General features: G+C 55.1%; 43 protein-coding genes (1 of these 43 running past the window's edge). 13 read left to right on the top strand and 30 right to left on the bottom strand.

What is annotated here, in order from left to right:
• The 4 genes in view from INF86_RS08790 to ssuB are tightly spaced (at most 9 nt apart) and all read left to right on the top strand, a layout consistent with a single transcriptional unit that may run on beyond the window.
• Positions 1-517, top strand: the 3' portion of a protein-coding gene (locus INF86_RS08790) for a sulfonate ABC transporter substrate-binding protein (protein WP_063199512.1). Its footprint begins 446 nt before the window's first position; only the last 517 of its 963 coding nucleotides appear in the window; its start codon lies beyond the left edge, outside the window; its stop codon occupies positions 515-517.
• Positions 514-1,659 (top strand): FMNH2-dependent alkanesulfonate monooxygenase, encoded by a 1,146-nt coding sequence (ssuD, locus tag INF86_RS08785; protein ID WP_017384817.1) that lies wholly within the window; start codon positions 514-516, stop codon positions 1,657-1,659. The genes INF86_RS08790 and ssuD overlap by 4 nt, the downstream gene beginning before the upstream one ends.
• Before the next feature lie 9 nt (positions 1,660-1,668).
• Entirely contained in the window at positions 1,669-2,460 is a 792-nt protein-coding gene (gene ssuC / locus INF86_RS08780; RefSeq protein ID WP_003858185.1) for an aliphatic sulfonate ABC transporter permease SsuC, read from the top strand.
• Entirely contained in the window at positions 2,457-3,227 is a 771-nt protein-coding gene (gene ssuB, locus INF86_RS08775) for an aliphatic sulfonates ABC transporter ATP-binding protein (protein ID WP_022647644.1), read from the top strand. The genes ssuC and ssuB overlap by 4 nt, the downstream gene beginning before the upstream one ends.
• Positions 3,228-3,316: 89 nt before the next feature.
• Here the strand turns inward: ssuB and pepN are convergent, their stop codons facing one another.
• The gene (gene pepN, locus INF86_RS08770; RefSeq protein ID WP_063147654.1) at positions 3,317-5,929 is read right to left on the bottom strand and encodes an aminopeptidase N; all 2,613 of its coding nucleotides are present in this window, start codon (positions 5,927-5,929) and stop codon (positions 3,317-3,319) included.
• Positions 5,930-6,182: 253 nt separating this feature from the next.
• Between pepN and pncB the strand changes: the two genes are divergently transcribed.
• The 4 genes from pncB to INF86_RS08750 all read left to right on the top strand — a co-directional run bounded on the left by pncB (position 6,183) and on the right by INF86_RS08750 (position 11,993).
• Positions 6,183-7,385 (top strand): nicotinate phosphoribosyltransferase, encoded by a 1,203-nt coding sequence (gene pncB, locus INF86_RS08765; protein ID WP_193543432.1) that lies wholly within the window; start codon positions 6,183-6,185, stop codon positions 7,383-7,385.
• A gap of 168 nt (positions 7,386-7,553) precedes the next feature.
• Positions 7,554-8,954 (top strand): asparagine--tRNA ligase, encoded by a 1,401-nt coding sequence (gene asnS, locus INF86_RS08760; protein WP_003858191.1) that lies wholly within the window; start codon positions 7,554-7,556, stop codon positions 8,952-8,954.
• A gap of 605 nt (positions 8,955-9,559) precedes the next feature.
• Entirely contained in the window at positions 9,560-10,618 is a 1,059-nt protein-coding gene (gene ompF, locus INF86_RS08755; RefSeq protein WP_022647640.1) for a porin OmpF, read from the top strand.
• A gap of 184 nt (positions 10,619-10,802) precedes the next feature.
• Entirely contained in the window at positions 10,803-11,993 is a 1,191-nt protein-coding gene (locus tag INF86_RS08750; RefSeq protein WP_023299734.1) for an amino acid aminotransferase, read from the top strand.
• Positions 11,994-12,045: 52 nt separating this feature from the next.
• On the opposite strand, the gene INF86_RS08745 is transcribed toward INF86_RS08750, so the two are convergent.
• The 7 genes from INF86_RS08745 to cmoM all read right to left on the bottom strand — a co-directional run bounded on the left by INF86_RS08745 (position 12,046) and on the right by cmoM (position 22,682).
• Positions 12,046-12,693, bottom strand: coding sequence for an MBL fold metallo-hydrolase (locus INF86_RS08745; RefSeq protein ID WP_023299733.1), 648 nt, complete (start codon positions 12,691-12,693; stop codon positions 12,046-12,048).
• Between the two features lie 20 nt (positions 12,694-12,713).
• Positions 12,714-13,265, bottom strand: coding sequence for a YcbK family protein (locus INF86_RS08740; protein ID WP_003858202.1), 552 nt, complete (start codon positions 13,263-13,265; stop codon positions 12,714-12,716).
• A 175-nt stretch (positions 13,266-13,440) separates the two neighbouring features.
• Complete coding sequence (gene ldtD / locus INF86_RS08735; RefSeq protein ID WP_193543431.1) at positions 13,441-15,264, bottom strand: L,D-transpeptidase; 1,824 nt, start codon at positions 15,262-15,264, stop codon at positions 13,441-13,443.
• 179 nt (positions 15,265-15,443) lie between these two features.
• The gene (gene mukB, locus INF86_RS08730; RefSeq protein ID WP_193543430.1) at positions 15,444-19,892 is read right to left on the bottom strand and encodes a chromosome partition protein MukB; all 4,449 of its coding nucleotides are present in this window, start codon (positions 19,890-19,892) and stop codon (positions 15,444-15,446) included.
• Complete coding sequence (gene mukE, locus INF86_RS08725) at positions 19,892-20,596, bottom strand: chromosome partition protein MukE (RefSeq protein WP_003858208.1); 705 nt, start codon at positions 20,594-20,596, stop codon at positions 19,892-19,894. Before mukE ends, mukB begins: the two co-directional genes overlap by 1 nt.
• Positions 20,577-21,899, bottom strand: coding sequence for a chromosome partition protein MukF (mukF, locus tag INF86_RS08720; RefSeq protein ID WP_022647635.1), 1,323 nt, complete (start codon positions 21,897-21,899; stop codon positions 20,577-20,579). Before mukF ends, mukE begins: the two co-directional genes overlap by 20 nt.
• A gap of 3 nt (positions 21,900-21,902) precedes the next feature.
• Positions 21,903-22,682: a tRNA uridine 5-oxyacetic acid(34) methyltransferase CmoM gene (gene cmoM / locus INF86_RS08715; protein ID WP_006809373.1), complete on the bottom strand. Its 780-nt coding sequence runs from the start codon at positions 22,680-22,682 to the stop codon at positions 21,903-21,905.
• Positions 22,683-22,802: 120 nt separating this feature from the next.
• Here cmoM and elyC point away from each other — a divergent pair, with 120 nt between their 5' ends.
• Positions 22,803-23,582, top strand: coding sequence for an envelope biogenesis factor ElyC (gene elyC / locus INF86_RS08710; protein WP_193543429.1), 780 nt, complete (start codon positions 22,803-22,805; stop codon positions 23,580-23,582).
• Here the strand turns inward: elyC and INF86_RS08705 are convergent.
• From INF86_RS08705 to INF86_RS08645, 13 genes are all read right to left on the bottom strand, one after another.
• Entirely contained in the window at positions 23,559-24,452 is an 894-nt protein-coding gene (locus INF86_RS08705) for a YcbJ family phosphotransferase (RefSeq protein WP_023299729.1), read from the bottom strand. The genes elyC and INF86_RS08705 overlap by 24 nt on opposite strands.
• Positions 24,453-24,582: 130 nt before the next feature.
• Positions 24,583-25,329 (bottom strand): 3-deoxy-manno-octulosonate cytidylyltransferase, encoded by a 747-nt coding sequence (gene kdsB / locus INF86_RS08700; protein ID WP_023299728.1) that lies wholly within the window; start codon positions 25,327-25,329, stop codon positions 24,583-24,585.
• On the bottom strand, positions 25,326-25,508 hold the full coding sequence (gene ycaR, locus INF86_RS08695; RefSeq protein WP_003858220.1) for a protein YcaR: 183 nt from the start codon (positions 25,506-25,508) through the stop codon (positions 25,326-25,328). The genes kdsB and ycaR overlap by 4 nt, the downstream gene beginning before the upstream one ends.
• A 45-nt stretch (positions 25,509-25,553) precedes the next feature.
• Positions 25,554-26,783, bottom strand: coding sequence for a winged helix-turn-helix domain-containing protein (locus INF86_RS08690; protein ID WP_193543428.1), 1,230 nt, complete (start codon positions 26,781-26,783; stop codon positions 25,554-25,556).
• Positions 26,784-26,826: 43 nt separating this feature from the next.
• Complete coding sequence (gene lpxK / locus INF86_RS08685) at positions 26,827-27,804, bottom strand: tetraacyldisaccharide 4'-kinase (protein ID WP_193543427.1); 978 nt, start codon at positions 27,802-27,804, stop codon at positions 26,827-26,829.
• Positions 27,801-29,549 (bottom strand): lipid A ABC transporter ATP-binding protein/permease MsbA, encoded by a 1,749-nt coding sequence (gene msbA, locus INF86_RS08680; protein WP_003858227.1) that lies wholly within the window; start codon positions 29,547-29,549, stop codon positions 27,801-27,803. The genes lpxK and msbA overlap by 4 nt, the downstream gene beginning before the upstream one ends.
• Before the next feature lie 36 nt (positions 29,550-29,585).
• A complete protein-coding gene (locus tag INF86_RS08675; protein WP_193543426.1) occupies positions 29,586-31,850 on the bottom strand; it encodes a ComEC family protein in 2,265 nt (754 codons plus the stop codon).
• A 212-nt stretch (positions 31,851-32,062) separates the two neighbouring features.
• A complete protein-coding gene (ihfB, locus tag INF86_RS08670; RefSeq protein WP_003858233.1) occupies positions 32,063-32,350 on the bottom strand; it encodes an integration host factor subunit beta in 288 nt (95 codons plus the stop codon).
• 170 nt (positions 32,351-32,520) lie between these two features.
• Complete coding sequence (gene rpsA / locus INF86_RS08665; RefSeq protein ID WP_003858235.1) at positions 32,521-34,194, bottom strand: 30S ribosomal protein S1; 1,674 nt, start codon at positions 34,192-34,194, stop codon at positions 32,521-32,523.
• Between the two features lie 111 nt (positions 34,195-34,305).
• Positions 34,306-34,989 (bottom strand): (d)CMP kinase, encoded by a 684-nt coding sequence (cmk, locus tag INF86_RS08660; protein WP_015570968.1) that lies wholly within the window; start codon positions 34,987-34,989, stop codon positions 34,306-34,308.
• A 185-nt stretch (positions 34,990-35,174) separates the two neighbouring features.
• A complete protein-coding gene (gene aroA, locus INF86_RS08655; protein ID WP_032624533.1) occupies positions 35,175-36,458 on the bottom strand; it encodes a 3-phosphoshikimate 1-carboxyvinyltransferase in 1,284 nt (427 codons plus the stop codon).
• Between the two features lie 68 nt (positions 36,459-36,526).
• Positions 36,527-37,615 carry a 3-phosphoserine/phosphohydroxythreonine transaminase gene (gene serC / locus INF86_RS08650; protein WP_022647627.1) on the bottom strand — a complete coding sequence of 363 codons (1,089 nt, stop codon included), beginning with the start codon at positions 37,613-37,615 and terminating at the stop codon, positions 36,527-36,529.
• Between the two features lie 162 nt (positions 37,616-37,777).
• Entirely contained in the window at positions 37,778-38,470 is a 693-nt protein-coding gene (locus INF86_RS08645; protein WP_023299721.1) for a DUF421 domain-containing protein, read from the bottom strand.
• A gap of 127 nt (positions 38,471-38,597) precedes the next feature.
• Here INF86_RS08645 and ycaO point away from each other — a divergent pair, with 127 nt between their 5' ends.
• The 4 genes from ycaO (at position 38,598) to pflA (ending at position 44,899) form a co-directional block, all read left to right on the top strand.
• The gene (gene ycaO / locus INF86_RS08640; RefSeq protein WP_022647625.1) at positions 38,598-40,358 is read left to right on the top strand and encodes a 30S ribosomal protein S12 methylthiotransferase accessory factor YcaO; all 1,761 of its coding nucleotides are present in this window, start codon (positions 38,598-38,600) and stop codon (positions 40,356-40,358) included.
• Positions 40,359-40,763: 405 nt separating this feature from the next.
• A complete protein-coding gene (gene focA / locus INF86_RS08635) occupies positions 40,764-41,621 on the top strand; it encodes a formate transporter FocA (protein ID WP_017384832.1) in 858 nt (285 codons plus the stop codon).
• 51 nt (positions 41,622-41,672) lie between these two features.
• Positions 41,673-43,955, top strand: a complete 2,283-nt coding sequence (gene pflB, locus INF86_RS08630) for a formate C-acetyltransferase (RefSeq protein WP_022647624.1) — start codon at positions 41,673-41,675, stop codon at positions 43,953-43,955.
• A gap of 203 nt (positions 43,956-44,158) precedes the next feature.
• Positions 44,159-44,899, top strand: a complete 741-nt coding sequence (gene pflA, locus INF86_RS08625) for a pyruvate formate lyase 1-activating protein (protein ID WP_003858250.1) — start codon at positions 44,159-44,161, stop codon at positions 44,897-44,899.
• A gap of 36 nt (positions 44,900-44,935) precedes the next feature.
• Here pflA and INF86_RS08620 read toward each other — a convergent pair whose 3' ends face one another.
• The 9 genes from INF86_RS08620 to INF86_RS08580 form a co-directional block, all read right to left on the bottom strand.
• The gene (locus tag INF86_RS08620) at positions 44,936-45,457 is read right to left on the bottom strand and encodes an anti-virulence regulator CigR family protein (protein ID WP_193543425.1); all 522 of its coding nucleotides are present in this window, start codon (positions 45,455-45,457) and stop codon (positions 44,936-44,938) included.
• Between the two features lie 123 nt (positions 45,458-45,580).
• Complete coding sequence (locus INF86_RS08615; protein ID WP_193543424.1) at positions 45,581-46,729, bottom strand: MFS transporter; 1,149 nt, start codon at positions 46,727-46,729, stop codon at positions 45,581-45,583.
• 274 nt (positions 46,730-47,003) lie between these two features.
• Complete coding sequence (locus INF86_RS08610; RefSeq protein ID WP_023299719.1) at positions 47,004-47,867, bottom strand: dimethyl sulfoxide reductase anchor subunit family protein; 864 nt, start codon at positions 47,865-47,867, stop codon at positions 47,004-47,006.
• Between the two features lies 1 nt (position 47,868).
• On the bottom strand, positions 47,869-48,486 hold the full coding sequence (locus tag INF86_RS08605) for a DMSO/selenate family reductase complex B subunit (protein WP_017384545.1): 618 nt from the start codon (positions 48,484-48,486) through the stop codon (positions 47,869-47,871).
• Between the two features lie 10 nt (positions 48,487-48,496).
• Positions 48,497-50,941 carry a dimethylsulfoxide reductase subunit A gene (gene dmsA, locus INF86_RS08600; protein ID WP_023299718.1) on the bottom strand — a complete coding sequence of 815 codons (2,445 nt, stop codon included), beginning with the start codon at positions 50,939-50,941 and terminating at the stop codon, positions 48,497-48,499.
• A gap of 211 nt (positions 50,942-51,152) precedes the next feature.
• Positions 51,153-52,445, bottom strand: coding sequence for a serine--tRNA ligase (gene serS, locus INF86_RS08595; RefSeq protein WP_003858266.1), 1,293 nt, complete (start codon positions 52,443-52,445; stop codon positions 51,153-51,155).
• Between the two features lie 92 nt (positions 52,446-52,537).
• Positions 52,538-53,881 (bottom strand): replication-associated recombination protein RarA, encoded by a 1,344-nt coding sequence (gene rarA / locus INF86_RS08590; protein ID WP_022647619.1) that lies wholly within the window; start codon positions 53,879-53,881, stop codon positions 52,538-52,540.
• 9 nt (positions 53,882-53,890) lie between these two features.
• Positions 53,891-54,505 (bottom strand): outer membrane lipoprotein chaperone LolA, encoded by a 615-nt coding sequence (gene lolA / locus INF86_RS08585; RefSeq protein WP_022647618.1) that lies wholly within the window; start codon positions 54,503-54,505, stop codon positions 53,891-53,893.
• A 127-nt stretch (positions 54,506-54,632) separates the two neighbouring features.
• On the bottom strand, positions 54,633-57,671 hold a 3,039-nt coding region (locus INF86_RS08580; protein WP_227414759.1), incomplete at its 5' end, for a DNA translocase FtsK.

Raw genomic sequence — 57,671 nt, 5'->3', positions numbered from 1 at the left:
GCGGGAGGCCGGCCTTAAATTCACCGATATCCAGCCCGTTTACCTGACGCCTGCCGATGCGCGCGCGGCGTTTCAGCAAAAAAATGTTGATGCCTGGGCTATTTGGGATCCGTACTACTCCGCCGCACTGTTGCAGGGCGGTGTGCGGGTGCTGAAAGACGGCACCACCCTGAAACAAACCGGTTCGTTCTACCTGGCGGCACGTCCTTACGCTGAAAAAAATGGCGCATTTATTCAGCAGGTGCTGGATACCTTCTCTCAGGCCGATGCGCTGACCCAAAGCCAGCGTCAGCAGAGCATCACGCTACTGGCAAAAACCATGGGCCTGCCTGAACCGGTGATCGCCACCTATCTTGACCACCGTCCTCCCACCACCATAGCGCCGGTTGACGCCCACGTTGCCGCCCTCCAGCAGCAAACGGCAGACCTCTTTTATCAAAACCGCCTGGTTCCAAAGCAGGTGAATATTCGCGAACGCATCTGGCAACCCGCTGGCATTGAAGGAAAAAAATCATGAGTCTGAATCTTTTCTGGTTTTTACCCACCCACGGTGATGGACACTATCTTGGCACAGAAGAAGGCGCCCGCCCGGTCGATCACGGCTATCTACAGCAGATCGCCCAGGCGGCAGACCGCATCGGTTTTACCGGGGTGCTGATCCCGACGGGCCGTTCATGTGAGGATGCGTGGCTGGTTGCCGCGTCGATGATCCCCGTCACCCAGCGCCTGAAATTCCTGGTAGCCTTGCGCCCAAGCGTGGTGTCGCCCACCGTCGCGGCACGCCAGGCGGCAACGCTGGACAGGCTCTCCAACGGCCGCGCGCTGTTCAACCTGGTGACGGGCAGCGATCCGCAGGAGCTGGCGGGCGATGGCGTTTTTCTCGATCATACCGAGCGCTATGAAGCCTCCGCAGAGTTCACCCGCGTCTGGCGACGTCTGCTGGAAGGGGAAACCGTCACCTTCGAAGGAAAACATATCCACGTTCGCGATGCGCAACTCTACTTCCCGCCGGTACAGCAGCCGCGCCCTCCCCTTTATTTCGGCGGATCGTCGGACGTGGCGCAGGAGCTGGCGGCTGAGCAGGTCGATCTCTATCTGACCTGGGGCGAGCCACCGGAGCTGGTTAAAGAGAAAATTGCTCAGGTACGCGCCAAAGCCGCAGAACATGGCCGTACGGTGCGCTTCGGCATTCGCCTGCACGTGATCGTACGCGAAACCAACGACGAGGCCTGGCAAGCTGCCGACCGTCTGATCGCTCATCTGGACGACGACACTATCGCCAAAGCACAGGCGGCGTTTGCCAAAACCGACTCAGTGGGCCAACACCGAATGGCCTCCCTGCACAACGGCAAGCGTGAAAATCTTGAGATCAGCCCGAACCTGTGGGCCGGGGTGGGTCTGGTGCGCGGCGGCGCCGGTACGGCGCTGGTCGGCGACGGTCCAACCGTAGCGGCACGCATTAATGAATACGCGGCGCTGGGGATCGACAGCTTTATCCTGTCTGGCTACCCGCATCTGGAGGAGGCCTACAAGGTGGGTGAACTGCTCTTCCCGCACCTGGATGTCGCTATCCCGGAAATTCCGCAGCCACGTCAGCTTCAGTTGCAGGGCGAAGCCGTGGCGAATGCGTTTATCCCGAGAAAAGTCGCGCAAAGTTAAGGAGCCACCATGTCTGCAACCGCACAAAAATGGCTGCTGCGCGCCGCGCCGTGGTTTCTGCCCGTCGGCATTGTCCTCGTCTGGCAACTGGCGTCTTCAACTGGCTGGCTGTCGAGCCGCATTTTGCCCTCTCCGGAGGGCGTTGTGGAAGCGTTCTGGTCGCTAAGCGCCAGCGGTGAGCTGTGGCAACATCTTGCCATCAGCTCCTGGCGCGCGGTAATCGGCTTTTCGATTGGCGGGAGCATCGGCCTGACGCTGGGGCTGATCAGCGGCCTGTCCCGCTGGGGTGAGCGGCTGCTGGATACCTCCGTTCAAATGCTGCGTAACGTGCCGCATCTGGCGCTTATTCCGCTGGTTATCCTGTGGTTTGGCATTGATGAGAGCGCCAAAATTTTTCTCGTGGCGCTGGGAACATTATTCCCGATTTATATCAATACCTGGCATGGGATCCGCAATATCGATCGCGGTCTGGTTGAGATGGCCCGCAGCTATGGCCTGTCAGGTTTTGCCCTGTTTACCCATGTGATCCTGCCGGGCGCCCTGCCCTCCATTATGGTTGGGGTGCGTTTTGCGCTCGGCCTGATGTGGCTAACCCTGATCGTGGCGGAAACCATTTCGGCTAACTCCGGCATTGGTTATCTGGCGATGAACGCCCGCGAGTTCCTGCAAACGGACGTGGTGGTGGTTGCCATTATCCTTTATGCCCTGCTTGGCAAACTTGCGGACGTCAGCGCCCAGTGGCTGGAACGTAGCTGGCTGCGCTGGAACCCGGCCTACACCGCTCAGGAGGCGAAAGCATGAATACTGCACGACTGAACCAGGGAACACCGTTACTGCTGAACGGCGTGACCAAACGCTACGGTGATAACACCATTCTGAATGCACTGGATCTGCATATTCCTGCCGGACAGTTTGTGGCCGTTGTTGGCCGCAGCGGTGGCGGCAAGAGTACCCTGCTGCGTCTTTTAGCCGGGCTGGAGGCGCCAAACAGCGGTGACATTCTGGCAGGCACCACGCCGCTGTCCACGATTCAGGATGATACGCGCATGATGTTTCAGGACGCGCGTCTGCTGCCGTGGAAAACGGTGATGGATAACGTCGGGCTGGGCCTGAAGGGTAGCTGGCGGGAGGATGCCCGGCAGGCACTCGCCGCCGTCGGGCTGGAGAATCGCGCGGGAGAGTGGCCTGCGGCCCTGTCGGGTGGACAAAAGCAGCGCGTGGCCCTGGCACGCGCGCTGATTCATCGTCCCGGCCTGCTGCTGCTTGATGAACCGCTCGGCGCGCTTGATGCCCTGACGCGGATCGAGATGCAGGACCTGATTGAAACCCTCTGGCAGACGCACGGCTTTACGGTTCTGCTGGTGACGCATGACGTAAGCGAAGCTGTGGCAATGGCAGACAGGGTGCTGTTAATAGAAGAGGGTAAAATTGGTCTGGATCTGACGGTGGATATTCCACGTCCTCGCCGGGTGGGATCGGCCAGACTGGCGGAGCTGGAGGCGGAAGTGCTGGATAGAGTGATGAAACGTGGAGAAGCGGAGATTCAGCGGATAAAGGCTAATGCCTGATGCCCTCACCCCGGCCCTCTTCAACAGGGAGCACGGCGCAAGGGCAAATCGTAGGCCCGGTAAGCGAAGCGCCACCGGGCTTTTTTACATCAGGCCAGCGCCTTTGTAATCTTCTCGTACAGATCGCCAGACAAATTTTCCAGCCCTTTCAGCTGCTCAAGTGCGGCACGCATTTTCGCCTGACGCTGCGCATCGTAGCGTTTCAGGCGGATCAGCGGCTCAATCAAACGAGACGCCACCTGCGGGTTACGGCTGTTCAGCTCGGTCAGCATTTCAACCATGAACTGATATCCGCTGCCGTCTTCGGCGTGGAACGCGGCCGGGTTGCTGCTGGCAAACGCGCCAATCAGCGAGCGGACGCGGTTCGGGTTGCTCATGGTGAACGAACGGTGCTTCAGCAGGCTGCGTACGTTGCTGAGCGCATCGGCTGCCGGGCTGGTGGCCTGAAGGATGAACCACTTGTCCATCACCAGACCATCCTGATGCCACCTGTCGTCGTACTCCTGCATAAGCGCATCGCGGCACGGCAGCTCGGCGGCAACGCTTGCGGCCAGCGCGGCCAGGGCATCCGTCATGTTATCGGCTTCGTGGTACTGCTTGCTGACCAGCGTGTTCGCCAGCTCTGCCTCACCAAATGCCAGATAGCGCAGGCAGGTATTGCGCAGGGAACGTTTACCGATATCCGCATGTTCCACCCGATACGCGTCCAGCTTGTTGGCGTTGTAAATTGCGAGGAATTCATCTGCCAGTTCGGTCGCCAGCGTGCGGGTCAGCGCTTCACGCACGGCGACGATCGCAATGGGGTCAATGATGTCAAACAGCTCGGCGATTTCAGTCGCAGACGGCAGCGTCAAAATTTCAGCCGCCAGCGCCGGGTCAATATTCTCATCCAGCAGGATGGCACGGAAGGCGTCTGCCACATGAACCGGCAGCGTCAGCGGCTGGCCCTGCTGGTAACGGTTCACGTTCAGCTTGATGTACGTTGCCAGCAGGCTTTGTGCCGCATCCCAGCGCGAGAAATCGTTGCGCGCGTGACGCATCAGGAACGTCAGCTGCTGATCGCTCCACTTGTATTCGAGTTTCACCGGCGCGGAGAACTCGCACAGCAGGGCAGGAACAGGCTGGAAATAGACGTTATCGAAGATAAAGGTCTGCTCTGCCTGGGTCACGTTCAGCACGTTATGCACCGGGTGACCGCCCTTCTGTAACGGGATCACGTTGCCTTCGTTGTCGTACAGCTCAACGCTGAACGGAATGTGCAGCGGATGTTTCTCTTCCTGCTCCGCCGTTGGCGGTGTGCGCTGGCTGATGGTCAGCGTGTACTGCTCAGTTTCCGGGTTGTAGTCGTCTTTGACCGTCACAATCGGCGTACCGGCCTGGCTGTACCAGCGGCGGAAATGAGACAGATCCACGTTAGAGGCGTCTTCCATCGCCTGGACGAAATCGTCGCAGGTGGCCGCACTGCCGTCATGACGCTCGAAGTAAAGCTGCATCCCTTTCTGGAAATTCGCTTCGCCCAGCAGGGTGTGGATCATGCGGATAATTTCAGCGCCTTTTTCGTACACCGTCAGGGTGTAGAAGTTATTCATCTCAATGACTTTATCCGGGCGGATCGGATGGGCCATTGGGCTGGCATCTTCTGCAAATTGCAGACCACGCATGGTGCGCACGTTGTTGATGCGGTTTACCGCCCGCGATCCCAGATCGGAGCTGAACTCCTGATCGCGGAAGACGGTTAAGCCCTCTTTCAGGCTCAGCTGGAACCAGTCGCGGCAGGTGACGCGGTTCCCGGTCCAGTTATGGAAATATTCATGGCCGATAACGCGTTCGATATCGAGGTAGTCTTTATCCGTTGCGGTATCGGTACGCGCCAGCACGTATTTGGAGTTGAAGATGTTAAGACCTTTATTCTCCATCGCGCCCATATTGAAGAAATCGACAGCAACGATCATATAGATGTCGAGGTCATATTCGAGGCCAAAGCGCGTTTCATCCCACTTCATGGAGTTGATGAGGGAGGTCATTGCCCACGGGGCGCGGTCAAGGTTGCCACGGTCCACGAACAGCTCCAGCGCGACTTCACGGCCAGAGCGCGTTTTAAAGGTGTCGCGCAGAACATCGAAATCGCCCGCCACCAGCGCAAACAGGTAGCAGGGTTTCGGGAACGGATCCTGCCACTGTACCCAGTGACGGCCATTCTCCAGTTCCCCTTCACCAATCCGGTTGCCGTTGGAAAGCAGGTACGGGTACAGCGTTTTGTCGGCAATAATTTTGGTGGTAAAGCGCGCCAGGACGTCCGGGCGATCCAGATACCAGGTAATGTGGCGGAACCCTTCTGCTTCACATTGGGTGCACAGGGCTACGCCTGACTGGTAAAGCCCTTCCAGCGCGGTATTGGCGGCAGGGCTGATTTCATTCACGATGCGCAGGGTAAAGCGTTCCGGCAGGTTGTCGATGACCAGCTGGTTGCCTTCTTCTTTATAGTCTGACCAGGCTTCATCATTAATATGCAGGGAAACCAGCGTCAGGTCTTCACCATCCAGACGCAGCGGCACGGCTGTCGCGCTCTGGCGCGTCACCTGGCTTACCGCCGTGACGACGGTTTTTGTGGCATCCAGGTCGAAGGTCAGATCGATATCGCTTATCAGGTAATCCGGCGCACGGTAGTCGTGGCGGTATTTAGCTTGTGGCTGTTGTGTCATAGAAAACCTTATGCATCGTTTGTCGAGTAACGATTCAATATATTCCGGTTGTGTAAAACGCGCTATGCAGAATGTTCATCTTTTCAGGCACAACGCCGTTTTTACTACATTTTTATAACACGGGGCACGAAATGCGCTCGACCATAAAGTGTGCTTATGTTGTGATCGGGGTTCAATAAATCACTAAACAGGGTATACTCCGGAGTTGTTTATTGTACTAAACGCTCCCGTGAGAGGATGCTACAGCGCACCTATGACTCAATTCGCTTCTCCGGTTCTGCATACGTTGCTGGATACCGACGCGTACAAGCTGCATATGCAGCAAGCCGTGTTTCACCACTATCATGATGTTCATGTTGCGGCGGAATTTCGCTGCCGGGGTGACGACTTGCTGGGTATCTACGCAGATTCCATTCGTGAACAGGTCGATGCCATGCAGCATCTGGCGCTCACCGATGACGAATATCAGTGGCTTTCAGGCCTGCCTTTCTTTAAAGCGGACTATCTGACCTGGCTGCGTGAGTTCCGCTATAAGCCGGAACAGGTCACCGTCACCAATGATAACGGCAAGCTGGACATTCGTCTGACCGGCCCGTGGCGCGAAGTGATCATGTGGGAAGTGCCGCTTCTGGCCGTGATCAGCGAGCTGGCCCACCGCTATCGCTCCCCTGAAACCGGTGTAACGCAGGCGGTTGCCGCTCTGGAGAATAAACTCGTTGAGTTTTCCAGACTGACAGAAGGGCTGGATATGTCCCGCTTCCGTCTGATGGACTTTGGCACGCGCCGCCGCTTCTCTCGCGAGGTTCAGGAAGCCATTGTCAGACGTCTGCAACAGGAGCCGTGGTTCGTTGGCACCAGTAACTACGATCTGGCGCGTCGCCTTGATTTAACGCCGATGGGTACCCAGGCGCACGAATGGTTCCAGGCGCACCAGCAGATCAGCCCTGACCTTGCCAACAGCCAGCGCGCCGCCCTCGCCGCGTGGCTTGAGGAATACCCGGATCGGCTGGGTATTGCCCTTACCGACTGCATTACCATGGACGCGTTCCTGCGCGACTTTGGCCCTGAGTTTGCCGAACGCTACCAGGGTTTGCGCCATGATTCCGGGGACCCGGTTGAATGGGGTGAGAAAGCCATCGCCCATTACGAAAAACTGGGTATCGATCCCATGAGTAAGGTGCTGGTCTTCTCCGATAACCTTGACCTAGCGAAAGCCGTCGACCTTTATCGCCACTTCTCATCGCGGGTGAACCTGAGTTTCGGAATTGGTACGCGCTTAACCTGTGATATCCCCCAGGTGAAACCGCTGAACATCGTCATAAAGCTAGTGGAATGTAACGGTAAGCCGGTCGCGAAGCTCTCCGACAGCCCGGGCAAAACCATCTGCCATGACAAAGCGTTTGTCCGCGCATTACGTAAAGCCTTCGATCTGCCTCAGGTTAAAAAAGCCAGTTAACGGCTTCGGGGGAGCCTTCATGGCTCCCCTTCTCTTATTAATTTCTTATTTCTTCTCTTAAGACGGTGAAATTTACTTGTCTGATAGCGGATGGCAGGTAACATAGATATCCCCCCTATAAGGGCGGACAAGTGTTTATTTTTTCCGACTATTAACAGAGAGAATATTATGAGCGTTGTGCCTGTAGCCGACGTACTCCAGGGCCGTGTCGCCGTTGACCAGGAGGTCACCGTGCGCGGATGGGTGCGTACTCGCCGAGATTCTAAAGCTGGCATCTCCTTCCTCGCCGTCTATGACGGTTCCTGCTTTGATCCTGTACAGGCCGTCATTAATAATTCTCTGCCCAATTACAATGATGACGTTCTGCACCTGACAACCGGCTGTTCCGTGATCGTCACCGGTGTTGTGGTGGCCTCTCCGGGCCAGGGTCAGAGCTACGAAATTCAGGCGACCTCGGTGGAAGTGACCGGCTGGGTTGAAGATCCGGACACCTATCCGATGGCTGCAAAGCGTCACAGCATCGAATATCTGCGTGAAGTTGCGCACCTGCGTCCGCGCACCAACCTTATTGGTGCAGTGGCGCGCGTGCGTCATACGCTGGCGCAGGCGCTGCATCGATTCTTTGACGAGCAGGGTTACTTCTGGGTGTCTACTCCGCTGATCACGGCATCCGATACCGAAGGCGCAGGTGAAATGTTCCGCGTTTCAACGCTGGATATGGAAAACCTGCCGCGTACGCCGGAAGGAAAAGTCGATTACGACAAAGACTTCTTTGGTAAAGAAGCCTTCCTGACGGTTTCCGGCCAGCTCAACGGCGAAACCTACGCCTGTGCGCTGTCTAAGATCTACACCTTCGGCCCAACCTTCCGTGCGGAAAACTCTAACACCAGCCGTCACCTGGCGGAATTCTGGATGCTGGAGCCGGAAGTCGCCTTTGCCGATCTGAATGACGTGGCAGGCCTGGCAGAAGCGATGCTGAAATACGTGTTCAAAGCGGTTCTCGAAGAGCGCGCAGACGACATGAAATTCTTCGCTGAGCGTGTCGATAACGACGCCATCGCCCGTCTTGAGCGCTTCGTCTCCGCAGACTTCGCGCAGGTGGATTACACCGACGCGGTCGCTATCCTGGAAAAATGCGGCGAGAAATTCGAAAACCCGGTTTACTGGGGCGTGGATCTCTCCTCCGAGCATGAACGTTATCTGGCAGAGAAGCACTTCAAAGCACCGGTTGTGGTGAAAAACTATCCGAAAGACATTAAGGCGTTCTATATGCGCCTTAACGAAGATGGTAAAACCGTTGCCGCGATGGATGTTCTGGCGCCGGGCATCGGTGAGATCATCGGTGGCTCCCAGCGTGAAGAGCGCCTGGATGTGCTGGACGCGCGTATGCAGGAGATGGGCCTGAACCCGGCGGACTACAGCTGGTATCGCGATCTCCGTCGTTACGGCACCGTTCCGCACTCTGGCTTTGGCCTGGGCTTCGAACGTCTGATTGCTTACGTAACAGGTGTTCAGAACGTACGTGATGTGATTCCGTTCCCACGTACACCGCGTAACGCAAGTTTCTAACCGACCAAATCATTAATGGCCAGCAAATGCTGGCCATTATTTTATCCTGCAATGTCAGTTTTCGTCAGTCAAAAGTAAGCGTCTATAAACCACAACCCCGCAATTCCCTCTACCTGTTACGTTTTGTTTCCACGAAATATCCTTAGACAAAAAAATAACCCTATTCTTATTGCGCTTAATACAATCCTTACGTAATAGCACAAAAAACAACCACTTTCACAGCCATCTGGATGGCTTTTGTCGATTATAAGAAAAAATGAGCCGTTTAACTTCTGTTTATACGAAAGACCTTTAGCTAAATTAAACATAAGGAAATCATATATATAAGAATAAAGCGGAGGTTTAATTCACCAGAACGCGCTGAAGTTTGAGGTGCTTCACAAAGTTCCCAAAAATACATATTTAGTTACACATATTTTCTTTTGGTAACTGAATCTTGAAGATTGTAGCACTTTCAGTGTAGCGAAACGGTTCTATGAATGGAAAGATGCCTGTCAGACACATAAAGACACCTAACTCTCATCAATAGTTCCGGAAATATTTATTGACAGAATTTATTGACGGCAGTGGCGAGTGTCATAAAAAACCAATGAGGGTAATAAATAATGATGAAGCGCAATATCCTGGCAGTGGTAGTCCCTGCCCTGCTGGTAGCCGGTGCAGCAAACGCTGCTGAAATCTATAACAAAGACGGCAACAAATTAGATCTTTACGGGAAAGCAGTTGGCCTGCATTACTTCTCTGATTACGCGGGCAACGATGGCGACAACACTTACGCGCGTCTGGGCTTCAAAGGTGAAACTCAGATCAACGATCAGCTGACTGGCTACGGTCAGTGGGAATACAATTTCCAGGGTAACAACTCTGAAGGCGGCGATGCGCAGAACGGCAACAAAACCCGTCTGGCATTCGCAGGTCTGAAATTTGGTGACGCAGGCTCCTTCGACTACGGTCGTAACTACGGTCTGGTCTATGACGCAATCGGCATCACCGATATGCTGCCTGAGTTCGGCGGCGACACCGGCGCGAGCGATAACTTCTTCGCAGGCCGTACGGGTGGTCTGGCGACTTACCGTAACAGCAACTTCTTCGGCCTGGTTGACGGTCTGAACTTTGGTGTTCAGTACCTGGGCAAAAATGAACGTGATGACGCGGTACGTTCCAACGGCGACGGCTGGGCGACCTCTCTGAGCTATGACTACGAAGGCTTCGGCATTGTCGGTGCTTATGGCGCCGCTGACCGTACCAACAACCAGCAGACTCTGGAATGGGGTGAAGGCGACAAGGCTGAACAGTGGGCAACCGGCCTGAAATACGACGCGAACAACATCTACCTGGCAGCCATTTATGGCGAAATGCGTAACGCAGCGCGCCTGGGCAGCCGTGGTTTCGCTAACAAGTCTCAGGACTTCTCTGTTGTCGCTCAGTACCAGTTCGATTTCGGCCTGCGTCCATCCATCGCTTACTACAAATCTAAAGCGAAAGACGTAGAAGGTATCGGTGACGAAGACTACATCAACTACGTTGATATCGGTGCGACCTACTACTTCAACAAAAACATGTCTACCTATGTTGACTATCAGATCAACCAGCTGAAAGACGACAACAAGCTGGGCATCAACAACGACGACATCGTGGCTCTGGGTCTGGTTTACCAGTTCTAATCAGCACACCTCGTTGCTATATGCTTAATGAACAGGGCTTCGGCCCTGTTTTTTTATTCCCGAGAGAAAATAATAGCGACTTTTGAAAAGCCGCACGCTTTTCGTCGCAAACGGTTGGCATTTTGTAAATCTACCGTTAACCTGATAGCGGATTTCACTTCTGTAATCACAATGGAACTTCGTCATGTTTGAGAACATTACTGCCGCTCCTGCCGACCCAATTCTGGGCCTGGCCGATCTGTTTCGTGCCGACGACCGCCCTGGCAAAATCAACCTGGGTATTGGTGTATATAAAGATGAAACCGGCAAAACTCCGGTACTGACCAGCGTCAAAAAAGCTGAGCAGTATCTGCTGGAAAACGAAACCACCAAAAACTACCTCGGTATTGATGGTATCCCTGAATTTGGTCGCTGCACCCAGGAGTTGCTGTTCGGCAAAGGCAGCACCATTGTGAGCGAAAAACGCGCCCGCACGGCGCAGACCCCAGGCGGTACCGGCGCACTGCGCGTGGCGGCAGATTTCCTGGCGAAAAACACCTCTGTGAAGCGTGTCTGGGTAAGCAATCCAAGCTGGCCGAACCACAAGAGCGTGTTTAATTCTGCGGGTCTGGAAGTCCGTGAATACGCCTACTATGACGCGGCAAACCATGCGCTGGACTTCGATGGTTTGCTGGCCAGCCTGAGCGAAGCCCAGGCGGGCGATGTGGTGCTGTTCCATGGCTGCTGCCATAACCCAACTGGTATCGATCCTACGCTTGAACAGTGGGAACAGCTGGCTAAGCTGTCCGTTGAAAAAGGCTGGCTGCCGCTGTTCGACTTCGCTTACCAGGGCTTTGCCCGTGGTCTGGAAGAAGATGCTGAAGGTCTGCGCGCATTCGCCGCCGTCCATCAGGAGCTGATTGTCGCAAGCTCCTATTCCAAGAACTTTGGTCTGTATAACGAGCGTGTCGGCGCCTGTACGCTGGTGGCCGCTGACGATCAAACTGTCGATCGCGCATTCAGCCAGATGAAGTCCGTGATCCGCGCTAACTACTCCAACCCACCGGCACACGGTGCGTCTGTAGTTGCGACGATCCTGAGCAACGATGCGCTGCGCGCAATCTGGGAACAAGAGCTGAACGATATGCGTCAGCGCATTCAACGCATGCGTCTGCTGTTTGTGAACACGCTGGCTGAGAAAGGCGCCGACCGTGACTTCAGCTTCATCATCAAGCAGAACGGCATGTTCTCCTTCAGCGGCCTGACCAAAGAGCAGGTGCTGCGCCTGCGTGAAGAGTTTGGCGTCTATGCCGTTGCCTCTGGCCGCGTGAACGTTGCAGGTATGACGCCTGACAACATGGCGCCACTGTGCGAAGCCATTGTCGCGGTGCTGTAACCTGCACCCATAAAAAAAGCCTGCATCGCGCAGGCTTTTTTATTGAAAGGGTTTACCAGACAGGCATTTCATCCTGAAGGAACGGGTTATGCAACCGCTCATCGCCCAGCGTTGACATTGGTCCGTGTCCAGGGATAAACGTCACATCATCACCTAACGGTAATAACTTCTGCTTAATCGACTGAATCAGCTGACCGTGATCGCCGCGTGGGAAATCGCTGCGTCCTACGCCCCCTTTGAAAATCACGTCACCGGAAATCAGCAGGCGTGACACGTCATCAAAGAAGACAATATGGCCAGGCGTATGCCCGGGGCAATGCAACACCTGTAAAGTTACATTCCCTACGTTAACGCGATCGCCTTCGTTCAGCCAGCGGTCCGGTGTCAGTGGCTGACAGTCATCCAGACCAAACATGCGGCTTTGGGCAGGCAGCCCCTGAAGCCAGAACTCATCTTCTTTTTCCGGGCCGATAATCGGCACACCGTAGTGTTCAGCCAGTTCAGCCGCTGCACCCACATGGTCAAGATGGCCATGGGTCAGTAAAATCTGCATCAGCGTTACACCGCTTGCAGCGACTTCCTGCTTGATTGTCTCAGCGTCGCCACCGGGATCAACAAGCGCGGCCAGTTTAGTTTGTTCACACCAGATCAATGAACAGTTCTGTGAGAACGCGGTAACCGGAATAATACGATAGTTCATACTGCTCCTGTGTTTCGTTATTACCAGTGCCGAACCGGCCCGGTATCAATATGCACAAAGTTGCTACGTGGGTAGTATCCTACACCACCTGCGCGCATAGATAACGCCGCTTTGCGAATATTGGCTAACGAAACGCCTTCAATATGGAAATCCATCGCCTGCCCTTTGGTGTGATAGCTTTTTTTCGCTACCCCACGGCTGTGGGCGCGCAGTTCATTGTTGGTATCCAGAGAGCGATAGCCAGAAATGAGTTGCACCGGCCTTTTGGTCCCCAGCAGTCCCTGCAAGCGGTAAAGCTGATCGAATAATCCAGGGTCGATGGCTTTGATTTTGTTCGCGCGGAAATCACGGAAAAAATGGTTGAGTCGTGCTAATTCATCCTGAATATAGCCTCTGCCATCGAAAAATTCCGCTTTAAGCGTCTCACCAGTATGCAGATTGTTGAGCGTTAAAATACGCGGACGAGGTGTCGAGAGGGTGGCAAATGCTGGCGTCGGAAGGATGGCTGCTGCGCCCAGCGCAACGCCACCTAACGCCAGCAATTTGCGGCGATTAGCGTCAAATTTGTCCATGATAATCAGGTCTACAGGTAAAAGAAATTGTCAATATGCTTAGCGCACGAAGGGCACCATAACTGGCAAAGCCTGCTACGTCAAGGCGCCCAATCCCAGTGAATACGCGGCTTGCAGCCAGATCGCCTCATATTCACCATAACTTACGACAATCATTTTTACCGAACTACTTCATTTACCTGATTAATTGTTCCGCTTTTGGCAAGATTTGTGCGCCGGATCGCGCTGTCAGATCATAATTGTAAATATCTGTACGATACTGGGTACGTCCGTCCGCGCCCACAAACGCCGTCAGATAGTAAAGATTGACCGGAATATTGTGGCGGATATTGACGTAACGCGTATCCCCCTGCTTCAGGGCATCTGATATCCGCGTATCGTTCCAGCCTGCATCCTGCAACAGCATATTCGCCAGTTCGGAGGCCTTATTCACGCGAACGCAGCCAGAACTGAGCGCGCGTGCGTCTTTCTGGAACAGATTATGGTTCGGGGTATCATGCAGATAGATTGCGTCCGAACTTGGCATATTGAATTTGTAACGTCCGAGCGAGTTATGCGCACCCGGTGCCTGCTGGAAACGGAACGGCAGGTTCGAAGGCGTAATCGTTGACCAGTCGACCATCCAGGGGTCAATCGCTTCTTTGCTGTTCCAGCCACGCATCACCGTATAGTTATGTCGCTCCAGATATCCCGGGTCATTCCAGACCTTAGGCAGGATATCTTTGCGCGCCAGCGTCGGCGGCACGTTCCACGGCGGGTTAACCACCACGTTATTCAGCGCGCTGCTCATCATCGGCGTTTTGCGGTCAGGTCGACCCACAATCACGCGGGACGCCAGCACTTCGCTACCGTCCTGATAGTAGACCAGAGAGTACGCCGGAATGTTGACCATAATGCCGGTGGATAACGTGCCCGGCAGCAAGCGCAAGCGCTGGATATTCAACGCCAGCACCCCTGCCCGCTGGGCCGGAGAGACGTTCAGCCAGTCGCGAGTCGATGGACCAATCACGCCGTCGGCGCCCAGCCCCTGCGCGGCCTGGAACTGCTTCACTGCCGCGACCAGCTCGCGATCGTAAGCGGCGGGCTTATTGCTCAGCGCAACGGCGGTTTTCTCTTTTACCGGCGCCGACGGGCTGACGACTGCGTTTTGCGTATCGTCGCCGGGCAGCGCAATTTTAGGGCCGCTGTCAAGCATGCCAGACCGTTTCATAATTTCGCGAATCGCAGGCACATCGCTGCTCCATTGTCCCGGACGCAGCGTTGCTGTTCCACGCAATTGAGGCCACGGGCGGGAATCCGCGACCAGCTCAAGAAGCGACTGATGCATCGTGGCATACTGCGGGTGGGCGGGCGCAAGGCTTGCGATAAAGCGCGGCAGTTCACCGTTGTCCAGCGACAGCTGCCACTGATTAATGACGGACAGCGCGGGCGTCGCCAGCGTGTACGGTTTACTGCTGTATAACCAGCGGTTGCCGTTCACCGAAATCCCCGCCACAAACTGCAAGTAGCCCATCATGGCATCAGACAGCACCACGTCACGCGCCTGTCCGGTAACGGCAGGGTCGGTCAGGAGTTCAACCCAGGTCGTGAACTGTGGCTGAAAACCTGCAATCGCCACTTCAGCCAGCTGCTGCTGGAAGGCACGTACCGCCTCGCGATTTTCCCACATCGGTTTCATATCGCGCGCAGCGTAAAGCAGCGTGAGCTGGTTAATATAAGCGGGAGTATAGCCCGAGGGCAGCCCGGTCATAAGCTGCTGGCGTAATGATTCAGTATCGATGCCTTCCGGCAGCGGTTTAATGCCGGCCATGATGGCCGTCGCCGGAGACTGATCCAGCGGTTGTGACAGCGACGTCGGCTGCGCGCCCATCGTCGCGGAGCTGTCAGTCGGTACAATTTCAGGCTCATCGGCCTGAGCGGTAAACAGTGGAGCAAACATCACTGTCAGGCACAAACTCAGCGCAGACAGCTGACGACCACGATCTTTCTTAAGCAACATCCCTTGCCCCCTGTTTTTCACGACATGCCCAGTATTATGGAGCTTTCCTTCAGTATAGAAAGGCATACACGCTGCTGCCTTGCCTTATGTAAAGAAGTTTAAAGATAACGCAGCCCTGAACACAAGTTAAGTGAATAAAAAAAGCGACGCCTGAGCGCCGCCTTTTATCATACCCCGGGTTAAGAGGCGTCAGCCGTGCCCGGTAATGACTCCGGTGGCTGCGGGGCGAAGCCACGCAAACCTACGACGTGTACATGTTCACTGTTCTGGAACACTTTACGCACCAGCTTATAGGTTGTCCCTTTTTCCGGACTGATGTTTTCCGGCGCCGCGATGATGAGCTGCATATCGAGTCGCTCGCAAAGCTCAAACAGCGTGGCGATGGAGCGGGCGTCGAGACGCGCGGCTTCATCGAGGAACAGCAGACGGCATGGAGAGATGTCCTTGCCACGCAGACGACGCGCTTCATCTTCCCAGCTCTGCACCACCATCACCAGAATCGACATACCGGTACCGATGGCTTCACCGGTAGAGAGCGCACCGGATTCCGCGCGCAGCCAGCCGTCTGAGCCACGGTTAACCTCAACTTCCATTTCCAGATAGTTGCGGTAGTCCAGCAACTCCTCGCCGATGGTTTGCGGCGTACGCTGGCCCATGTCAATCTGCGGATTCAGACGCTGATACAGCTTCGCCAGCGCTTCGGAGAAGGTCAGGCGGTTACTGTTGAACAGATCCTGATGCTGCTCATGCTGTTCAGACAACACGTCAAGCAGCGTGGAGTGCGCCTCACGCACGTTCACGTTCAGCCGCACGCTGTTGACCTGGCCAAACGACACGCTTTGCAGGCCCTGGTTCAGCTGACGGATACGGTTCTGCTCGCGCTGAATGGTTTTACGAATAATATTCGCCACGCTGCGGGAGCTGATTGCCAGCTTCTGCTCGCGGGAAGTCAGCTCCTCCGTCAGACGGCCCAGCTCGATCTCCATCTGTTCGATCGCTTCAACCGGATCGTCGGTACGGATGATGTCCTGACGAATACGTTCGCGTAAGTGCTGATAAACCGCCACGAAGAACTGAATTTTGCGCTCAGGACGCTTCGGATCTTCGGACATGCGCAGCACGTCGCGCAGGTGTTCATTGTCCGCCACGGCCAGACGCAGCGCACCCAGCGCCTTATCCGACATAGAGCGCAGTTCATCGGCTGACAGGTACGCCAGCTCGCGACGGTGCAGACGACGCTCCACGTTGTTGTCCTTCACCATGCGCATCACCGCGCACCAGCCCGCCTTCGCAGTCACAACCTGTTCACGCATCTCAAAATAGTCGCGCTCCAGCTTGCGCAGACGACGCGTCAGGTTGTCCATCTCCGCTTCACAGAAGGTCAGCGCTTTTTCGAGCTGATTACGACGCGCACGGTTGTTGCTGAGCTGAGCATGCAGCTCATCGCGGCGAATACGCGCCCGCTCTTCTGCGCCGCTGTCGGCGCGCACGCCAATGTCCTGCAACTCTTTATGCAGGTCATTTAACAGCTCTTTCTTGGTGTCGAAGGAGCTTTTCAGCGACGCCATGACCTGGCTGTACTGGCTCAGCTGTGCAGCGTGAGTACGCATCGCTTCACGGGCGCGCGTTCGTTCCGCTTCGGCCTGCTCAAGACGCTGGCGCAGCTTTTCATTCAGATCGCTGTTCCCGCTCAGCATTTCTGCTGAATCGGAGTAGCCGAAGTGTGCGCGACGTTGCACCACTTCCGTGAGGGCAAACGCCTGCTGACGCGCTTCACGCTGCACCTGCTGTGACCAGGCGTAATCTTCTTTTAACTGCTCAAACTGTTCCGGGTCGCTCTGGAGAACGGAAACAATCGGTTCCAGTTTTGCCAGCTGATTGCCGTGTTGCTGCACAAAGCGCGCCGCTTCCTGCGCTTCATCCAGACGTTCCTGAATCTCATCCACGCGGTCGGCGAGCGTATCGTCCGCCAGCAGGTTCAGGCGCGGCAGGATGCGGTTAAGGGCCGCAACGCCCTCTTTTGCCTGCTCAAACTGCACGCGGCTTTGCTGGTTGTCATTTTCATGGCTGGCAAGCGCACGCTCCAGCTCACCGCGGCGGGTGTTGAGCTTACGAATTTCGGCTTCCGGATCGGGCTGGAAGGCAACGCCCAGATGGCTGCCGATAAAGCGGCTGAACGCCTGATGCAGACGCTGGGTTTTCTGCACGTCAAACGACAGGGTCGCAAAACGCTCTGAAAGCGTTTCACGCTCGGCGTGCAGGCTTTCAATACGGTTTTCACGCGCGGCGCGGCCAAACAGCGGCAGTTCCGGGAAGCGCGAATAGCGCCACTGGCGATCGGCGATTTTCACCACCACCGCTTTTTCCAGCTCGTCGACGCTGAATACGCTGTCATCAAACGACTGCGGATCCCCTTCGATGAGGTAGAGATCTTCCGGGCAGTCTTCCAGCCCTGCAAGCTGGTCAGAAATCAGCGACAGATCCGGCACTACAATCGCGTTACGGGACGGACCGTACAGCGCGGAGAAGTACGGCGCATCGTCCAGGCCGACGTCGTCGTAAATTTCAGACAGCAGCACGCCGCCGAAACGCTCGGCTAACGCATTCAGGCGCGGATCTTCTGAGCCGCCAGGCTGGCTTAAACGCTCGATTTCTTCATCGACGTCACGCTTGCGCGCGCCCACTTCGTCACGCTCAACAATCGCTTCGCGTTCGCGCTCCAGCAGCTGTTGCATGTATTCGGTGACGTCCTGGCTGGAGGCAAACTCCTGACCACACTGCTCGCTGAGCTGGTTCAGGCTGCTTTGTGCGGCCAGCCAGATCGGCGCACGCTGTAAGAGCGTCTTCGAACGGGACTGAAGCTGTTCCAGCTCCTGACGCAGCGTCATGCGCTGTTCGCTGGCGTTCGATACGGTATCGGACAGGGCCGCAATACGCGCTTCCAGCTCCTGATGCAGAGCCTCAAGCTCGTCGAAATCGTAATTTTTACCCTGACGTTTGCAGAATTCCGCCAGCAGACGCTCAGCTTCCTGCTGTTCACGCAGACGCTGTTCCAGTTCGTTCAGGCGCATGCGCAGCGGCTGCACCTGCTCGGCCAGATGGCGCTGATTGACGCCGTCGCGCAGCAACTCACGGGCAACGTCCCATGCTTCGTTACGCGCCAGCGGACCGTTAATCGCCACCACCAGCTGGTACGCCTGCTCAAACTGGCTGTGTGCCGTTTGCGCCACGCTCATTTTCTGATCGAGAGAAAGCAGTTTCTCAGTGGCTTCCTGCTCTTTGGCCTGGAAGGTATCCAGCCATTCGTCAGCACTTTCAGGGGTCAGGTCCGGCAGGTGGCACAGCTCTTTGGCACGCTGCAACGCCTGCAGCGCCTGGTTGTATTGGATCGCGCGGGTCTGCTGCACGTCCAGCGCCTGCTGGTAGTCTGCGAGCTGGCTTTTCAGCTCATCCACTTCCAGCTCGGCGGCTTCCGCGCGGGCTTCGTTCTCTTCCTGCAAATCGGCGGCTTCTGCCACCACTTCATTTTGCTCTTCAAGACGAATTTGCAGCTCATCGAGATCGGCTTCATAGCGCTCGATTTTTTCCTGCTGACGCAGCGCGGTTTGCACCAGGTTCAGATGATCGCTGGCCGCCTGGTAATCGGCTTCCAGATCCCCTTCGGCACCGTTGTGCTCGCCCAGTTCGCGCGCCATTTCGACATGCTTATACTGCTCGGCGACCAGCTGTTTGCGGGAGGTAAACAGCTCGCGGCGGTATTCCAGCGCCTGATCGAGATGAATACGGCGCTCGTTGGCGTGACGCATATAGTCTGCCGCCACGTAGTTGGTGGCTTCGCTGATCAGGTGCTTAAACAGATCGCGGTCAGATTGCGTAACGCGAATCGCTTCCAGCGTCATGCGGTTTTCACGCAGCGCGGCTTCCATATCCTGGAAGGCCTTACGCACGCCGCTGTTTTCCGGCAGCAGGTAGTCGCGCAGGGAGCGGGTAATGGCGCTTGAGATACCGCCGTACAGGGAGGCTTCAATCAGACGGTAGTATTTACTACGATCTGACGCGCTGCGCAGACGACGGGCCACCACGCCGAGATCGAACATCAGAGAGTGGTAGTCGGTAATGGAGTTAAACTGCTTAAACTGCACGCCTTCGATGGCTTCCAGCTTGTCTTTCAGCTCCTGGAGCGTCAGAACGCGCGCCTGTCGTTCATTCAGGGTTTCCGTCAGCAGCGCGGTCGGCTGCACGGAGGTTGGCAGCCCCTGGATCGCAAACGGTTTGATATCTACTTTACGGTCGCGGCCGGCAACCTGCTGCAGGCGCACGCCTACAACCACGCGCTGATGACGGGAGTTGATCACGTCCAGCACCGAATAACAGACGCCCGCTTTCAGCTTACCGTGCAGCCCTTTATCTCGGGAGCCGCTCGTTGCACCCGCTTCAGTGGTGTTACGGAAGTGCAGCAGGGTCAGGTCAGGGATCAGCGCCGTCACGAAGGCCGCCATGGTGGTGGATTTACCTGCCCCGTTACCGCCGGAGAGCGTTGTCACCAGCTCATCCAGATCGAAGGTTCGGGCAAAGAAGCCGTTCCAGTTAATCAGCGTTAGTGAGCGAAATTTACCGCGTTCAATCATTACTCTTCCTCCCCGCTATCCGGCTGATTCTCTTCGTGCTCGTCATTGAGCTGCAAATGGTTTTCCACCGGCATCGCTTCACCGTCACGGATCATGCGCAGCTGTGCTTCACGCGCATCGTCACCCGCACGCACGTCGGCACCAAAGCGGAAGACCGATTCGGTAATGCGGAACTTGCTGCTGTCGTGACCCATGAACCAGACCATTCCCAGACGGCGCAGACGGTTCAGGGAAGAGCGAACTTTTTCCTGTAATTTCTGACGGTCCAGATCGGACCCCGTCGAGCGGTTATTTACCAGCTTGAGCAGCTTGCTTTCATCCGCCAGCGACAGCAGCTCATCGTAAAGCTCCTGCTGGGTGAAGATCCCTTCATTCGCCAGACGTTCCGGGCTGAGGTAGAGGTAGCAGAGAATTTTGCCGACCATCATATCCAGTTCGGAAAGCACCGAGCGCGGAATAAGCGTAGTAGAGCGCGGACGCAGGTAGAAAAACCCTTCCGGCGCGCGGATCAGCTCAACGTTATAGCGAGCGTAAAACTCTTCCAGATACTCCTGAAAGTCCATCAAAAAGGCGTGATTATCCAGCTCGTCAAGGCCAATGTGACGACCGGCACGCAGCTGGCTGTCCAGCGCCGGAAACAACGGATTCGCCAGCGCCTGTGCCAGCTTAACTGGCATCACTTGTTCAATATTTGTCAATGACATGCGCCTGTACCTTGGCTCCGTAATCGTTAATCGGCTGCCACTTCGGCGGCAGTCCGGTGAAATCGGCTTGTGCGATGCCCAGGCGCACCGCCTGGTCTACAACAATGCGGGCTACATCGAAGTGGCGCGCGCGCGGATACTGCGCCAGATAGTCGCGTACCACGAGGCCAAGATCCAGCGGTGCTTGTCTGGCTTTATAGACAGCGAGCTGTTCTTCGATCATCGCCGCAAGCTGCTCGCGAATTTCGTTAAATTCTTCGTATTCCAGATCCGGCGGCAGTTCACCGGTGACCTCTTCATCACGCAGCGCCATCTCTTCGTCGCGCATATCCAGAAGACGATCGGCGTTGGCGTAGGTCAGCGCCCACGGCGCATCAAAGTAGGTCTGTACCGACTGGCGCAGACGCTGAGCAAAGACGCGGTTCTTATCCATATCGATGGCGGTACGGATAAATTTATGCACGTGGCGGTCGTAACCGATCCACAGGTCGATCGACTGCTGGCCCCAGCTGATAATGCGGTCAAGCTTACTCTGCAAATCAAACACCAGACGGTCGATAAAATGCAGATCGTCGTGCGCCATCGTCGCGTCCTGGATGCGCAGCAGGTTGGCCTGCAGCTTATCCCCAGCCGCCTCCAGCGTATCCTGCAACTCACGTAGCGTACCGGACGTTTCTGACAGCAAAAGTTCACAGCTGGAGATGGCCGCACGCCAGTCTTTATTCAGCAGTTGAGCGATATCGTCTTTGACCTGCTGCTGCTGTTCGTCCATCAGACGTTGAGTCAGATCGATACTGTCGAAAATCTCGGCGACCGAGTATTTTAGCGGCGCGTAAACGTTGCGATGCCAGTGGAACTCGTCACCGTTTTCATCAGCCGCGTCGGCGGCACGCTTCAGCTCGCCTGCAACAATGGAGAGCTGCATGGAGAGACGCAGCGTGGAAAATTCGCGCTGGCGGATGTAATAGTCGGTAATGCCAATGCCCAGTGGCGTAAGACGATAGATGGCGTTTCCTTCCGCCTGCTCGCTGGTAAAGCGGTTCAGCAGACGTTGACGCACCATATCATTGATTGCGTTGTTGGCACGCACGCTAATGGTTTCGCTGGTTTGCTCAAACGCATCACTGACGTGGCGGAACGCATCCACCAGTTCGCCTTCACTCATTTCGCCATCCAGGCGTTCGCCGTTTAGCGTCGCAACCGCCAGCAGGAATGAGAGTCTGTCTACCGGCAGCGAGATGGAGAAATCGTTTTTCCTGGCCCAGGCAACCAGTTCGGGGACTGTCTGGGAAAATTCACTCATAGATTATCCTTGCATCTGCGGCTTGCGCGCGGTGACGTGGATATAGCGGCCAAGGCTCAGATAAGGCTCCTGGCGGCAGTACCGCGTCTCTATTTCTGTTAAGGCGTCTAAACAGTCATCCTGTTTTTGTTTATCACGCAGATAATCATGAAACACCCTCACGCCAGTTTTGCCGGTAATTTCCCAACCGATCTCCTCCAGCCAGCCATAGACCTGCTGCGGTTCACGGGGGAAATCCGGTGAAAGCGTGCGTCGTTTCTTTTTATACATGCCCTGCTGTACATAGCCAAAATTGCCGACCAGCACGTTTCGCATTAGCAGGCCGTTGGCATTGTAAAACATCAGCGATAACGCACCGCCCGGGCGCAACATCGACCACAGCGTTTTTAACATCGCTTGTGGTTCGGCGACCCATTCGAGCACAGCATGAAACAATATCAGATCAACCTGCGTTTCCAAATGCTGCGGAATGTCCTGAGCGGCGCAATGTATAAAATGCATGTTGTCGCTCACACCTTTCTCTTCTGCCGCTCGCCCGGCGCGCGCAACCATCTCGGCAGAAAGATCGCAAAGCGTGACGTGATGTCCCCGCTGCGCCATCAGAATTGCAGTCTGCCCTTCCCCACCGCCGGCATCCAGTACGCGCAACGGTCGGTCACCAAATTCAGCCAGCAGCTTATCCAGATCCTGCCAGAGGATCGTCTGACGAAGCTGACCTTTGGTGGTGCCATAAATGTTGCGCGAAAACTTTTCCGCGATGTCATCAAAATTGCGATCCCGCATTGGGAGGGTTCCACTCACTGCAAAACCGCTATTTTGTCACACCCGCGCGGAGAATGAACCACTCTGGTGTAATATCACGGGCAATCGCCTGCTGTATGGTTAAAAAAGGAACCAAAAAGGATGCTTTTTACCCTAAAAAAATATATCGGAGGCATGATGCTTCCCCTTCCCCTGCTGTTGCTTCTCATCGCGCTGGGGCTGGCATTGATATGGTTTAGCCGCTTTCAGAAAAGCGGTAAATCCCTCGTCACCGTGGGCTGGCTGGCGCTGCTGTTACTCAGCCTGCAACCGGTCGCTGACGGTTTGTTACGCCCGATTGAAAACACCTACCCTACATGGCAGGGAAAACAGAAGGTGGGCTATATCGTGGTGCTGGGAGGCGGGTATACCTGGGATCCGAACTGGGCGCCCAGCTCGAACCTGATCAACAACAGTCTGCCGCGTCTGAACGAGGGGATCCGCCTGTGGCTGGCCAATCCGGGATCGAAGATGATCTTCACGGGCGCTGCGGCAAAAACCAACCCGGTAAGTACCGCTGAAGCAGGGGCAAGAGTGGCTGAATCGCTTGGCGTACCACGTTCCGCCATCATCACGCTGGATAGCCCAAAAGATACCGAAGAAGAAGCTGCTGCGGTGAAACAAGCCATCGGTGATGTGCCGTTCCTGCTGGTGACCTCTGCTTCACACCTGCCGCGCGCAATGATTTTCTTTGAGAATCAGGGCCTGCATCCGCTTCCTGCTCCGGCAAACCAGCTGGCCATTGACGCCCCGCTCAACCCGTGGGAACGGATAATCCCGTCCCCGGTATGGCTGATGCACAGCGACCGCGTCGGTTACGAGACGCTTGGCCGCCTGTGGCAGTGGCTTAAGGGTCCGTCAGGCAAGCCAGGGCAGGAGTGATTTTGCGGCCAGATCGAAACTGGCCCGATTAAAGCGCCCGGTGTTGACCAGTTGCGCCACCTCATCCCAGAGAAGATAGAGCCAGCGTCGCCAGAGAAAGGCCTCCGCAACGGGGGCGCGCTGAAGATAGTGCCAGAGCAAATCTTCCGCCGCCCCGCCCTCGCTCAGCCTGAACAGTTCGTACTCGCGCGGCGCCCAGAGCATGATCCCCGGCCCGACCATTGCCAGAAGCTGATCGCTGCGCGAGTCTTTAAGCATACTGCGCAGCGTGAAGTTGCCGTGAACCAGCACGCAGTTGTCGTTAAAACCCTCAAACAGCGTCGGCAGACACTCCCGGGTGCGGAATAAAATACGTTTGTCCTGCATCGTTAAACCGGTGTTGTTGAACTGGTTCAGCGTGCCCCACAGCACTTCAACACGCTGGCGATACCACAGCGGCCACAGGTTTTCCTGGGTGCTGTCTACTGCGCCAACAAGACCCCGGCTGTCCTGCCGATGCCAGGCAAGCAGAGCCTCGACAATTTGATCTTTCAGCTGTTCCCAGCGCTCCGGTGTACGCGTCGGGGCTTCAACAGAAACCCCGCGTAAACGTTCGATAAGCAAAACATCCGGGCCGGGATGCTCCTCATGGGTCATCACGCCGTAGACCGTCGGCATACGGACTGTCCCTTCCCGCGCCAGCATCGACATTTTCCAGGCCAGCTGTCTGGCGACGCCCGGCGAGGTAAAACTTCTGGCCATCAGCGGCATGGGGTTTCCCTGACTGTCGTACAACGACCAGAGTGCGGTATCGGCCTTTTCATTCACGCATTCCACCCGGCTTAGCTGTTCGCCAAGGAGATGGCTGAGTTCAGCACGCAGCTGTTCCATATGAGATTACCCCCATTAAGACTACTGCTTTTATAATGAGCGCGCGAACCCCGGATGTCACCCGGTCGAGATCAATAATGAAAAAGAAAAGGAAGAGAACATCCCCCCAGAACGAGGGGATGGCAGCGAATTAACGCAATTCGACGCGTACGCGATCGAGATCTTCAGGCGTATCCACGCCGGTGCCAGGGACTTCCTGGGCAACCGCAACGTGAATTTTCTCGCCGTACCACAGCACGCGAAGCTGTTCGAGCATTTCGATATGCTCAAGCGGGCTTGGTGCCCAGGCGACATAGCGACGAATAAAGCCGGCGCGGTAGCCGTAAATACCGATGTGGCGCAGGAAGGTTTCGCCGATCGTCTCTTTCGATTGCGCGAAACGATCGCGATCCCACGGAATGGTGGCGCGGGAGAAATAGAGCGCGTAGCCCTCTGCGTCCATGACCACTTTCACCGCATTCGGATTGAACGCCTCTTCAGCGTGGTGAATCGGCACCGCGAGGGTCGCCATGCCAACCTTACGCTGGGCCAGGTTGTCGGCCACCTGACGGATAATAGCCGCCGGGATCATCGGCTCATCGCCCTGCACGTTCACAATCACCGTCTCGTCACTGAAACCGCATTTTTCGACGACTTCCGCCAGGCGCTCGGTGCCTGACTGGTGGTCGGCACGGGTCATGCACACTTCCCCACCCGCGGCCTCAACCGCTCGCGCGACATCCGGGTGATCGGTGGCGACGATGACGCGTCCGGCGCCCGATTCGCGTGCCCGTTCAAGGACATGCACAATCATCGGTTTACCGTTGATATCCACCAGCGGTTTACCTGGCAGGCGCGTTGAAGCATAACGCGCAGGGATAATGACAACAAAACTCATGGTTTGATCTCTTCTGCCACCAGAGAACGGGCTTCATTTTCCAGCAGGACCGGAATACCGTCACGCAGCGGGAACGCCAGGCTGTCCAGTTTGCAAATCAGCTCTTGTTTATCCTGGCTGTAATACAGTTTGCCGTTGCACACCGGGCAGGCAATAATTTCAAGTAAACGGTGATCCATAGTTCCTCCGTATGGGTAATTGCTAAAGCTTACCACATTCTTTTTTCAGGGAGTGCCTGTTTCCCAGCCACCTCGACAGGTCGTAAACAGCCCCGCAGGCACGCGACCGAGTACAATTTCATACGCCCCCTGCCAGCGGGCAAATTCACTGAGCGCAGTCGTTAACCCTTTTTCCAGGCCAGCCGTCACCTTTATGCCCTCTTCAAGCCAGAGCGCGATAATTTCAAGCATGCCGGTTTTACGGTGCATTTTAGCGTCCATGCGCCCGACTAGCTGCCCTTTATGAAGCAACGGCAAAACAAAATAACCGTACTGACGCTTTTGCGCCGGGGTGTAGCATTCCAGACGGTAGCTGAAATCAAACAGCTGTTCGGCCCGCTTTCTGTCCCAGACAACGGGGTCGAACGGCGAGAGCACGGCACTGTGGGTCGCCTGGAGTTTGCCCTCTTGCGCCTGCGCCAGCAGAGGGAACAAATCCGCATGCAGCCACATTTCACCTAACGACTCAACCGAGACCGGCATCACGCGCTGTTCACGCTGCCACGTTTCCAGCAGCGGTTTTAGCTGCGGCTGACGCAGGCGATAATAATCCGCCAGCCACTGTGGGCGGAATATGCCCAGGCTGCGGGCGCTGTTCCCGAGCATGATGGCTTCGGCTGCGTCCTGAGACAGCAGGTCACGCGTATCGTCCCAGTGAGGCATAACGCGGTGCGTGAGGTCATAGACGCGCTGAAAGTTGCGGCGCTCGACCACCATCACTTTGCCCGACGTAAACAGCCCTTCAAGATGGCGTTTGTGCGGTTTCCACTCCCACCATCCGCTTGCGCCTTTTCGCGGGTGTTCAAAATCCGCGGAGCGTACCGGACCGTTTTCCTGAATATGGGCAATCAGTTGTTCTATTTCATCCGCGTGTTCCGCCATCCATTCCTGGCGGTATTTCCAGCCCATTTTGTCCGGGGCGAGCATGCGGTGACGCACCAGTGCAAAATCGCTGCGCGGGAGAAAACAGGCTTCATGCGCCCAGTATTCCATCAGTTCGCCCTGACTTAGCGCATTATCCAGCCACTGCGGAGGATAGTTTCCCAGGCGGCTAAACAGGACCAGATACGGGCTACGCGCCACGATGTTAATGGTGTCGATTTGCAGCAACGACATGCGTTGCACGGTAGAGAGGATATCCGCTGGCTGTGCGCGGCGGCGGGACTTTTTCAGAAGCCCCTGGGCGGCAAGATGCAGGTTTCGTGCGGCTGCAAGTGAGAGTTGCGGTAGAGACATGCGTTTTCCTGTCAGTCAAAGCGCCACCGGAACCGCGTAGAAGTTACTGCACTAACGCGAGCAGTTCCTTGAGCAAATGTTCCGGCTGTTCGCCGCTGAGTTCAGCATCAACCGGCAGATACCACCAGTTTTCTTTCGCAAAGGCCCGGCATTTTACCGCGTCTTTTTCCGTCATGATCAGCGTCTGGCCCGGTGCGGCCAGCCTCTCAATCTCTTCGGCAACCAGCGCCTGGTGATCGGCCAGCGGTACCCGTTTCTCCAGCCGCGCGCCGCACTGCTCCAGCGTCGCGAAGAAACGCGGCGGATGACCAATCCCGGCCATCGCAATCAGATGCTCCAGTAACGCGACGTCTTTACGCTCGCCGGTCAGCATATTCACTGCCTTTCCGGGACGAAGATGCATCGGGATCTCACTCGCTCTGGCTTCACCACCGTTTACAATCACGGCATCGACGCTCTTCAGGCGCGACGCACGCTCGCGCATTGGACCGGCTGGAAGCCACCAGCCGTTGCCAAAACGCCGCACACCGTCAATGACCACGATCTCTTTGTCACGCGCCAGCGCGTAATGCTGCAAACCATCATCGGTAATGATGATTTGTACATCATGCTCCGCAAGCAGTGCCTTCACGGCATCACTGCGCACCGGCGATACCGCAACCGGCGCGCCGGTACGCTGGTAAATCAGTACCGGCTCATCACCGGCTTCAGCGGTTGTCGTAGCTGGGCTCAGCACCAGTGGATACTGCGCCGCTTTACCACCGTAACCGCGTGAGACAACTCCCGGGCGGATACCGCGCCTCTGGAGCTGCTCTACCAGCCAGATCACCACCGGGGTTTTGCCGTTTCCACCCGCCGTCAGGTTGCCGACCACCACGACCGGTACCGGTGCGCGCCAGGCGCGCTTGATCCCAAGGCAGTAAAGCAGACGAATAGCACCGCTCACCAGGCCATACAGCCAGGAGAGCGGGAGAAGCAGCACCCACAGAGGGGATTCACCCGACCAGATGCGTGCAATCATTGACCGAACTGCATTTTATGAAGCTGCGCGTAAACACCACGCTGTTCCAGCAGGTCCGCATGGCTGCCGCGTTCAACGATAACGCCGTCTTCCACCACCACGATTTCGTCAGCCTGTTCGATGGTCGACAGACGGTGCGCGATAACCAGCGAGGTACGGTTTTTCTGTAATTCATCCAGAGCCGACTGGATAGCGCGTTCAGATTCCGTATCCAGTGCGGACGTTGCTTCATCGAGGATCAGAATCGGGCTGTTGCGCAGCAGCGCTCGGGCAATCGCGATACGTTGACGCTGACCACCGGAGAGCAGCACCCCGTTTTCGCCAATGATCGTATCCAGACCGTTATCCATTTTGTTAATGAAGTCCATCGCATAGGCCATACGCGCCGCATTCTCGATCTCTTCACGGCTGTACTCTTCGGTACGGGCATACGCAATGTTGTTCGCCACCGTATCGTTGAACAGATGCACGTTCTGCGAGACCAGCGCGACCTGGTTACGCAGCGACTGGAGGGTATATTCCCGCAGGTCGTGACCATCAAGCAGGATCTCGCCCTGGTCGATATCGTAGAAACGGGTAATCAGGCTGGCAATGGTCGACTTGCCCGAACCGGAACGACCGACCAGCGCGACGGTTTTACCCGCCGGGATGGACAGGCTGATATCACGCAGCGCCGGCACTTCACGGCCTGGATAGGTAAAGGTCACGTTACGGAATTCCAGGTCGCCTTTAGCGCGCTCGATCACGCGTGTACCTTCATCTTTTTCCTGTTCGGAATCGAGGATGCTGAACAGCGTCTGACAGGCTGCCATCCCGCGCTGGAACTGGGCGTTGACGTTAGTCAGCGATTTCAGCGGACGCATCAGCGCAATCATGGATGAGAACACCACGGTAATGGTACCCGCAGTCAGGGTTTCCATGACGCTCGGGAAGCTTGCGGCATACAGGACGAAGGCCAGGGCCAGAGAGGCAATCAGCTGAATGATCGGATCGGAAATCGACGAGGCCGATACCATTTTCATCCCTTGCAGGCGCATTCTGTTGCTGACCTTGTCAAAGCGTTTGGTTTCGACTTCCTGACCGCCGAAGATCAACACTTCCTTATGGCCTTTCAGCATCTGCTCGGCACTGGTAGTCACCTGCCCCATCGTATTCTGCATATTTTTACTGATGTTGCGAAAACGCTTTGATACCACGCGGATCGCGATGGAGACAATCGGCGCCAGCACAATAAGGATCAGCGACAGTTGCCAGCTGTAATAGAACATCATCGCAAAAAGACCGATGATGGATGCGCCTTCACGCACAACGGTAATCAGTGCGCTGGAAGAGGACGACGCCACCTGCTCTGAATCGTAGGTAATACGCGACAGCAGGGTACCGGTTGACTGTTTGTCAAAGAATGAGACTGGCATCCCCATCATATGGCTGAATAACCGACGGCGCATGGTCATCACCACTTTACCGGATACCCAGGAGATGCAGTAGCTGGATACATAGCTGGAGATTCCGCGTAAGATCATCAGCCCAATAACCACCAGCGGCATCCATAGCAGCACTGAACGATCCGTTTTACCAAAACCGTCATCCAGTAACGGTTTGAGAAGCGATAACATAAACGTATCGCTGGCTGCGTTGAGGATTAACGCTACGCCCGCCACGATCAAGCCTGCTTTGAAAGGTGCAATCATCGGCCAGAGCCGGCGGAACGTTTGCCACGTGGAGAGATCTTTGTCGTTATGCATTCAAAAAACCAGCATTTGTTGAAATAGCCGCATATTCTACCCGTTATCTACGGGCGCGCCAAACCACTGATGATACCAACGCGGTAAATAGTGTTCACGTAAGCGGCGAATTTGCCGACTTTGGTGCGAAAACGTCACAGTTATCTGTCCGGACTGCGGAGTATCAAGCCAGAGATATCCCTCAGTTCGATAGCGCCTGACTACTTTGATGGAAGGGAAACGCCACGCGTTATAGCGGGCCATCGAGGCCAGCGAAACCTGCCCCTCCACACGCTGTAGCAGCGGTGTTGAAGATGACGTGTTACTCCCATGATGCGGCACCTGAATCAGTGTAGCCGCAAGTTGACGCCAGCGGTGGCTCAACATTGCCAGTTCTGCCTGCGCTTCAATATCTCCGGTCAGTAAAACGCTCTGTTCGCCGTCATCGATTTTTACCACGCAGGAGCGGTTGTTACCTTTCGCCGGGGTGTTTTCGGGTGGCCAATGCACGGAGAACGTTAACCCATGCCACTGCCATCGCTGTCCACGAAAGCATGGAAGATGTCCGGTCCAGGCTAAGGGGCTTCTGATCCACATTGCAGGCCAGGCAGCTTTTAGCGATGCCAGTCCCCCCGCGTGGTCGAGATGTTCATGGCTCAGGATCACCCCTTCCGGCCTCAGATGATGCCAGCGTAGCCAGGGGATAATCAGCTGCTGCGCGCTGTCCCCACCGGGCCATGCCAGCCCGGTGTCATACAGAATGGCCTTCCCGTGACGCTCAATGACCATCGCCAGCCCTTGCCCTACATCCAGCATATGCAGCGACCAGCTGTCAGTTTTAATCCTGTGCCAGAGGGGAAATGCCATCACCACGCTGCCTGCCAGACAGACTGCGGGTACTGCGCTGAAGGCCCTGAATCGCCAGCCAATGATCAGCAGCCACGGCAGTAACGTCAGGCATTGCCAGCGTTCATCCACGTCCTGCCAGCCATTCGGTAAACGCATCAATAGCCAGAAAAGTCCTGCCAGAGATTTATCGGCTGCCAGCCAGACGATACTTTCCAGCGTCGCCACCGGAAACAGATGCAGAAACATGCCGAGCAGGATCAGTGGAACTGAGATAAACGTTACCAGAGGAACAGCAAACAGATTCGCCACCAGCGAGGAGAGACTGAAACCATGGAAAATCAGTACCTGAAGCGGCAACAGAAGCAGCAGCATTCCAACCTGCAAATACAACAGCGTAACCAGCGGCCGCAGGCACCGGCCACGTTGCCAGTGCGGGAGAGGCAACCACTGATACCAAAAAATAAGCGCGGCGACCGCAAACGCTGATAGCGCCAGGCTTTGTGACAGGACCGCCAGTGGATCGAAAACCAAGATCGCCGCCACGCAGGTAAGCCATACCTGCCAGGGCGACCACTGGCGACCACTCATTTTTAATGCAGCCAGCACCACAAGCGCAATAACCGTACGCAGCGCAGGCGGCTGCAAGCCCGTTAGCCATGCGTAAAACGCGGCAAAAATCAGACCTGCCAGTAAGGGCATTTGCCAGATAATCCAGCGGCCCGGCAGGAAAAACTGGATGCCCCGAGCCAGTAGCCAGACAGCAGAAGCTGCCAGCGCAATATGCAATCCCGAAATGGCCATGAGATGCATCGTTCCGGTCTCACGCATCAGGTTTTTTATCTCCCGCGAGACCGACAACCGCTCCCCCATCCCCAGCCCCAGGATCACGGGCCCCCACTGATATGCTGAAAGCGTATTCTGTAGTGATGTCAGGTATTGCGAACGCAGGCTACAGCGTGCGTCGACAATCTCCGCATGGGTAAACCGTCCGCTCAGCGTCTGGTGTCGGGCAAAGGCGTTTTTCTGCGAATCATAGCCGCCATCGTTGAGTTCTCCGTGTACCGCCCTGAGCCGCAGGGTCATCGCCCAGCGTTGACCCACGCAGACATTTTGAGGCAGGTAGTTGCCGTAGAGTGACACGCCCATGGCAGCCCATACACGTTCTCCATTGAGGCTGATAATCCTTCCCTGATGCATCGTTGCGCCGTCCGTTGCGGTAATGACCACCTCGGCCTGCTGCGGTGCTTTCGTTAAATGGTTCATCGGCCACACGCTTTCCTGAGCGGCCAGGATCCCCCAGCACATAAAAAGCAATGCGAGGCCTGAAAACCTGAGCCATTTTCTCTGCTGTACGGATAACGCAATTCCTGCGGCAATCAGCAACCAGACAATATGCAAATCTGGCAAAACGGGTAACGAATAGAGCGGGATTATGGCCAGAATGGCGCACATACTGATAACGTGGATCCCCATCTTCACCTCCATGTTTCAGGCGATTATGCGGCGGGAGTGATGCGTCGTCAGACAGAAAAGGCGTGATTTACAGCGGGCGCTGCAACGTTTTTAAGCGTTTACAGCAAGGAGAAAATGAGAATGCGGCGCGTATTCAGAAATGCAGGGGCGGGATACAAAAAAAGCACCCTAAGGTGCTTTCTTTAAACTCAGTTTAACCCTGATGATTAAACTCAGTTACCGTAAATATTGGCGCGATCGCGCAGTTCTTTACCCGGCTTAAAGTGCGGAACATACTTTCCTTCCAGCTCCACTTTATCGCCAGTCTTCGGGTTACGCCCGGTACGTGGTGCACGATAGTGCAGGGAAAAACTACCGAAACCGCGGATTTCAATGCGCTCGCCCTGGGCAAGAGTGGTAGCCATATGCTCCAGCATCTCTTTAACGGCATCTTCCACAGCCTTGGCAGGGATATGCGGTTGCTGACTGGCAAGTCTTTCAATCAATTCTGACTTGGTCATGATTCCTCCGGTTCCTTTCAAACCCATTAGCTGAACAGCTTATTAAACAAGGGCGGCCGTAGCCGCCCTTTGTTATTGATTACAGGACGAATCCTGCAATCTGTCAAGTCTGCTCTCCATCCTTCGCGCTGTAAATGCGTTACAGCTCAAATGATGGTGCGAACCTGAACTTACTCGCCTTTAGCTGCTTTGAAAGCTTCAGCCATTGCGTTGTTAGAGAAGTTTGCATCTTCCTGTTTGTTCACAGTTGCGATTGCATCTTTCTCATCAGCTTCGTCTTTAGCACGAACAGACAGGCTGATTGCACGGTTCTTACGGTCAACACCAGTGAACTTAGCTTCAACGTCGTCACCAACGCTCAGAACCAGAGTTGCATCTTCAACGCGGTCACGTGAAGCTTCGGAAGCGCGCAGGTAACCTTCAACGCCGTCAGCCAGTTCTACGGTTGCGCCTTTAGCGTCAACAGCAGTCACTTTACCGTTTACGATTGCGCCTTTCTTGTTCAGTGCAACCCAGTTGTTGAACGGATCTTCTGCGAGCTGTTTAACGCCCAGGGAGATACGTTCACGCTCTGCGTCAACCTGCAGAACAACTGCTGCGATTTCGTCGCCTTTTTTGTATTCACGAACTGCTTCTTCGCCTGCAACGTTCCAGGAGATGTCAGACAGGTGAACCAGGCCATCGATGCCGCCGTCCAGGCCGATGAAGATACCGAAGTCAGTGATAGACTTGATTTTACCTTCAACACGGTCGCCCTTGTTGTGGGTTTCCGCGAACTGCTGCCATGGGTTGTTTTTGCACTGCTTCAGGCCCAGGGAGATACGACGACGTTCTTCGTCGATATCCAGAACCATCACTTCCACTACATCACCAACGTTAACAACTTTGGATGGGTGGATGTTTTTGTTGGTCCAGTCCATTTCGGAAACGTGCACCAGGCCTTCAACGCCTTCTTCGATTTCAACGAAGCAGCCGTAGTCGGTCAGGTTGGTAACGCGACCAGTCAGTTTAGTACCTTCTGGGTAACGCTTAGCGATAGCTACCCATGGATCTTCGCCCAGCTGTTTCAGGCCGAGGGATACACGAGTACGCTCGCGGTCGAACTTCAGCACTTTAACAGTGATTTCGTCGCCCACGTTCACGATTTCGCTTGGGTGCTTAACGCGTTTCCACGCCATGTCGGTGATGTGCAGCAGGCCATCAACGCCGCCCAGGTCAACGAATGCGCCGTAGTCAGTGAGGTTCTTAACGATACCTTTGACTTCCATGCCTTCCTGCAGGTTTTCCAGCAGCTGATCGCGTTCTGCGCTGTTTTCGGATTCGATAACGGCACGACGGGAAACAACAACGTTGTTACGCTTCTGGTCCAGCTTGATTACTTTGAACTCAAGCTCTTTGCCTTCGAGGTGCAGGGTGTCACGGACTGGACGAACGTCTACCAGAGAACCTGGCAGGAACGCACGAATACCATTCAGCTCAACAGTGAAGCCACCTTTAACTTTGCCGTTGATAACACCGACCACAGTTTCAGCTTCTTCGTAAGCTTTTTCCAGCGTGATCCATGCTTCGTGACGTTTAGCTTTCTCACGAGACAGCAGGGTTTCGCCGAAGCCGTCTTCTACTGCGTCCAGAGCAACGTCAACTTCGTCACCTACCTGGATTTCCAGCTCGCCCTGGGCGTTTTTGAACTGCTCAGCCGGGATGGCGGACTCAGATTTCAGACCGGCGTCAACCAGTACTACGTCTTTGTCGATAGCAACAACAACACCGCGAACGATGGAACCCGGACGGGTTTCGATTTCTTTTAAGGATTCTTCAAACAGTTGAGCAAAAGATTCAGTCATGTTTAATCTTCAGGTTAATATTAACGTCCACCTGGCTCCGTGCCGGATGGGGTTGTTTCACATACCCGCCGTCAATCCATTGCAGCGGGGGTACTGCTAAATCGGTCGCGATTACGCGAGTGCCAGTTTTTGGCGCGCATATTGTAGCGCTTTTTCAATCACTTGCTCAATAGTTAAACTGGTTGAATCCAGCACTAATGCGTCTTGCGCGGGAACAAGTGGTGCGACGGCGCGGTTACGATCGCGGTCATCGCGCTCTTTTATCTCGGATAAAAGGCGATCAAAGTTAACACTAAACCCCTTTTCCTGCAACTGAAGCATGCGGCGTTGAGCACGTTCTTCCGAAGAGGCGTCAAGGAAAATTTTCACTGGCGCATCAGGGAATACCACGGTTCCCATGTCGCGGCCGTCGGCGATCAGCCCCGGCGCTTCACGGAAACCGCGCTGGCGACGTAACAGCGCTTCACGAACGCGTGGGAAAGCCGCCACCTGAGAGGCCGCATTGGCCACTTCCTGCGTACGGATTTCACCGCTGACATCTTCCCCTTCCAGGATCACTTCAAGGTTGCCATCAGTAGAGACAAAGCGCACATCCAGATGTGCAGCCAGCGGTACCAGCGCTTCTTCAGACGCAACATCTACATGATGATGCAGCGCAGCCAGCGCCAGCACGCGATAGATTGCTCCCGAATCTAAAAGATGCCATTGCAATGCTTCCGCCATCGCTTTGCACAGAGTACCTTTCCCTGCGCCACTTGGCCCATCAATGGTGATTACCGGGGCAATTGCCGTCATCTTTTTCTCCTTAATTAAGGCATACCGTTTACATGAACGCCGCGCATTATACGCGCCAACGTGCGCAACTGTTACCTTTGCGTGCAAATTACGGAATGATTGAAGCAGAGTGTAGAAGAAATGAAAGAGGATGACTGTCAGAAAGCGTAAGGAAATGCCGCATCAGGAGATGCGGCATACGATCGTCAGGCCAGGGTGCTAATGCGCGCCAGCTGTTCGAAGTAGTCCGGGAAGGTTTTCGCCGTGCACTTCGGGTCAAGGATGGTGACTGGCGTATCTGACAGCGCCACCAGCGAGAAACACATCGCCATGCGGTGATCGTTGTAGGTGCCAATTTCTGCAAATTGCAGTTTTGCCGGCGGCGTGACGCGAATGTAGTCTTCGCCCTCTTCTACCACCGCCCCCACTTTACGCAGCTCGGTTGCCATTGCGAACAGGCGGTCAGTCTCTTTTACGCGCCAGTTATAGATGTTACGCAGCGTGGTGGTGCCTTTCGCAAACAGCGCAGCGGTGGCGATGGTCATTGCCGCGTCAGGAATATGGTTCATGTCCATGTCGATGGCGTTCAGCTCACCGTGCGTACAGGAGATGAAGTCATCGCCCCAGGTCACAACCGCGCCCATTTTTTCCAGCACGTCGGCAAAACGAATATCGCCCTGCACGCTGTTGCGACCAATACCCGTCACTTTTACCGTACCGCCTTTAATCGCACCCGCGGCCAGGAAGTAGGACGCGGATGACGCATCCCCTTCAACCAGGTAGTTGCCCGGAGACTGGTACTGCTGTGCCCCGCGCACCACGAAGCGCTGATAAGACTGGTTTTCCACCTCAACGCCGAAGGTTTTCATCAGGTGCAGCGTGATATCAATGTACGGTTTAGAAACCAGATCGCCTTTAATGCTAATCACGGTATCATTTGGAGCCAGCGGTGCGGTCATCAGCAGTGCCGTCAGGAACTGGCTGGAGACGCTACCGTCAACCTCAACATTACCGCCAGTGAAACCACCGCGCAGACGCAGTGGCGGGTAATTTTCTTGCTCAAGATAATCAATCTGCGCGCCGCCCTGACGCAGGGCATCGACCAGGTGGCCGATCGGACGCTCTTTCATGCGCGGCTCGCCGGTCAGCACAATATCGTTGCTCCCAAGACACAGCGCAGCGGCCAGAGGACGCATCGCCGTACCGGCGTTACCCAGGAAAAGCTCCAGCGCTTCAGCGGAATGTAATGCGCCGCCGTTACCGGTGACTTCACAACGGGTACGATCGTCTGACAGCGCATACTGAACGCCCAACGCTTTCAGTGCATTGAGCATATGGCGCACGTCATCGCTGTCCAGCAGGTTGGAAAGGACGGTGGTGCCGTTTGCCAGAGCTGCCAGCAGCAGAGCGCGGTTCGAGACACTTTTTGAACCAGGCAGATTAATGGTGCCATCTACCCGCGCGATAGGTTGTAACGTCAGGGATTCCATGAAACTTAACTCTCAACTCAACATAATAAAAACCCCGCAGGAACGCTGCGGGGGTGAAAAACAGCCTATTAACCGTGACGACGTTCGAAGTCGATCATGAAATCAGTCAGGGCTTTAACGCCTTCCAGCGGCATCGCGTTATAGATAGAGGCACGCATACCGCCTACCACACGGTGACCTTTCAGCGCATGCAGACCCGCCGCGAAGGACTCTTCCAGGAACACGTTATCCAGGTTGTTGTCCGCCAGCTGGAACGGCACGTTCATGCGCGAACGGTTAGTTTTGGCGACATCGTTACGGTAGAAATCGCTCTTGTCGATCACGCCGTACAGCAGTTCAGCTTTTTGCTGATTGATCTTGTCCATCTGCGCCACGCCGCCTTTTTGCTTCAGCCATTTGAAGACCAGGCCGGAGAGGTACCAGGCGAACGTTGGTGGAGTGTTGAACATGGAATCGTTGTCGTTCAGGACGGTGTAATCCAGAATTGACGGGCAAGACTTATGGGCTTTCCCCAGCAGGTCTTCACGCACGATAACGATAGTCAGACCCGCAGGACCGATGTTTTTCTGGGCACCCGCGTAGATGACGCCGTAGCGGCTGACGTCCAGCGGCGTGGACAGAATGGTGGAGGAGAAGTCCGCCGTCACAATGACATTTTCGCCAAAGTCTGGCTCTTCGTGAATAGCGATACCGTCGATGGTTTCGTTCGGGCAGTAATGAAGATACGCGGCGTTGTCAGAAAGCTGCCACTCACTCATCGGCTTCACGGCGCGCATACCGTCAACGGTCACTTTGGCATCGATAACGTTCGGCGTGCAATATTTGTGCGCTTCTTTTACCGCACTGGCCGCCCAGTAGCCGGCATCAACGTAATCAGCGGTGGATTTGTCGCCCAGTAGATTGAGCGGAATACCCGCAAACTGACCGCGTCCACCGCCGTGACAGAACAATACTTTGTAGTTCGAGGGAATGTTCAGCAGATCGCGAAAATCCTTTTCTGCCTCTTCCGCCACCTGAATAAACGCTTTACCCCGGTGGCTGACTTCCATCACCGACGTACCCAGACCGTTCCAGTCACACAGCTCCTGTTGAGCCTGTTTGAGCACGTCTGCCGGTAACATTGCCGGACCTGAACTGAAATTAAAGACTTGAGCCATTTCCCCTCACCACGCTAAAAGCCATAAGTTATAACTGTGGATATCGGTTTTATCATTCAGTGACACGCGCCGCAATGTCTAAAACTTATGGCCGAAGAAATGTGCCCCTCGTCACACAAAACAATCTGCCGTACCGTTGTCGCAAAACCGACAATATCGCTGTCAGGTAATGCGTTTAGCCCGGCTAACCTTCGTCCATTCTGGATTTGTACAGCGAGGGCATAATTGATGATCGCCCGCCTGCATGACCACCACGTGGCTGCATTTTATGCAGGCATACTGGCCCGCATCAGGGACGGTTTTGTATCGCTCGATAAGCATATCCGGCAGTATGCACAGGCCGGGCTTGACCTCATCGTCAGGATAGTAATAAACGCTGATTTGACCGTTCGTTTCCATAATCGCCAGACGCACCTGCCCCAGTTGTTCAACGCTGCTTATACGTAGCTCCATAAAGAACTCAAACTCCGTCATATTGGCGCTTTGCACATTCTCCCAGGCCAGTTGACCATCTTCGACAATCACCACCGGTTTTCCTTCGAACAGATCTTCCAGTTTTTCACTTTTCGACATCAGCCACATGACCAGCCGGTACAGCAGCGCAAGCGTCACGAAGACGATAAAAACCGGCACCATCGGCACATCGTCATAAAAGGCAACGTCCCCTGCCGCCGAACCCAGCGTCAGGATAATCAGCACTTCAAACAGTGACATCTGCCGCACGCCGCGACGTCCGGTGATTTTCAGAAACAGGAAGACGAGTACAAAGGTGTACAGGCTACGCAACGCCACTTCGCCTAAAAACTCAGGTGGGACTTTATCAAACGCCATCCGCTGGAGATCAAATGCTTTCATTTTTTTATGCCTTAACAGTAGGTTACTGCTTATAAGCATAGCCCAGCCATTTATTTTCGCCGGAGATAGCACCCGTCACGCAAAACCCGTATCATTGCGCGCTTTACGTACGATAAAAGTGAACGCCATGACTCAAACGTTTATTCCCGGCAAAGACGCCGCTCTGGAAGATTCCATCGCTCGCTTCCAGCAGAAACTGACCGACCTGGGCTTTAATATCGAAGAAGCCTCCTGGCTGAATCCGGTGCCTCACGTCTGGTCCGTGCATATTCGCGACAAAGACTGTGCGCTGTGCTTCACCAACGGCAAAGGCGCGACCAAAAAAGCGGCACTGGCCTCTGCGCTGGGTGAGTATTTTGAGCGTCTGTCCACCAACTATTTCTTCGCCGACTTCTGGCTGGGTGAAACGATTGCCAACGGCCCGTTCGTTCACTACCCGAACGAAAAATGGTTCCCGCTACCCGAAGACGACGAACTGCCGGAAGGCATTCTCGATGCCCGCCTGCGCGCGTTCTACGATCCGGAAAACGAACTGACCGCCAGCATGCTGATCGACCTGCAATCCGGCAATGAGGATCGTGGTATCTGCGCCCTGCCGTTCACCCGTCAGTCTGACGAGCAGACCGTTTACATTCCAATGAACATCGTTGGCAATCTGTATGTGTCTAACGGTATGTCTGCCGGTAACACCCGTAACGAAGCGCGTGTACAGGGGTTGTCTGAAGTTTTCGAGCGTCACATCAAAAACCGTATTATTGCTGAATCCATCAGCCTGCCGGAGATCCCGGCTGACGTGCTGGCGCGCTACCCGGGCGTGGTGGAATCCATCGCCAAACTGGAAGCGGAAGGTTTCCCAATCTTTGCTTATGACGGCTCTCTGGGCGGCAAATATCCGGTTATCTGCGTGGTACTGTTTAACCCGGCAAATGGCACCTGCTTCGCCTCTTTCGGCGCGCACCCGGACTTCGGCGTGGCGCTGGAGCGTACCGTGACCGAACTGCTGCAAGGTCGTAGCCTGAAAGATCTCGACGTATTCACCCCGCCAACCTTTGATGACGAAGAAGTCGCCGAGCACACCAACCTCGAAACGCACTTCATCGACTCCAGCGGTTTGATCTCCTGGGATATGTTCAAACAGGACGCGGACTATCCGTTCGTGGACTGGAGCTTTGCCGGTACGACGGAAGAAGAGTTCGCCACCCTGATGGCGATCTTCAACGCGGAAGATCAGGAAGTCTATATTGCCGACTATGAACACCTCGGCGTTTATGCGTGCCGTATTATTGTGCCGGGTATGTCGGACATCTATCCGGCAGAAGATCTGTGGCTGGCGAACAACAGCATGGGTGCGCATCTGCGTGAAACCCTGCTGGCCCTGCCGGGCAGCGAGTGGGATAAAGAAGATTATCTGAACCTGATCGCCCAACTGGACGAAGAAGGACACGATGATTTCACCCGCGTACGCGAACTGCTGGGTCTGGCAACCGGAAAAGATAACGGCTGGTACACACTGCGCATCGGCGAGCTAAAAGCGATGCTGGCGCTGGCGGGCGGCGATCTGGATCAGGCTTTGGCCTGGACCGAGTGGACGATGGAGTTTAACCAGTCCGTCTTCTCCGCCGAGCGCACTAACTATTACCGTTGCCTGCAAACGCTGCTCTTGCTTTCTCAGGAAGACGACCGCGAGCCATTGCAGTATCTGAACGCCTTCGTCCGCATGTACGGTGCAGATGCCGTTGAAGCTGCCAGCGCGGCGCTGAGCGGTGAAGAACCGTTCTATGGTCTGCAAGCGGTTGACAGCGATCTGAAAGCCTTCCCGGCGCATCAGTCACTGCTGAATGCGTATGAAAAATTGCAGAAGGCTAAAGCCGCTTACTGGTCAAAATAAGCGCATATAACATTAATGGCTGTAGGCGTATTCAATCGCCTGAGCTATATTACGGGGCAATTTCATTGCCCCTTTTTTTTATTTTTCCGCAATGACGTTTAATTGTAATAATTAAGTTAACCACGGGTAAATATAAAAACGCTTACCTGGGCTTTACTGTTACTAATTCTAATAAATACTCCATTTTAATTAACTGTTCCACGGGAGGCTGAAGGAAAAAATTCAACTCTTTTCATAACTTTTAAAATTTATTTTTATACGGATAATCAAATACTTACTCCGCTTTTGCTGTAAAACCATACACACTGCGGGCCTATAAGCCAGGCGAGATATGATCTATATCAATTTCTCTTCTATAATGCTTTGTTAGTATCTCGTCGCCGACTTAATAAAGAGAGAGTTAGTGTGAAAGCTGACAACCCTTTTGATCTATTACTCCCCGCTGCGATGGCGAAAGTTGCCGAAGAAGCGGGTGTCTACAAAGCAACGAAACATCCGATGACGACGTTCTTTCTGGCCATTACGGCTGGGGTGTTCATCTCCATCGCTTTCGTCTTCTATATCACAGCCACCACCGGCACTGCCGGGATGCCTTTCGGCATAGCGAAACTGATTGGTGGTATTTGCTTCTCACTGGGCCTGATCCTCTGCGTCATCTGCGGCGCCGACCTCTTCACCTCAACGGTGCTGATTGTTGTGGCAAAAGCCAGCGGAAGAATTACCTGGGGTCAACTGGGGCGCAACTGGCTCAACGTCTACGTTGGCAACCTGATTGGCTGTCTGCTCTTTGTTCTGTTGATGTGGCTTTCTGGCGAGTACATGACCGCCAACGGCGGCTGGGGGCTTAACGTCCTGCAAACCGCCGACCACAAAATGCACCATACATTTATCGAAGCCGTTGCTCTCGGCATCCTTGCAAACCTGATGGTCTGCCTGGCGGTCTGGATGAGCTACTCTGGTCGTAGCCTGATGGATAAAGCCATGATTATGGTTCTGCCGGTTGCGATGTTTGTTGCCAGCGGCTTTGAGCACAGTATTGCGAATATGTTCATGATCCCGATGGGGATTGTTATCCGCAACTTTGCAAGCCCGGAGTTCTGGACTGCTGTTGGTTCAACCCCGGAAAGTTTTTCACACCTGACTATTATGAATTTCATTACTGATAACCTGATCCCCGTCACTATCGGGAACATTATCGGTGGGGGTCTGTTAGTTGGGTTGACATACTGGGTCATTTACCTGCGTGGCGGCGATCATCATTAATGGTTGTCTCAGGCAGTAAATAAAAAATCCACTTAAGAAGGTAGGTGTTACATGTCCGAGCTTAATGAAAAGTTAGCCACAGCCTGGGAAGGTTTTACGAAAGGTGACTGGCAGAATGAAGTCAACGTCCGTGACTTCATTCAGAAAAACTATACCCCGTATGAAGGTGACGAATCCTTCCTGGCTGGTGCGACTGATGCAACCACCAAGCTGTGGGACAGCGTAATGGAAGGCGTTAAACTGGAAAACCGCACTCACGCGCCAGTTGATTTTGACACCTCCGTCGCTTCTACCATCACTTCTCACGATGCTGGCTACATCAACAAAGCCCTTGAGAAAATCGTTGGTCTCCAGACTGAAGCACCACTGAAACGCGCAATCATCCCGTTCGGTGGCATTAAAATGGTTGAAGGTTCCTGCAAAGCGTATAACCGCGAGCTGGACCCAATGCTGAAAAAAATCTTCACCGAATACCGTAAAACCCATAACCAGGGTGTATTCGATGTTTACACCAAAGACATTCTGAACTGCCGTAAATCTGGCGTTCTGACCGGTCTGCCAGATGCCTATGGCCGTGGCCGTATCATCGGTGACTACCGTCGCGTTGCGCTGTACGGTATCGACTTCCTGATGAAAGACAAATATGCGCAGTTCGTCTCTCTCCAGTCTGACCTGGAAAACGGCGTAAACCTGGAAGCGACTATCCGTCTGCGTGAAGAGATTGCTGAACAGCACCGTGCGCTGGGTCAGATCAAAGAGATGGCGGCTAAATACGGCTGTGATATCTCTGGTCCTGCAACCAACGCTCAGGAAGCTATCCAGTGGACCTACTTCGGCTACCTGGCCGCGGTTAAGTCTCAGAACGGTGCAGCAATGTCCTTCGGCCGCGTATCCACCTTCCTGGATGCGTATATCGAACGCGATATCAAAGCAGGCAAAATCACCGAGCAAGACGCTCAGGAAATGATTGACCACCTGGTCATGAAACTGCGTATGGTTCGTTTCCTGCGTACTCCAGAATATGATGAGCTGTTCTCTGGTGACCCAATCTGGGCAACCGAATCTATCGGCGGTATGGGCGTAGATGGCCGTACGCTGGTAACCAAAAACAGCTTCCGCTTCCTGAACACCCTGTACACCATGGGTCCTTCTCCGGAGCCGAACATCACCGTTCTGTGGTCTGAAAAACTGCCGCTGAACTTCAAGAAATTCGCCGCTAAAGTGTCCATCGACACCTCTTCTCTGCAATACGAGAACGATGACCTGATGCGTCCGGACTTCAACAACGACGACTACGCTATCGCGTGCTGCGTAAGCCCAATGGTTGTTGGTAAGCAAATGCAGTTCTTCGGTGCGCGTGCAAACCTGGCGAAAACCATGCTGTACGCAATCAACGGCGGCGTTGACGAAAAACTGAAAATGCAGGTTGGTCCTAAGTCTGAACCGATCAAAGGCGACCTTCTGAACTTCGACGAAGTGATGGAGCGCATGGATCACTTCATGGACTGGCTGGCTAAGCAGTATGTCACTGCGCTGAACGTCATCCACTACATGCACGACAAGTACAGCTACGAAGCCTCTCTGATGGCGCTGCACGACCGTGACGTCGTTCGCACCATGGCGTGTGGTATCGCAGGTCTGTCCGTTGCGGCTGACTCCCTGTCTGCAATCAAATATGCGAAAGTTAAACCAATTCGTGACGAAGATGGTCTGGCTATCGACTTCGAAATCGAAGGCGAATATCCGCAGTTTGGTAACAACGACGCTCGCGTTGATGACATGGCGGTTGACCTGGTAGAACGTTTCATGAAGAAAATTCAGAAACTCACTACCTATCGTAACGCTATCCCGACTCAGTCTGTTCTGACCATCACCTCTAACGTTGTGTATGGTAAGAAAACCGGTAACACCCCAGACGGTCGTCGTGCTGGCGCGCCATTCGGCCCAGGTGCTAACCCAATGCACGGTCGTGACCAGAAAGGTGCGGTTGCCTCTCTGACCTCCGTTGCTAAACTGCCGTTTGCATACGCGAAAGATGGTATCTCTTACACCTTCTCTATCGTGCCAAACGCGCTGGGTAAAGACGACGAAGTGCGTAAAACTAACCTCGCGGGTCTGATGGATGGTTACTTCCACCACGAAGCGTCCATTGAAGGTGGTCAGCACCTGAACGTGAACGTGATGAACCGTGAAATGCTGCTCGACGCGATGGAACATCCTGAGAAATATCCTCAGCTGACCATTCGTGTATCAGGCTACGCAGTACGTTTTAACTCCCTGACGAAAGAACAGCAGCAGGACGTTATCACCCGTACTTTCACTCAGTCCATGTAAGTGGAATTGACTGAAATCACGCGTTAAAAAGCGTACAATAAAGGCTCCACGCAAGTGGGGCCTTTTTAACACCCTCGCTTCATCAGTCTCTTTTGTCCGCTATCTATACTTAATGGATAACAGCCAAAACAGACTCGACATAGCCTTTGAGCTGTGCATCTACATAGGCCCCCGGATGGGCCAAATTCGGAGATATCACCGCAATGTCAATTATTGGTCGCATTCACTCCTTTGAATCCTGTGGCACCGTCGATGGCCCGGGGATCCGCTTTATCACTTTCTTCCAGGGCTGCCTGATGCGCTGCCTGTACTGCCATAACCGTGACACCTGGGACACCCATGGCGGTAAAGAAGTCACCGTTGAGGATCTGATGAAAGAGGTGGTGACCTATCGCCACTTCATGAACGCGTCCGGCGGTGGCGTGACGGCATCCGGCGGTGAAGCTATTCTTCAGGCTGAATTTGTGCGCGACTGGTTCCGCGCCTGCCATAAAGAAGGTATTCATACCTGCCTCGACACCAACGGCTTTGTGCGCCGTTACGATCCGGTTATTGATGAACTGCTTGAAGTGACCGATCTGGTGATGCTCGATCTCAAGCAGATGAACGATGAGATCCACCAGAATCTGGTTGGCGTCTCAAACCACCGTACGCTGGAATTTGCCAAATACATTGCCAATAAAGGCGTCAAGACCTGGATCCGCTACGTGGTGGTACCGGGCTGGTCAGATGATGATGATTCTGCACATCGTCTGGGCGAATTTACCCGGGATATGGGTAACGTGGAGAAAATTGAACTCCTGCCCTATCACGAGCTGGGTAAACACAAATGGGTGGCAATGGGTGAAGAGTACAAGCTCGATGGCGTGAAGCCGCCGAAAAAAGAGACGATGGAGCGCGTCAAAGGTATTCTTGAGCAGTATGGCCACAAGGTCATGTATTAACGAAAAGGCCCGGTGAAAACCGGGCCTTTTTATATTCTATTTAAAGACGCCGTTAATCACGGAAGTCACAATCGCGGTACTCAGCGCAATTAAGACCAAGTCGTCACCCACCACGTGCCATTCATAGCCCGGATAAGAAGGAAGCTGACCCAGCATATCGGCTGGCACGGTTTTCTTCGCAATGCCCGGAGGCAGTGGCTTACCGCGCGCCAGGTTTTTCGCAATACCCGGAGGCAGAGAGTCGTAGCCCGTTAAGCCGTAATTCAGTGCCAGATGGCGGGCATGATCGAAGCTCACGCGGACGTCAACATCATGACCCACATCGTTGCTGTTTTTAAAGCTCTTATCCGATTTCCCTGGATTATCCTGGCCGTTATTGTGCTTATTACCATGGTTACCAGCGTTCCCGTTACCATGATTGCCGCTATTACCTTGTCCGCCACCGTTTCCGTGACCACCGCCATTCCCGTTTCCAGGATTAGCCATGGCCGGAGCCGTTGCAAACGTTAAAGCCAACACTACGGCAAGTGCGGTAGTGGAAAAACGACGAGTAGACATGATTGCTGCCTTTTAGTGGTAGAACTCATTTGAATTATCGCCAGGCAGTAAAAACTCACAATAAGTAAAAGTCTTATATGTGACAGGGACAAAAAAGCCTGTCATCGACAGGCTTTTATTTAATCAGGCATGTGCCACTGGCGTTGGGTGCTCGCCCGCTTTGCGCAGCAGCATTAACAGATAAATAAACGATACGCTGGCGATCATGATAAACAGCAGATTATCAGAGTAATTTTGCATGAGCATAGCGGTAAAAGTCGGCCCCAGTAAACTGCCGATGGTGTAACTCAGCAACAATGCCTGGTTCATCGCCACCAGCTGGTGATGCTCAACTTTCTCACAGGCCCAGGCCATCGCGACCGGATAGAGCGTAAAACCCGCAGCCCCCAGAATGAACAGCGCAGGCGCCATCGCGGCGTTGCTGAGCATGGCGAGACAGCCCATGATGACCACGAAAACCTGGACGCGCAGCACCAGCAGACGACCAAAGCGGTCCGCCAGGCGGCCAATCGGCCACTGGCCGACAATCCCCGCGCTGACCATCACCGCCATCCAGAAACCGATCCCGGAATCGCTGACGCCCTGATGGTTGAGATAGAGCGGCATCAGGCCATAGAGCGACCCCAGCACAATCCCGGAAATAATACAGCCGTTAATCCCCAGGCGCGCCTGACGCAGTCTCAGCATCGGCCAAACGTGCGTGGCCTCCTGATGCTCACTGCTCTGGTTCACGATACGGGTAAAGAGCAGCGGCAGAATTGCGGCCAGCACCATCCCTGTTACCCATGGCAGAACGCTCATCAGGTCGGTTGGGAATTTGCTGACCATCAGTTGTCCCAGAACGGTACCGACGTAGTAAACCATCATATAAGCCGCCAGCAGACGCCCGCGATTACGGGACGTGCCGCTGCACATCAGCGCACTTTCAACCACCACCCAGATCATGGCGCAGCCAACGCCCGCAATAAAGCGCCAGACCATCCAGCTCCAGAAGCCGACCATCAGTCCTAAACCGGCGCATCCGACGGCAAAGATCATTGACGCCAGATAATAACTGCGGTTAAAACCAAAGCGCTTAATAAGGCTGCCCGTTAATAAGGTGCCCAGCAGATTGCCCGTAAAAAAGGACGAGCTAACCATACCCACCTGCCAGGTTGGTAAGTTTTCATGGGCGAGCCATAGCGGGACGAGTGTGTTCAACACCGCGATCGCCAGGGTCAGCAAAAGCAGGCCACAGAGCAACAAAAGCACCGGGCGGGTATAGGTGGTCATGGATTAAAAACCGTGAGGAAGTTCAGATTTCGTGCGCATCATGCCACTGGCAAAAACAAAGTCAATCCACCGATTCAGGCGTCACGCACGATATGCGCCTTGTCGATTTAAAAAACTCATCCTGCTAATGCAAAGCCTGCTACCAATATTAATTATCTATTTGTTTTTATTTATTTCCGGGAATTTTTACAACGAAACATCAGTCGAAAAATTTCATGAATGAAAAAAGAAAAGCCGGGCACTATGTCCCGGCTTTTTATAACAAAATCTAAAATTAGCTGGCGACAGCCATACCGACCGTCATATGCAGACCGTAAAATACGCCGCGACCAATTAACTCCCCTGCCAGCACCAGCACAAAGGCCAGTGACAGCAACGGTAGCGCAGGCGCGTAACCTTTAAGCTGAGGGGCAATCCAGCACACCAGCGCCGCCGTCAGCAGCACCACACGCCAGGCCATCAGAGAACCGTAATCCGGTACCAGCGCCGAAGCCTGTTGGATAGAGCTGTGAATGGTCGCCAGCTCCGCTCCCTGCATAAGCGCTACAACGGTACTGATGACCAGTGCCAGCAGCGAGACCGCGGGCAGCAGGCGCATCGCCCAACCATTAATGCCAGCTACACGCAGAAGCAGATAACCCAGCAGCGGCCCGCCAATAAACATGGTCAGGAAGAAGCTCATCGGCGTCCAGACGCTGTACCAGGTCGGAACGGTATCAATGGTGTTGTACACCCGGACCATCATCCAGACGAAGACAACGCCCAGTACCATGGTGACGATGAGCCACAACGCACGTAACCCTGACGGCAGCTTTTTCAGCGCTGCCAGTAACCACCCCAGCCCGCCAACTGCAAAGAAGATTGCGCCGCTGGCAATCTCGTTACTCAGCGAAGAGGCACCTACGCGGTTCAGGGAGTTAAACGCGCGCATCGGTGAGCCCAGGTGCAGCGTAGAGGCGATAAACCCAATCCCCATCAACACCCACAGGCCAAACATGCTCAACACTAAACGCTGCTGCTGTTCAGCATTGAGGTTCCCTTTTAACAGCGCCAGCGCAAGGACGATAAACCCGCCTGCAACACACTGCCCAAAGACCGTGAAGATCATAAGCGGCCATTCATGCCATCCACTTCCCATCTCACACCTCCTTCGGGTTTGCCAGGTAGCCGGTGGTGTCACCCGTCGGACGGCTGTTGGCGTTAGGTTTAATCACAATACTCGGCTTCGTGAAGTGCGCAGACGGCAGCGGCGCGACCGCAGCAAGCTGACCGTGTTTTTTACGCAGCTCTTCAATCGGGCCAAAGTCCAGCGCGCGCAGCGGGCAGGACTCGACGCAGATGGGCTTTTTGCCGTCCGCCACGCGGCTGTGGCAGCCGTCGCACTTGGTCATGTGGCCTTTAGCCGCGTTATACTGCGGCGCACCGTACGGGCAGGCCATGTGGCAGTAGCGACAGCCAATGCAGACATCCTCGTCCACCACCACAAAACCGTCGTCGCGCTTGTGCATTGCCCCGCTCGGGCAGACCTTGGTGCAGGCCGGATCTTCGCAGTGGTTGCAGGCAATCGACAGGTAATAGGCGAAGACGTTCTGATGCCAGACGCCGTTATCCTCCTGCCAGTCGCCGCCCGCGTATTCATAAATACGACGGAAGCTGACGTCCGGGGTCAGGTCTTTATAATCCTTGCAGGCCAGCTCGCAGGTTTTGCACCCGGTGCAGCGGCTGGAATCAATAAAAAATCCATACTGGGTTGTCATCGGTTACTCCTTACGCCTTTTCAACCTGAACGAGGTTTGTGTGGGATGGGTTGCCCTTCGCCAGCGGCGATGGACGCTGCGTAGTGAGAACGTTGATGCAGCCCGCCTGATCGATACGGTTCGCATCCGGGTTATACCAGGCCCCTTCCCCCAGCGCGACAACGCCAGGCATCATGCGCGGAGTCACTTTAGCTTCGATATGCACTTCGCCACGTCCGTTGAAGATACGTACGCGATCGCCATTACTGATGCCGCGCGCTTTCGCATCCATCGGGTTGATCCACATCTCCTGTCGGCAGGCCGCTTTCAGAACGTCAACGTTGCCGTAGGTGGAGTGAACACGCGCTTTGTAGTGGAAACCGGTTAACTGAAGTGGGAATTTCTCCGTCAGTGGATCGTTGTAGTTTTCGAAGCCAGGCGTATAGATCGGCAGCGGATCGATAACGTCCCCTTCCGGCAATTCCCACGTTGCGGCAATTTTTGCCAGCTCTTCGGAGTAGATCTCGATTTTGCCCGACGGCGTGGTCAGCGGATTGGCCTGCGGATCGTCGCGGAAGGCTTTATACGCCACGTGATGCCCTTCCGGATCGCGCTGCTTGTACATGCCCTGCTTGCGGAAGGTATCGAAGTCCGGCAGGTCTGGAATGGCTTTGCGTGAGAGCTCGTGCAGATGGCGCATCCACTCTTCCTGAGTACGCCCCTCTGTGAACTGCTGCTCAACGCCAAGACGTTTCGCCAGCTCGGACGTCATCTCATAGATGGTTTTGCACTCGAAGCGCGGTTTGATGGCCTGGTCTGTGAAGATCACATAGGACATGTTGCCGCAGGAGGCGTCCAGCGCGAAATCCATCTGCTCAGAGGCGGTGCAGTCTGGGAGCAGAATATCGGCATACTTCGCCGATGAGGTCATGTGGCAGTCGATCACCACAATCATTTCGCACTTCTTGTCGTCCTGCAAAATTTCGTGGGTGCGGTTGATCTCTGAGTGCTGGTTGATCAGGCAGTTACCGGCATAGTTCCAGATCATTTTGATCGGCACATCCAGCTTATCTTTGCCCCGAACACCGTCGCGTAGCGCGGTCATTTCCGGGCCGCGCTCGATCGCGTCCGTCCACATAAACATGGAGATGCTGGTCTGAACCGGGTTATCCAGCGTTGGCATACGTTCAAACGGTACTTCATACGAGCCTTCACGCGCCCCGCTATTACCGCCGTGAATGCCGACGTTGCCAGTCAGAATCGAGAGCATAGAAATAGCGCGGGTGGCAATTTCGCCGTTCGCGTGACGCTGCGGTCCCCAGCCCTGGCTGATATAAGCCGGTTTTGCTGAACCAATTTCACGGGCCAGCTGAACAATACGTTCGACTGGAATGCCGGTGATGGTGGATGCCCACTCAGGGGTTTTCGCTACCCCGTCGCTGCCCTGACCAAGAATATACGCTTTGTAATGCCCGTTAGCCGGTGCGCTGGCTGGCAGCGTCTTCTCGTCATAGCCGACGCAGTATTTATCAAGGAACGGCTGATCGACGAGGTTTTCAGTGATCATCACATACGCCAGCGCATTGACCAGCGCCGCATCGGTACCAGGGCGGATAGGGATCCACTCGTCTTCTCGCCCCGCGCCGGTATCGGTGTAGCGCGGATCGACGATGATCATACGTGCGTTGGATTTGGCGCGCGCCTGCTCAAGATAATAGGTTACCCCACCGCCGCTCATACGCGTTTCGCCCGGGTTGTTGCCAAACAATACCACCAGCTTGCTGTTTTCTATATCCGACGGGCTGTTACCGTCTGCCCAGCCGCCATAGGTGTAGTTCAGGCCCGCGGCAATCTGTGCGGAAGAGTAGTCGCCATAATGGTTGAGATAGCCGCCGCAGCAGTTCATCAGGCGCGCTACCAGCGTTTTACCCGGCGGCCAGGAGCGGGTCATGGTGCCGCCCAGCGTCCCGGTGCCATAGTTCAGGTAGATGGATTCGTTGCCGTATTCTTTGATCAGGCGCTGCATGTTGGTCGCGATAATATCGTAGGCTTCGTCCCAGCTAATGCGCTCGAACTTCCCTTCCCCACGCTTACCGACACGCTTCATCGGATATTTCAGACGATCCGGGTTATAAACGCGACGGCGCATTGAGCGGCCACGCAGACAGGCACGAACCTGGTGTAACCCTTCGTAGTTATCATCGCCGGTATTGTCGGTTTCAACGTATTTGATTTCACCGTCCACAACATGCATACGCAGCGGACAACGGCTACCACAGTTAACGGTACAGGCACTCCACACCACTTTTTCCGGGGCTGAAGCGGGAGACAGAGCCTCCGCCGCCGACGCCAGACGGGTAAAAGGAAGCGTAAAGGCGCTGCTGGCAACCGCCAGACCACCTATTGCCGTGGTTTTCATCAACCCACGGCGAGTGACCTCGGCAGCCATTAACGCTTCAGGCGCTTTGATTTTCATAAAGACTCACTTTGGTTGCTCACAAAGAAAAGAGAGGCGGCGCATACCGCTATGTAGTTTTATATATAACGAATTCCTTCGTTACAGGTGTTTTATGCTAACTTTCGTTCGGAGGAGTATTACTACTTTAGAGGGAGGGAATATTGCGTCGTATCAAATCAAAGATATAAAAAAAGCGCCCTGAGGCGCTTTTTTGTTTTGCAGCAAAATATTAGCCGATGAACTGCTGGCCTTTCATGTAAGGACGCAGCACCTCAGGGATCTCAATACGACCATCTGCCTGCTGGTAGTTCTCCAGCACGGCAACCAGCGTACGGCCAACCGCCAGACCAGAACCGTTCAGGGTATGAACCAGACGGGTCTTCTTGTCGGACTTGCTGCGGCAACGCGCCTGCATACGACGCGCCTGGAAATCCCAGACGTTAGAGCAAGAGGAGATTTCACGGTAGGTGTTTTGCGCAGGCACCCAGACTTCGAGGTCGAAGGTTTTGCAGGCGCCGAAGCCCATGTCACCAGTGCACAGCGCCATACGGCGGTATGGCAGCCCCAGCAGCTCCAGCACTTTCTCTGCGTGACCTGTCATCTCTTCCAGCGCGTCCATAGACTCTTCCGGACGAACGATCTGCACCATCTCAACTTTATCGAACTGGTGCATACGGATCAGACCGCGCGTATCACGACCGTAAGAACCGGCTTCAGAACGGAAACATGGAGAGTGCGCAGTCAGTTTGATTGGCAGATCGTCTTCGTCGATGATCTCATCACGCACGAGGTTGGTCAGCGGCACTTCCGCGGTTGGGATCAGCGCGTAGTTGCTGCTGTCAGCTTCTTCGTCCAGCGGACGGGTATGGAACAGATCGCCGGCAAATTTCGGCAGCTGGCCTGTACCGTACAGCGTATCGTGGTTAACCAGATACGGAACGTAGGTTTCGCTGTAGCCATGCTGCTCGGTGTGCAGATCCAGCATAAATTGCGCCAGCGCGCGATGCAGGTGAGCAATCTGACCTTTCATTACCACGAAGCGAGAACCGGTCAGCTTAACCGCAGCCGCAAAGTCCAGGCCCGCGTGCATTTCGCCCAGCGTCACGTGATCGCGCACCTCGAAGTCAAACTCGCGAGGCGTACCCCAGCGTTTCACTTCAACGTTGTCGTTTTCGTCTTTGCCGACAGGGACGCTGTCGTCAGGAATGTTCGGGATCGCCAGAGCGATATCACGAATTTCAGCCTGAAGAACGTCCAGTTCAGCTTTCGCCTGATCCAGCTCTTCACCCAGTTTGTTCACTTCCAGGCGTAATGGCTCAATATCTTCCCCGCGCGCTTTCGCCTGGCCAATGGATTTCGATCGAGAATTACGCTCTGCCTGCAGATTTTCTGTTTGTACCTGCAAAACTTTACGACGCTCTTCAAGAGCGCGCAGCTTATCTACATCCAGCTTAAAGCCCCGGCGTGCCAGTTTTTCAGCGACTGCGTCTGGCTCATTACGCAGCAGATTGGGATCGAGCATGCTTATCCTGTGCTTATCGAATTAAAAGAGGAAAAAGTGACCACAGCCTGCGGCCACAGAGATATATTGCCAACATTACCGCAACGATTGAACTAACGGTAGCGTTTTATAGGGCTATTTTGATCCTGTCCGGCAAGCCAGGCGAGCTTTTCGCCAATCTTACCCTCAAGACCTCTGTTTGTGGGGTGATAATAGCGGGTTTGTGCCATCTCCTGCGGGAAATACTCCTCGCCGGCGGCGTAGGCGTTGGGTTCGTCATGGGCGTAGCGATACTCCTGCCCGTAACCCATCTCTTTCATCAATTTGGTTGGCGCATTGCGCAGATGAACCGGCACATCGTAGTCCGGACGTTCACGTGCATCCGACATCGCCGCTTTGAAGGCGGTATACACCGCGTTACTTTTCGGTGCGCAAGCCAGATACACAATCGCCTGCGCAATGGCACGCTCGCCCTCCGCAGGCCCGACGCGGGTAAAGCAGTCCCAGGCGGAAATAGCGACCTGCATGGCGCGTGGATCGGCATTACCGACATCTTCTGACGCAATCGCCAGGCAGCGACGCGCGACATATAACGGATCGCCACCGGCGGTAATGATACGCGCGTACCAGTAGAGCGCCGCATCCGGAGCGCTGCCGCGCACGGACTTATGTAATGCAGAGATGAGGTCGTAAAAACGATCGCCTTTATTATCGAAGCGCGCGCTACGCTCACCGGCAATTTCGGTGAGCAGTTCAGGCTTTAATACGCGCTTGCCCGCATCGTCCACTTCGGCCATATCGGCCATCATTTCGAGCGTGTTCAACGCACGACGGGCATCACCGTTAACCAGTTCGGCGATAGCAAGACGCGTCTCGTCCGGCAGAACGATATCCTGTCCGCCGTAACCACGCGCGTTGTCCTCCATCGCCTGCGTCAGAACTTTTTCGATATCTTCCGTGGTCAGCGATTTAAGCAGATACACGCGCGCCCGGGAGAGCAGCGCAGAGTTCAGTTCAAACGACGGGTTTTCCGTGGTGGCGCCGATAAAGAAAATCGTACCGTCTTCAATATGCGGCAGAAAGGCGTCCTGCTGGCTCTTGTTGAAGCGGTGAACTTCGTCGACAAACAGAATGGTGCGACGTCCGGCATTGCGGTTTTGTCGCGCCCGCTCGATCGCCTCGCGGATCTCTTTCACCCCCGACGTGACCGCCGAGATGCGCTCAACGTCCGCGTTGGCATAGCGGGCAATCACTTCAGCGAGCGTGGTTTTTCCGGTGCCGGGTGGCCCCCAGAGGATCATGGAGTGCAGATGCCCCGCCTCAATAGCGCGCGGCAAGGGTTTCCCCGCAGCCAGCAGATGTTGCTGACCGATGTACTGCGCTAAATTTTCTGGCCGCATACGGGCGGCCAGAGGTTGAAACGCATTATCTGAAAAATCGAGCGACAGGTTGCTCACTCATGCCTCTTACTTATTGCGTTGGTCGTCCACCGTTACGCCCTGCGGCGGGGTAAAGGTGAATTTCGATGCATCAATGGCGCCGTTTTGCTGAGACTTCAACTGATAGCTGCTGCGCTGATCGTCCTGCTCAACCGCGCCGAACTGATTGATGGTACCGTTGCTGCTCACGTTAATGGTGAACTGCTTCAGATTACCGTTGCTGCCTTTTGGCGTCAGGACGAACTCATCACCGTTTTGTTTGATGTTGTACTGCTGCCAGTCGCTGGACTGGTTACGGGCAATGAGCATAAACGGCGTATTGCTGGTCGCGTCTTTGAGCCAGGTGGCGGTCGCCTGCTCAACAAACGGATTGTAGAACCACAGGGTTTTACCGTCAGACACCAGAACGCTTTCATCCGGCTGGGTCATGTGCCAGTTGAACAGATTTGGGCGTTTCACCCACAAATCTCCCTGGCCTTCCTGCACCGCGTTGCCGCTGCCGTCAGTCACTTTTTGCGTGAAGCTGGCGTGGAAACTGCTCACTTTATCCAGTCGGCTTTTAAGGTCGCTGGCTGCATCAGCCCAGACGCTGCTGGCAACAAAACTGGAGAGTAATGCACAGGCGATGGCGATTTTTTTCATTGTTATTCCTTAAAATACGTCTTCCCGATATGGGGGTTCCGTTTCTATTCTGTACCTGCCCGAAGGCAGGCGACAGAAGAATATGCTTAATTTTTGCTGATTTACCCTTCTTTGCAATCGCTGAAGATTACTCAAAAGGCGGTGGCGCCAGCACCTCACGGTTACCGTTGTGCCCCTGTTCGCTCACGATGCCCTGGGCTTCCATCTGCTCAATGATACGCGCCGCGCGGTTGTAACCGATACGGAACTGGCGCTGCACGCCGGAGATGGACGCTTTGCGTTTTTCGGTGACGAAATTAACCGCCTGGTCGAATAACGGATCCAGCTCTTCGCCGCCGTCAAAACCACCGCCGCCACCTTCGTTTTCGCTGTCAGAGGTGATGCCGTCAACATATTGCGGTCGCCCGCGCGCTTTCCAGTCTTGCACAACCGCGTGCACTTCCTGGTCGCGAACAAACGCACCGTGAACACGCACCGGCGAGGTGGAGTTCGGCCCGGAATAGAGCATATCACCCATCCCCAGCAGCGACTCTGCTCCGCCCTGGTCAAGGATAGTACGGGAGTCAATTTTACTCGACACGGTAAACGCGATACGGGTCGGGATGTTTGCCTTAATAAGACCGGTGATTACATCCACGGACGGACGCTGCGTTGCCAGTACCAGGTGGATGCCCGCCGCACGCGCTTTCTGTGCCAGACGCGCAATCAGCTCTTCCACTTTCTTGCCAACGGTCATCATCAGGTCGGCAAATTCATCCACCAGCACCACGATGTAAGGCAGTTTTTCCAGCACGGGATGCTGGGCATCCATGCTGTCACCCGGCTTCCAGTATGGGTCCGGAATCGGACGGCCCATACGCGCCGCCTCGGCGATTTTCTCGTTATAACCGGCCAGGTTACGCACGCCCAGCGCCGACATCAGCTTGTAGCGACGCTCCATTTCATTGACGCTCCAGCGTAATGCGTTGGCGGCGTCCTTCATATCGGTAACCACTTCCGTTAACAGATGCGGAATGCCTTCGTAGACGGACAGTTCGAGCATTTTTGGGTCGATCATGATGAAACGCACGTCTTCAGGCTGCGCTTTGTAGAGCATACTGAGGATCATGGCGTTCACCCCGACCGATTTACCGGAGCCGGTAGTACCCGCAACCAGCAGGTGCGGCATCTTCGCGAGATCGGCAACCACCGGATCGCCGGCGATATCTTTACCCAGCACCACGGTCAGCGGGGACGGGTTGTCGCGGAATTTGGTGTTATCCAGAACTTCACGCAGATAAACGGTCTGGCGTTTCTTGTTTGGCAGCTCAAGGCCAACGTAAGGCTTGCCTGGGATCACTTCCACCACGCGTACCGCCACGGTGGACAGAGAACGCGCCAGGTCGCGGGAGAGGTTAGAAATACGCGCCGCTTTTACGCCCGGTGCCAGGTTCAGTTCGAAACGGGTGATCACCGGGCCCGGTGAGTAGTTCACCACGTCCGCTTTAATGCGGAAGTCAGCCAGACGCGCTTCCACCAGACGGGCCATCTGCTCAAGGGCAAAGGTATCCACCGGCTCGACTTCCGCTGGCGGCGGCGTTAACAGATCCAGCGACGGCAGCGGCGTGCTTGGCCGTTGCAGCGGTCGGCTGTCTCCGTTACGCATCAGCAGCGGGTGAATCAGGCTCTCCTGCGGCTGTGTTGCTGGCTGCTGGAACTGTGGCTGAGGCGGTTGAGAAGGTGTCTGCGGCTGCGCATACGCCTGCGGCGCCGGCTGTTGCGGCTGCACGTAAGCCTGTGGTGCAGGCGGCTGACGCACCGGCTCCGCTTCCGGCATTACGCTCGGCGTGAACAGCGGTTCGCTTGGGCCATCATCCACCAGATCTTTCATTGGTGAGAATTCGAAATCCGACAGCGAGAACGGGTTTGCCCCCGAAGGTTGCTCACCGGAATAACGCTGCTGCTGCGTTGCTGCAAACTGGCGCGCCAGCTCCGCTTCGGCCGCATCATCGTCGTCCTGCTGTGAAGGCACGTGATGCTGTGAAGGCACGTCATGCTGATACTCTTCGCCGTAACGCTGATTCTGCTGGGCAGCAAACTGACGCGCCAGCTCATCCTGATGCAGTTCGTCGGCATCATCTTCGTAGTCGGACTCACGGGCTTTTTCTTCCGCCATACGCTGGGAAGGCAATTTAATGCCATAAGAGGCCAGCTCCCGGCGAGTCGGTACGCGCACGCGGTTAGGGCGCGGCAGCTGTGGACCAATGCCCTCTTTCACCTGAGGACGCGGGGCGCTGTCGGTTGCCGGGCTGAATAGCGGAGCGGACGCGGCAGCGGCTGCCGTTGCCTGCTTCACGGCTTCTGCACCCGACGCAACGGCTGGCGTAGGTTCTACAGGTGGAACGCTGACCGAAGGCGCTTTTGCAACAGGCTCCTGCACCGGCTCGGGCACGGGCTGATACCAGGCGGCAAGCTGCTCGCGCTCACGGGCGCGGCGCTCTTCCACTTCTTCAAAATAGTATAATGGCGGACGGGATGGCTTCGCTTCCTCCACCACTTCGGGTTCAGACACCGGTGCAACGTATGGCTGTTCAGGTACAGCGGGTTCGGGCGTATAAGCCTGATACGGTTGTTGCGGCACGCTGGCAGGCTCAGGCGGCTGATACGGTTGCTGCCACTGTTCCTGCTGCACAGGAATATAACTTTCAGGCTCAGGCGCAATGGTCGGTTCAGGCGTATGGACGCCTGGCGCAGTCTGCCAGTCTACCTGCGGTTGCTGGATCGCGGACTCCGGTGCCGGAACAGGCGAGGACGGCATCACGGCTTCAACAGGCGCAACATGGGCCTGCGCAGCCGTCGTTGCGGCAGCAGCAGCGGCTACCGGTTCAGTCACGGAGTGGCCATTCAGCAGCGGATCGTATTCGTCATACTCTCCCGGCGTCGCTCGATGGCCAGAGAACAGTACGTCATCAGGGTCGACGGCCGCACCGCGATACTCAATCTGCTCGTCTTCATCCATACGTTTGCCGGAGAACAGCGCGGCATCCGTTTTACGGCCTAACGGGTTAGCAAATTTTTCAGCGACGCGCTGGCGGCGCGCCAGAGCACCGCGCAGAATACGCGCGCGGCGAGATTCACGCCGCTGTACAGGCGCCTCGTCTTCCTCTTCGTACTCATCTTCATACTC

Origin of the sequence: Enterobacter cloacae complex sp. I1M, from assembly GCF_014982425.1 — a bacterium.
In the GTDB taxonomy this organism is placed as follows: Bacteria; Pseudomonadota; Gammaproteobacteria; order Enterobacterales; family Enterobacteriaceae; genus Enterobacter; species Enterobacter intestinihominis.
Note: the sequence above shows the minus strand (reverse complement) of the source record. Positions and strands in the feature narration are given on the sequence as shown.

What these genes read in the sequence shown, in the direction of transcription:
- kdsB (WP_023299728.1), bottom strand. Translation starts at nt 25,329, where the DNA reads ATGAGTTTTGTTGTCATTATCCCTGCGCGTTATGCTTCAACGCGCCTG.
- cmoM (WP_006809373.1), bottom strand. Translation starts at nt 22,682, where the DNA reads ATGCGGGATCGCAATTTTGATGACATCGCGGAAAAGTTTTCGCGCAAC.
- aroA (WP_032624533.1), bottom strand. Translation starts at nt 36,458, where the DNA reads ATGGAATCCCTGACGTTACAACCTATCGCGCGGGTAGATGGCACCATT.
- INF86_RS08605 (WP_017384545.1), bottom strand. Translation starts at nt 48,486, where the DNA reads ATGACAACCCAGTATGGATTTTTTATTGATTCCAGCCGCTGCACCGGG.
- INF86_RS08645 (WP_023299721.1), bottom strand. Translation starts at nt 38,470, where the DNA reads ATGAAAGCATTTGATCTCCAGCGGATGGCGTTTGATAAAGTCCCACCT.
- lpxK (WP_193543427.1), bottom strand. Translation starts at nt 27,804, where the DNA reads ATGATTGCACGCATCTGGTCGGGTGAATCCCCTCTGTGGGTGCTGCTT.
- ycaO (WP_022647625.1), top strand. Translation starts at nt 38,598, where the DNA reads ATGACTCAAACGTTTATTCCCGGCAAAGACGCCGCTCTGGAAGATTCC.
- INF86_RS08675 (WP_193543426.1), bottom strand. Translation starts at nt 31,850, where the DNA reads ATGGGGATCCACGTTATCAGTATGTGCGCCATTCTGGCCATAATCCCG.
- mukB (WP_193543430.1), bottom strand. Translation starts at nt 19,892, where the DNA reads ATGATTGAACGCGGTAAATTTCGCTCACTAACGCTGATTAACTGGAAC.
- msbA (WP_003858227.1), bottom strand. Translation starts at nt 29,549, where the DNA reads ATGCATAACGACAAAGATCTCTCCACGTGGCAAACGTTCCGCCGGCTC.
- INF86_RS08690 (WP_193543428.1), bottom strand. Translation starts at nt 26,783, where the DNA reads ATGTCTCTACCGCAACTCTCACTTGCAGCCGCACGAAACCTGCATCTT.
- INF86_RS08750 (WP_023299734.1), top strand. Translation starts at nt 10,803, where the DNA reads ATGTTTGAGAACATTACTGCCGCTCCTGCCGACCCAATTCTGGGCCTG.
- mukF (WP_022647635.1), bottom strand. Translation starts at nt 21,899, where the DNA reads ATGAGTGAATTTTCCCAGACAGTCCCCGAACTGGTTGCCTGGGCCAGG.
- serC (WP_022647627.1), bottom strand. Translation starts at nt 37,615, where the DNA reads ATGGCTCAAGTCTTTAATTTCAGTTCAGGTCCGGCAATGTTACCGGCA.
- INF86_RS08610 (WP_023299719.1), bottom strand. Translation starts at nt 47,867, where the DNA reads ATGGGAAGTGGATGGCATGAATGGCCGCTTATGATCTTCACGGTCTTT.
- INF86_RS08705 (WP_023299729.1), bottom strand. Translation starts at nt 24,452, where the DNA reads ATGGAACAGCTGCGTGCTGAACTCAGCCATCTCCTTGGCGAACAGCTA.
- ldtD (WP_193543431.1), bottom strand. Translation starts at nt 15,264, where the DNA reads ATGTTGCTTAAGAAAGATCGTGGTCGTCAGCTGTCTGCGCTGAGTTTG.
- pncB (WP_193543432.1), top strand. Translation starts at nt 6,183, where the DNA reads ATGACTCAATTCGCTTCTCCGGTTCTGCATACGTTGCTGGATACCGAC.
- ycaR (WP_003858220.1), bottom strand. Translation starts at nt 25,508, where the DNA reads ATGGATCACCGTTTACTTGAAATTATTGCCTGCCCGGTGTGCAACGGC.
- ompF (WP_022647640.1), top strand. Translation starts at nt 9,560, where the DNA reads ATGATGAAGCGCAATATCCTGGCAGTGGTAGTCCCTGCCCTGCTGGTA.
- cmk (WP_015570968.1), bottom strand. Translation starts at nt 34,989, where the DNA reads ATGACGGCAATTGCCCCGGTAATCACCATTGATGGGCCAAGTGGCGCA.
- pepN (WP_063147654.1), bottom strand. Translation starts at nt 5,929, where the DNA reads ATGACACAACAGCCACAAGCTAAATACCGCCACGACTACCGTGCGCCG.
- ssuC (WP_003858185.1), top strand. Translation starts at nt 1,669, where the DNA reads ATGTCTGCAACCGCACAAAAATGGCTGCTGCGCGCCGCGCCGTGGTTT.
- ihfB (WP_003858233.1), bottom strand. Translation starts at nt 32,350, where the DNA reads ATGACCAAGTCAGAATTGATTGAAAGACTTGCCAGTCAGCAACCGCAT.
- asnS (WP_003858191.1), top strand. Translation starts at nt 7,554, where the DNA reads ATGAGCGTTGTGCCTGTAGCCGACGTACTCCAGGGCCGTGTCGCCGTT.
- INF86_RS08615 (WP_193543424.1), bottom strand. Translation starts at nt 46,729, where the DNA reads ATGACCACCTATACCCGCCCGGTGCTTTTGTTGCTCTGTGGCCTGCTT.
- serS (WP_003858266.1), bottom strand. Translation starts at nt 52,445, where the DNA reads ATGCTCGATCCCAATCTGCTGCGTAATGAGCCAGACGCAGTCGCTGAA.
- INF86_RS08745 (WP_023299733.1), bottom strand. Translation starts at nt 12,693, where the DNA reads ATGAACTATCGTATTATTCCGGTTACCGCGTTCTCACAGAACTGTTCA.
- rpsA (WP_003858235.1), bottom strand. Translation starts at nt 34,194, where the DNA reads ATGACTGAATCTTTTGCTCAACTGTTTGAAGAATCCTTAAAAGAAATC.
- pflB (WP_022647624.1), top strand. Translation starts at nt 41,673, where the DNA reads ATGTCCGAGCTTAATGAAAAGTTAGCCACAGCCTGGGAAGGTTTTACG.
- ssuD (WP_017384817.1), top strand. Translation starts at nt 514, where the DNA reads ATGAGTCTGAATCTTTTCTGGTTTTTACCCACCCACGGTGATGGACAC.
- INF86_RS08740 (WP_003858202.1), bottom strand. Translation starts at nt 13,265, where the DNA reads ATGGACAAATTTGACGCTAATCGCCGCAAATTGCTGGCGTTAGGTGGC.
- dmsA (WP_023299718.1), bottom strand. Translation starts at nt 50,941, where the DNA reads ATGAAAATCAAAGCGCCTGAAGCGTTAATGGCTGCCGAGGTCACTCGC.
- mukE (WP_003858208.1), bottom strand. Translation starts at nt 20,596, where the DNA reads ATGTCATTGACAAATATTGAACAAGTGATGCCAGTTAAGCTGGCACAG.
- ssuB (WP_022647644.1), top strand. Translation starts at nt 2,457, where the DNA reads ATGAATACTGCACGACTGAACCAGGGAACACCGTTACTGCTGAACGGC.
- lolA (WP_022647618.1), bottom strand. Translation starts at nt 54,505, where the DNA reads ATGAAAAAAATCGCCATCGCCTGTGCATTACTCTCCAGTTTTGTTGCC.
- elyC (WP_193543429.1), top strand. Translation starts at nt 22,803, where the DNA reads ATGCTTTTTACCCTAAAAAAATATATCGGAGGCATGATGCTTCCCCTT.
- pflA (WP_003858250.1), top strand. Translation starts at nt 44,159, where the DNA reads ATGTCAATTATTGGTCGCATTCACTCCTTTGAATCCTGTGGCACCGTC.
- INF86_RS08620 (WP_193543425.1), bottom strand. Translation starts at nt 45,457, where the DNA reads ATGTCTACTCGTCGTTTTTCCACTACCGCACTTGCCGTAGTGTTGGCT.